45 protein-coding genes and 2 pseudogenes (1 of these 47 running past the window's edge) are annotated in these 46,155 nt (G+C 66.1%); 21 read left to right on the plus strand and 26 right to left on the minus strand.

The window, feature by feature from the left end; all coding sequences use genetic code 11:
• The 3 genes in view from CXQ91_RS13865 to CXQ91_RS13875 are tightly spaced (each overlapping or abutting the next) and all read left to right on the plus strand, a layout consistent with a single transcriptional unit that may run on beyond the window.
• Positions 1-1,323, plus strand: partial view of an MFS transporter gene (locus tag CXQ91_RS13865; RefSeq protein ID WP_104174489.1) — the 3' portion only. Its footprint begins 51 nt before the window's first position; only the last 1,323 of its 1,374 coding nucleotides appear in the window; its start codon lies off the left edge, out of view; it ends in the stop codon at positions 1,321-1,323.
• A complete protein-coding gene (locus tag CXQ91_RS13870) occupies positions 1,320-2,123 on the plus strand; it encodes a putative hydro-lyase (protein WP_104174490.1) in 804 nt (267 codons plus the stop codon). Before CXQ91_RS13865 ends, CXQ91_RS13870 begins: the two co-directional genes overlap by 4 nt.
• Entirely contained in the window at positions 2,120-2,383 is a 264-nt protein-coding gene (locus tag CXQ91_RS13875; RefSeq protein WP_104174491.1) for a hypothetical protein, read from the plus strand. The genes CXQ91_RS13870 and CXQ91_RS13875 overlap by 4 nt, the downstream gene beginning before the upstream one ends.
• A 74-nt stretch (positions 2,384-2,457) precedes the next feature.
• Here the strand turns inward: CXQ91_RS13875 and CXQ91_RS13880 are convergent, their stop codons facing one another.
• A complete protein-coding gene (locus tag CXQ91_RS13880; RefSeq protein WP_104174492.1) occupies positions 2,458-3,030 on the minus strand; it encodes an MOSC domain-containing protein in 573 nt (190 codons plus the stop codon).
• 103 nt (positions 3,031-3,133) lie between these two features.
• On the opposite strand from CXQ91_RS13880, the gene CXQ91_RS13885 reads away from it, so the two are divergent.
• Positions 3,134-3,511, plus strand: coding sequence for a nuclear transport factor 2 family protein (locus CXQ91_RS13885; protein ID WP_104174493.1), 378 nt, complete (start codon positions 3,134-3,136; stop codon positions 3,509-3,511).
• Positions 3,512-3,595: 84 nt separating this feature from the next.
• On the opposite strand, the pseudogene CXQ91_RS25750 reads toward CXQ91_RS13885, so the two are convergent.
• The 5 genes and pseudogenes from CXQ91_RS25750 to CXQ91_RS13910 form a co-directional block, all read right to left on the minus strand.
• Positions 3,596-4,933 (minus strand): annotated as a pseudogene (locus CXQ91_RS25750) (MFS transporter); the annotation flags it as partial.
• Positions 4,934-5,011: 78 nt separating this feature from the next.
• Positions 5,012-5,932 carry an amidohydrolase family protein gene (locus CXQ91_RS13895; RefSeq protein WP_104174494.1) on the minus strand — a complete coding sequence of 307 codons (921 nt, stop codon included), beginning with the start codon at positions 5,930-5,932 and terminating at the stop codon, positions 5,012-5,014.
• A gap of 26 nt (positions 5,933-5,958) precedes the next feature.
• Entirely contained in the window at positions 5,959-6,642 is a 684-nt protein-coding gene (gene ligK / locus CXQ91_RS13900; protein WP_104174495.1) for a 4-carboxy-4-hydroxy-2-oxoadipate aldolase/oxaloacetate decarboxylase, read from the minus strand.
• A gap of 20 nt (positions 6,643-6,662) precedes the next feature.
• Complete coding sequence (locus CXQ91_RS13905; protein WP_104174496.1) at positions 6,663-7,688, minus strand: amidohydrolase family protein; 1,026 nt, start codon at positions 7,686-7,688, stop codon at positions 6,663-6,665.
• Positions 7,685-8,890: a 4-oxalomesaconate tautomerase gene (locus CXQ91_RS13910; RefSeq protein ID WP_258073980.1), complete on the minus strand. Its 1,206-nt coding sequence runs from the start codon at positions 8,888-8,890 to the stop codon at positions 7,685-7,687. Before CXQ91_RS13910 ends, CXQ91_RS13905 begins: the two co-directional genes overlap by 4 nt.
• Positions 8,891-9,081: 191 nt before the next feature.
• On the opposite strand from CXQ91_RS13910, the gene CXQ91_RS13915 reads away from it, so the two are divergent.
• Complete coding sequence (locus CXQ91_RS13915) at positions 9,082-9,741, plus strand: GntR family transcriptional regulator (RefSeq protein ID WP_104174497.1); 660 nt, start codon at positions 9,082-9,084, stop codon at positions 9,739-9,741.
• A gap of 157 nt (positions 9,742-9,898) precedes the next feature.
• Here the strand turns inward: CXQ91_RS13915 and CXQ91_RS13920 are convergent, their stop codons facing one another.
• From CXQ91_RS13920 to CXQ91_RS13945, 6 genes are all read right to left on the minus strand, one after another.
• The gene (locus CXQ91_RS13920) at positions 9,899-11,275 is read right to left on the minus strand and encodes a DUF3100 domain-containing protein (RefSeq protein WP_104174498.1); all 1,377 of its coding nucleotides are present in this window, start codon (positions 11,273-11,275) and stop codon (positions 9,899-9,901) included.
• Entirely contained in the window at positions 11,272-12,495 is a 1,224-nt protein-coding gene (locus CXQ91_RS13925; RefSeq protein ID WP_104174499.1) for an amidohydrolase, read from the minus strand. Before CXQ91_RS13925 ends, CXQ91_RS13920 begins: the two co-directional genes overlap by 4 nt.
• A gap of 56 nt (positions 12,496-12,551) precedes the next feature.
• Positions 12,552-14,099, minus strand: a complete 1,548-nt coding sequence (locus tag CXQ91_RS13930) for an aldehyde dehydrogenase (protein WP_104174500.1) — start codon at positions 14,097-14,099, stop codon at positions 12,552-12,554.
• 10 nt (positions 14,100-14,109) lie between these two features.
• The gene (locus CXQ91_RS13935) at positions 14,110-15,162 is read right to left on the minus strand and encodes an NAD(P)-dependent oxidoreductase (protein ID WP_258073985.1); all 1,053 of its coding nucleotides are present in this window, start codon (positions 15,160-15,162) and stop codon (positions 14,110-14,112) included.
• Positions 15,132-16,025 (minus strand): MurR/RpiR family transcriptional regulator, encoded by an 894-nt coding sequence (locus CXQ91_RS13940; RefSeq protein WP_104174502.1) that lies wholly within the window; start codon positions 16,023-16,025, stop codon positions 15,132-15,134. The genes CXQ91_RS13935 and CXQ91_RS13940 overlap by 31 nt, the downstream gene beginning before the upstream one ends.
• A 188-nt stretch (positions 16,026-16,213) precedes the next feature.
• Complete coding sequence (locus tag CXQ91_RS13945; protein ID WP_104174503.1) at positions 16,214-18,088, minus strand: Na+/H+ antiporter; 1,875 nt, start codon at positions 18,086-18,088, stop codon at positions 16,214-16,216.
• A 179-nt stretch (positions 18,089-18,267) separates the two neighbouring features.
• Here CXQ91_RS13945 and CXQ91_RS13950 point away from each other — a divergent pair, with 179 nt between their 5' ends.
• Together CXQ91_RS13950 and CXQ91_RS13955 are read left to right on the plus strand one after the other, a co-directional pair.
• Complete coding sequence (locus CXQ91_RS13950) at positions 18,268-19,311, plus strand: hypothetical protein (RefSeq protein ID WP_104174504.1); 1,044 nt, start codon at positions 18,268-18,270, stop codon at positions 19,309-19,311.
• A 100-nt stretch (positions 19,312-19,411) separates the two neighbouring features.
• The gene (locus CXQ91_RS13955) at positions 19,412-19,660 is read left to right on the plus strand and encodes a TfoX/Sxy family protein (RefSeq protein WP_308471407.1); all 249 of its coding nucleotides are present in this window, start codon (positions 19,412-19,414) and stop codon (positions 19,658-19,660) included.
• Between the two features lie 166 nt (positions 19,661-19,826).
• Here CXQ91_RS13955 and CXQ91_RS13960 read toward each other — a convergent pair whose 3' ends face one another.
• Positions 19,827-20,309, minus strand: a complete 483-nt coding sequence (locus CXQ91_RS13960; RefSeq protein ID WP_104174505.1) for an NUDIX domain-containing protein — start codon at positions 20,307-20,309, stop codon at positions 19,827-19,829.
• Positions 20,310-20,375: 66 nt separating this feature from the next.
• On the opposite strand from CXQ91_RS13960, the gene CXQ91_RS13965 reads away from it, so the two are divergent.
• The gene (locus CXQ91_RS13965; protein WP_104174506.1) at positions 20,376-21,149 is read left to right on the plus strand and encodes an oxygenase MpaB family protein; all 774 of its coding nucleotides are present in this window, start codon (positions 20,376-20,378) and stop codon (positions 21,147-21,149) included.
• An 81-nt stretch (positions 21,150-21,230) separates the two neighbouring features.
• A pseudogene (locus CXQ91_RS13970) lies at positions 21,231-22,153 on the plus strand (DUF817 domain-containing protein).
• A gap of 9 nt (positions 22,154-22,162) precedes the next feature.
• Here CXQ91_RS13970 and CXQ91_RS13975 read toward each other — a convergent pair.
• The gene (locus CXQ91_RS13975; RefSeq protein WP_258073981.1) at positions 22,163-23,422 is read right to left on the minus strand and encodes a hypothetical protein; all 1,260 of its coding nucleotides are present in this window, start codon (positions 23,420-23,422) and stop codon (positions 22,163-22,165) included.
• Positions 23,423-23,948: 526 nt separating this feature from the next.
• On the opposite strand from CXQ91_RS13975, the gene CXQ91_RS13980 reads away from it, so the two are divergent.
• Positions 23,949-24,212, plus strand: coding sequence for a GlsB/YeaQ/YmgE family stress response membrane protein (locus tag CXQ91_RS13980; protein ID WP_104174507.1), 264 nt, complete (start codon positions 23,949-23,951; stop codon positions 24,210-24,212).
• A 102-nt stretch (positions 24,213-24,314) separates the two neighbouring features.
• Here CXQ91_RS13980 and CXQ91_RS13985 read toward each other — a convergent pair whose 3' ends face one another.
• Positions 24,315-25,556 (minus strand): NYN domain-containing protein, encoded by a 1,242-nt coding sequence (locus CXQ91_RS13985; RefSeq protein ID WP_104174508.1) that lies wholly within the window; start codon positions 25,554-25,556, stop codon positions 24,315-24,317.
• Between the two features lie 162 nt (positions 25,557-25,718).
• A complete protein-coding gene (locus CXQ91_RS13990) occupies positions 25,719-26,012 on the minus strand; it encodes a nitrilase-related carbon-nitrogen hydrolase (protein ID WP_258073982.1) in 294 nt (97 codons plus the stop codon).
• Positions 26,013-26,081: 69 nt separating this feature from the next.
• On the opposite strand from CXQ91_RS13990, the gene CXQ91_RS13995 reads away from it, so the two are divergent.
• Positions 26,082-26,411: a TetR family transcriptional regulator C-terminal domain-containing protein gene (locus CXQ91_RS13995; protein WP_258073987.1), complete on the plus strand. Its 330-nt coding sequence runs from the start codon at positions 26,082-26,084 to the stop codon at positions 26,409-26,411.
• A 13-nt stretch (positions 26,412-26,424) separates the two neighbouring features.
• On the opposite strand, the gene CXQ91_RS14000 is transcribed toward CXQ91_RS13995, so the two are convergent.
• On the minus strand, positions 26,425-27,132 hold the full coding sequence (locus CXQ91_RS14000; RefSeq protein ID WP_219816528.1) for an HAD family hydrolase: 708 nt from the start codon (positions 27,130-27,132) through the stop codon (positions 26,425-26,427).
• A 217-nt stretch (positions 27,133-27,349) separates the two neighbouring features.
• Here CXQ91_RS14000 and CXQ91_RS14005 point away from each other — a divergent pair, with 217 nt between their 5' ends.
• Positions 27,350-27,730, plus strand: coding sequence for a hypothetical protein (locus tag CXQ91_RS14005; RefSeq protein ID WP_104174510.1), 381 nt, complete (start codon positions 27,350-27,352; stop codon positions 27,728-27,730).
• 69 nt (positions 27,731-27,799) lie between these two features.
• Here the strand turns inward: CXQ91_RS14005 and CXQ91_RS14010 are convergent, their stop codons facing one another.
• Positions 27,800-28,393, minus strand: coding sequence for a GNAT family N-acetyltransferase (locus CXQ91_RS14010; RefSeq protein ID WP_104174511.1), 594 nt, complete (start codon positions 28,391-28,393; stop codon positions 27,800-27,802).
• Positions 28,380-30,566, minus strand: a complete 2,187-nt coding sequence (locus CXQ91_RS14015) for a penicillin acylase family protein (protein ID WP_258073983.1) — start codon at positions 30,564-30,566, stop codon at positions 28,380-28,382. Before CXQ91_RS14015 ends, CXQ91_RS14010 begins: the two co-directional genes overlap by 14 nt.
• A 158-nt stretch (positions 30,567-30,724) precedes the next feature.
• Here CXQ91_RS14015 and CXQ91_RS14020 point away from each other — a divergent pair, with 158 nt between their 5' ends.
• Positions 30,725-31,201, plus strand: coding sequence for an N-acetyltransferase (locus CXQ91_RS14020; protein WP_181038883.1), 477 nt, complete (start codon positions 30,725-30,727; stop codon positions 31,199-31,201).
• Between the two features lie 21 nt (positions 31,202-31,222).
• On the opposite strand, the gene CXQ91_RS14025 is transcribed toward CXQ91_RS14020, so the two are convergent.
• Positions 31,223-31,699, minus strand: a complete 477-nt coding sequence (locus CXQ91_RS14025; protein WP_104174513.1) for an NUDIX domain-containing protein — start codon at positions 31,697-31,699, stop codon at positions 31,223-31,225.
• Between the two features lie 107 nt (positions 31,700-31,806).
• On the opposite strand from CXQ91_RS14025, the gene CXQ91_RS14030 reads away from it, so the two are divergent.
• The 4 genes from CXQ91_RS14030 (at position 31,807) to CXQ91_RS14045 (ending at position 35,929) form a co-directional block, all read left to right on the plus strand.
• The gene (locus CXQ91_RS14030) at positions 31,807-32,580 is read left to right on the plus strand and encodes an oxygenase MpaB family protein (protein ID WP_104174514.1); all 774 of its coding nucleotides are present in this window, start codon (positions 31,807-31,809) and stop codon (positions 32,578-32,580) included.
• An 84-nt stretch (positions 32,581-32,664) separates the two neighbouring features.
• Positions 32,665-33,576, plus strand: coding sequence for a DUF817 domain-containing protein (locus tag CXQ91_RS14035; protein WP_104174515.1), 912 nt, complete (start codon positions 32,665-32,667; stop codon positions 33,574-33,576).
• A 44-nt stretch (positions 33,577-33,620) separates the two neighbouring features.
• Positions 33,621-35,144 (plus strand): aldehyde dehydrogenase family protein, encoded by a 1,524-nt coding sequence (locus tag CXQ91_RS14040; RefSeq protein WP_104174516.1) that lies wholly within the window; start codon positions 33,621-33,623, stop codon positions 35,142-35,144.
• 197 nt (positions 35,145-35,341) lie between these two features.
• A complete protein-coding gene (locus tag CXQ91_RS14045) occupies positions 35,342-35,929 on the plus strand; it encodes an adenylate kinase (protein ID WP_181038891.1) in 588 nt (195 codons plus the stop codon).
• Positions 35,930-36,030: 101 nt separating this feature from the next.
• On the opposite strand, the gene CXQ91_RS14050 is transcribed toward CXQ91_RS14045, so the two are convergent.
• Positions 36,031-36,720 carry an HAD hydrolase-like protein gene (locus tag CXQ91_RS14050; RefSeq protein ID WP_104174518.1) on the minus strand — a complete coding sequence of 230 codons (690 nt, stop codon included), beginning with the start codon at positions 36,718-36,720 and terminating at the stop codon, positions 36,031-36,033.
• Positions 36,721-36,821: 101 nt separating this feature from the next.
• Here CXQ91_RS14050 and CXQ91_RS14055 point away from each other — a divergent pair, with 101 nt between their 5' ends.
• Entirely contained in the window at positions 36,822-37,325 is a 504-nt protein-coding gene (locus CXQ91_RS14055) for an Lrp/AsnC family transcriptional regulator (RefSeq protein ID WP_258073984.1), read from the plus strand.
• Here CXQ91_RS14055 and CXQ91_RS14060 read toward each other — a convergent pair.
• Both CXQ91_RS14060 and CXQ91_RS14065 read right to left on the minus strand, forming a co-directional pair.
• Positions 37,322-38,731, minus strand: coding sequence for an aldehyde dehydrogenase family protein (locus tag CXQ91_RS14060; RefSeq protein WP_104174519.1), 1,410 nt, complete (start codon positions 38,729-38,731; stop codon positions 37,322-37,324). The genes CXQ91_RS14055 and CXQ91_RS14060 overlap by 4 nt on opposite strands.
• Positions 38,724-39,842, minus strand: coding sequence for a homoserine dehydrogenase (locus tag CXQ91_RS14065; protein ID WP_219816529.1), 1,119 nt, complete (start codon positions 39,840-39,842; stop codon positions 38,724-38,726). Before CXQ91_RS14065 ends, CXQ91_RS14060 begins: the two co-directional genes overlap by 8 nt.
• 299 nt (positions 39,843-40,141) lie before the next feature.
• On the opposite strand from CXQ91_RS14065, the gene CXQ91_RS14070 reads away from it, so the two are divergent.
• Both CXQ91_RS14070 and CXQ91_RS14075 read left to right on the plus strand, forming a co-directional pair.
• On the plus strand, positions 40,142-41,599 hold the full coding sequence (locus CXQ91_RS14070) for an amino acid permease (protein WP_104174520.1): 1,458 nt from the start codon (positions 40,142-40,144) through the stop codon (positions 41,597-41,599).
• Between the two features lie 139 nt (positions 41,600-41,738).
• A complete protein-coding gene (locus CXQ91_RS14075) occupies positions 41,739-42,551 on the plus strand; it encodes an IclR family transcriptional regulator C-terminal domain-containing protein (RefSeq protein ID WP_104174521.1) in 813 nt (270 codons plus the stop codon).
• Here CXQ91_RS14075 and CXQ91_RS14080 read toward each other — a convergent pair.
• From CXQ91_RS14080 to CXQ91_RS14090, 3 genes are read right to left on the minus strand one after another with little or no spacing between them, the layout of a single operon-like run.
• The gene (locus CXQ91_RS14080) at positions 42,544-43,305 is read right to left on the minus strand and encodes an IclR family transcriptional regulator (RefSeq protein WP_104174522.1); all 762 of its coding nucleotides are present in this window, start codon (positions 43,303-43,305) and stop codon (positions 42,544-42,546) included. The genes CXQ91_RS14075 and CXQ91_RS14080 overlap by 8 nt on opposite strands.
• Before the next feature lie 41 nt (positions 43,306-43,346).
• A complete protein-coding gene (locus CXQ91_RS14085) occupies positions 43,347-44,111 on the minus strand; it encodes a cyclase family protein (RefSeq protein ID WP_104174523.1) in 765 nt (254 codons plus the stop codon).
• Positions 44,108-44,542 (minus strand): hypothetical protein, encoded by a 435-nt coding sequence (locus CXQ91_RS14090; RefSeq protein WP_308471408.1) that lies wholly within the window; start codon positions 44,540-44,542, stop codon positions 44,108-44,110. Before CXQ91_RS14090 ends, CXQ91_RS14085 begins: the two co-directional genes overlap by 4 nt.
• A gap of 164 nt (positions 44,543-44,706) precedes the next feature.
• Between CXQ91_RS14090 and CXQ91_RS14095 the strand changes: the two genes are divergently transcribed.
• A complete protein-coding gene (locus tag CXQ91_RS14095) occupies positions 44,707-46,083 on the plus strand; it encodes an NtaA/DmoA family FMN-dependent monooxygenase (protein WP_104174525.1) in 1,377 nt (458 codons plus the stop codon).
• Positions 46,084-46,155 lie beyond the last annotated feature (72 nt).

Consider the following 46,155-nt stretch of genomic DNA (forward strand, 5'->3'; position numbering starts at 1 on the left):
CGCAAGGGCATGTACAAGGCATTCGCGGCCAGCCTGACCGGAACCGCGCTGGAGTTCTACGACTTCGCCGTCTACTCCGCCGCGGCTGCGATCGTTTTCCCGCTCATCTTCTTCCCGGCCTCGGACCCTGTCACGGGCACCCTGCTGGCCTTCTCCACCTACGCCGTGGGCTACATTTCCCGGCCCGTCGGCGGCATCATCTTCGGTCGGCTCGGGGACGAGATCGGCCGCAAGAAGATCCTGGTCATCACGCTCATGCTGATCGGCGTCGCCACGTTCCTGATCGGCCTGCTGCCCACGTACGACAACATCGGCGTCATCGCCCCCGCCATCCTCGTTTTCCTCCGCTTCGCCCAGGGTGTTGGCGTCGGCGGCGAATGGGGCGGCGCGGTCCTGCTCTCCAGCGAATTCGGCGACCCGCGACGCCGCGGCTTCTGGGCATCAGCCGCGCAGATCGGCCCGCCCGCCGGCAACCTGATGGCCAACGGTGCACTCGCCGTTCTCACCCTGACCCTGTCCGAAGAAGACTTCCTGAGCTTCGGCTGGCGCATCGCCTTCCTGATCTCCGCGCTGCTGGTGGCCTTCGGCCTCTGGATCCGGCTCAAGCTCGAAGACACCCCCATCTTCAAGGCCATGGAGGCCCGGGGCGACAAGCCCAAGGCCCCCATCCGCGAAGTGCTGGCCACCCAGCGCCGGCCCCTCATCGCCGCCATGCTCAGCCGCATTGGCCCGGACGTTCTCTACGCCATGTGCACAGTCTTTACGCTCACCTACGGCATCCAGGAGCTCGGCTTCGACCGCGGCCAGGTTCTCGTCGCCGTCCTGATCGGGTCAGCCCTCCAGCTCTTCACCATGCCGCTCGCCGGCGCCATCTCCGACCGCATCAACCGCCGCCTGGTCTACGCAATCGCCGCAGTTGGCGCCGCCGTCTGGGCCTACCTGTTCTTCATCATCCTCGAAGGACGGTCCCCGGTCATGCTGATCGTGGGCATCGTGCTTGGCCTGCTCTGCCACTCGTTTATGTACGGACCTCAGGCAGCGTTCGTCGTCGAGCAGTTCTCGCCGCGGCTCCGCTCCACCGGCAGCTCACTGGCCTACACCTTCGCCGGAATCATTGGCGGCGCCATCGCTCCGTTCATGTTCACCCTCCTGCTGAGCACCTATGACAGCTGGGTCCCGGTGGCCATCTACCTCAGCGTCGCCTGCCTCCTGACCCTCGTGGGCCTGGCCCTGGGCCGCGACTCCAACGTTGCCGAGGACGAGGAGTACCTGCAGTCTTCAACCGAGCCGGCCACCGAAGTTGTTGAGAGCGGGACCCGATGAGCCAGGCCAACGCACTCCTGGCTCCCTCCGATGCGCGCCTGAAGTTCCGCAACGGCCTGGTCACTCCCACCTCCGGATGGAGCGACGGCTACACCCAGGCGAACCTGATAGCGGTGACGGCCGACTACGCCGACGAATTCATCGAATTCTGCCGGCTCAATCCCAAGGCATGCCCCGTCATCGACATCATCCCGGCGGGAAAGTACGGGAGCGTCCTCGCCGCAGGGTCCGACATCCGCAGTGACATCCCCGCCTACCGCGTGTGGGTGGACGGCCAACTTGCCGACGAAGTCACGGACGTCTCATCGGTCTGGCGTGACGACATGGTGGGAGTCCTCATCGGCTGCAGCTTCACCTTCGAGGCCGCGCTTGCCAGTGCGGGCGTGCCGCTCCGGCATACCGAAACCGGCCGGAACGTCCCGATGTACCGCACGAACGTCGAGTGCACCCCTGCCGGGCGGATCCACGGCCCGATGGTGGTTTCCATGCGGCCGATGCCGCCCGAACTGGTCGAAACGGCCATCAGGGTGACATCGGAAGTACCGAAGGTCCACGGCAGCCCGGTCCACGTCGGATCGCCCGAGGACCTCGGCATCGCCGACATCAACCGCCCTGATTTCGGCGATGCGGTGGAGATCCTTCCGGGGGAAGTGCCGGTTTTCTGGGCCTGCGGGGTGACACCGCAGAGCGCAGTGATGGCATCCAGGCCATCCTTTGCCATCAGCCACGCCCCCGGCTACATGTTCATCACTGATGTTCCCGAAAGCACGTACCGGGAACCGGCAGGAGCGTCATCGTGAAGAAGAGACTTCCCGTTGCCGAGAAACGGGCACGCAGGATGATCAACCTCTCGGCGCCGCGGCGGGAGGCCACCGGCACCCACTGCGAACTGACCGGGGTCTGGCAGAGCTCTGCGGGAACGAGCATCTCGCTGTACGAGGGCCAGCTCTTCCCGAGCGATGCCGGCCGGCCATGCATCTGGACGTACGCAGGCCAACCGGCAGGCAAGGCCGGTTCCGGAGACGCCCGGTGGGCAACTCCGGAGCGTCACAGGCTGTAAGGGCAACAAACGGCGAGCGGACGACGGCGGGACTTCCCGCCGTCGCCCGCTTCCGTTAATGCGCTTGGGAACTGTCAGGGCAGCCGCGACGGGCGCAGCAGGCTGGGTGTGCCCGCACTTTCGGGGTCGAGGGGCACCGGGCTGATCAGCACGGCGGGCCCGCGGTGCAGGATGCCGTCCGAGAGCGGCTGGCAGCGCATACCGCCGCGCCCGCGCATCGCTTTGTGGGCCCCCGGGGCGAGCATCTGGTCCATCCAGGCGCAGGGGTGGGCAGGCCTGCCGGCCCGGAGCCGCACGAGGTTCCCGCGCGATTCCAGTGCGAACTCCTCACCAAGCAGCGGGGCGAGGTGGGCGCCCCGGAGGACGACGTTGCGCCGCGTCAGCAGCGGGTCAAACGGCGCGGTCCCGAGCTCTGCGGCCATGGCTTCGAGGGCCTCCACCGCAATCAGCGTGACGGCTGCATCCATGTGCGCGGCCTTGCCGAAGAACCGGTCGCCCACAATGCCCTTGTCGGCCACCAATTCGACGTGGTCGGTGTCTGTCCTGGGGACGTCGGCCGCGCCCTCGCGGGCGCGGCCAAAGTAAGCGTGCGCCGGAGACACGAGCAGATGAAGGACCTCAACGTCGTACCGGTAGCTTGCCGTCATGCCTTAAAACTATCCTTCTTGGCTGGGGCGGCCCACCGTTCACCTGCTGGCACGCACTGGCAGGGCCTCCCACGATGCGATCCGGGCCAATAGCGTCGATGGCATGAATGCAGACGAACAGAACCGGGCGGAAATCCTTGAGAACTACCGAGCCCACTTGAGCGCCATGGTGGGCGGCAACACGGAGATCCTGGCCGAGCTGCTGACCGAGGACTTCTCGCTGACGCACATGACGGGCTATTTCCAGCCCAAGCAGGAATGGCTGGCCCAGATGCGGGGCGGGCAGTTCGTCTACCACGACGTCCAGGAGCGGACCGTGTCACTCGACGTCAACGGCGGCACTGCCAGGCTGGTGGGCAGGTTCATGACTGATGCCACCGTCTATGGCTCACGGGCCACGTGGCCTTTGCAGCTCACCATGGACTACGTCCTAACGGACGGCCGGTGGCTCGCCTCGCGCTCGATAGCGACCACCTGGTAGCACCGGGTGGCCCCGGAACAGCAAGCGGACGATGGCGGGAACTTCCCGCCATCGTCCGCTTGCTTCTGAACTTCGCCTGTTGAATTAGGCCTGATTCGTTGGCGCTGAAGGCGTCAGATCCTGCGACTTCGCGGGAGGAGCGAGCCGTGCCGGCCGTGTCTTGGGGCCGAAAAGCGCGAGGACGACGGCGCCGAAAAGCCAGGTGCCGGCGATGAAGAAGAACACGCTCTGGTATCCGCTGCCGGTGTACAGGCCCGCAATGATCAACGGCCCGGCGGCGTTGGAGAGCCGGCCCAGCCCATAAGAGATGCCCGTGCCCAGGGATCGTCCGGCGGTGTCGAACACTTCAGGGGAGTAGGCGTAGGCGAGGGCTGTGTAGCCTCGCTCGAAGAGGTTCACGAGGAACCCGAAGACGACGATCAAGATGGGGTTGAACGTGAGCCCGTAGAAAAGCCCGCAGATAGCGATGGTGGTGCCGAAAACGACCAGGCACCACTTGCGTTCGAATCGGTCTGTCACCAGGGAGGCCAGGTAGGATCCCAACGGTGCTCCCACGGTGGTGAGCGCCACAAAGAAGATCGAATCTTTCACGCTGAAGCCTTCTTGTGCCAGCAGCGTCGGTGCCCAGCTGGAGTACCCAAAGAAGCCGATGGTCTGGGTGACCCACAGGACCGTGAGGAGTAGCGTGGGTCCGAGGTATTTCTTCTGGAGCAGAAGCCTGAACGGGGTCTTGGTCTTGACCGTCTGTACGGCGGCGATCGGTGCTGCGGGCAGCGGCAGCGGTCCCTTCTCCGCAGCGACCCGTGCCTCGATCTCGGTAAGGGCGGCGTCGGCTTTGTCGTACTGGCCCTTGCTCTCGTACCAGCGGGGGATTCTTTCAGGTGCCTGCTGAAGAGGATGAAGAGAATGCCGAGCGCTCCCCACAGGTAAACGAGCCGCCACGACCAGTCGCTGAGTGGGACCACCACACTGGCGATGAGGTTGGTGGCAGGGGTTCCGCAGATGCCGATGACGATGGCGTACGCCTGGTACTTGCCGCGGACGGCGGCCGGAAAGACCTCGTTGACGTAAATGACCGCCACGACGGTCATAGCCGCGAGTCCGGCCGAGGTCAGGACGCGGAAGGCGCCGAGGGAAACGATGTCCCAGGAGAACACGGCGGCGAACGAAAAGACCGAGTACCACACGGTGGTGATGGTCAGTGCATTCTTGCGTCCCCACCGGTCTGCCAGCCAGCTGGCGATCAGTGAGCCGAAGAACATGCCGACGAACGACAGGGATGTGACGTACGCGATCTGGTTGATCGTCACGCCCCACAGCGTCACGAGCTTGGGGACGGTGGTGGCGAAGCTGTTGATGTCCGCGAATTCGAAGAAATAGGCGAATGAGACAGCGACCAGGGTGATCTTGTGGAACTTGGATATGGGAAGCCGGTCGAGCCGGTTTGCCGCATTGGAGTGCATCATTGGAGTCCTCTGGGGAAAGATGGGGTGGATGGGGCTAGGCGTCTTCGCCTGGCCAGTAGAGCCGCATCGGGTTGGCGACGAGGAGCTTGTGCTGCTGTTGGGTGGTGACGGCCACCTGCGGTATGTAGTCGACAAGGAGCCCGTCATCGGGCATGTGGTCCGTGAGATTGGGGTGCGGCCAGTCGGTGCCCCAGAGCACCCTGTCCGGGAACTCCTCGATGACGCGGCGTCCGAAGGGCACTGCGTCGGTGTAGGCCTTTTGCTCGCCGTCGAGCGCGGAGGGACCGGTGATGCTGAGTCGCTCCGGGCAGCTGACCTTGACCCACACGTCGTTGTTTCCGACGAACCGCAGGAAGCGGCTGAAGTCCGGGCCGGCGGCGGGTTTGCTGACGTCCGGCCGTCCCATATGGTCAATCACCAGGGGCGTGGGAAGGGAACCGAAGAACCCTTCAAGGTCCTCCAGGTCGTCGCCTTCGAAATAGATGACGACGTGCCAGCCCAGGGGAGCGATCCTCTTCGCAATGGCAGCCAGGTCGTCCTGCGGGGCGGCACTGACCAGGCGCTTGAGGAAGTTGAACCGCACTCCCCGCACACCGGCCGCATCCAGCCGGCGAAGCTCGGCGTCTGTCACGTCGGGACGGACCGTGGCGACGCCTCGGGCACGGCCGCCGGAAGCCTGGACCGCGTCGACCATCGCGCTGTTGTCGGCGCCGTGGCATGTCGCCTGCACAATGACGTTGCGGCTGACCCCAAGGTGGTCCCGGAGCGCGAAGAGCTCTTCCTTGCCTGCGTCCCCGGGGGTGTACCTGCGTTCCGGGGCGAAGGGGAACTCGGCGCCGGGGCCAAAGACGTGGCAGTGTGCGTCCACTGTCCCGGCCGGCAGGGCGAAGCGGGGTGTGGAGGGACTGCGGTACCAGTCCAACCAGCCCGGTGATTTAGTAAACAGGGCGCTCATGGGATCTCCTTTGACCAGACTATTCATCAGTCGACGTACCGCAAGCCTGCGGCCTCGAGCGGCTGCCGCATGGAGTAGACGTCGAGGCCGAGCTCGCCGGCGGCGAACCGCTGACGCTTGCCTTCCTCGTTGGCTTCGCGCTGCCGGGCAGCCTCCGCCACGTCCCCGGCGCGGCTGGCGGGAACCACAACGACGCCGTCGATATCAGCTATCACGACGTCGCCGGGGTTGACCAGGGCGTTGGCGCAGACCACCGGGACGTTGACCGAGCCAAGCGTCGCCTTGATGGTGCCCTTGGAGTTGATGGCCCTGCTGAAGACGGGAAAGTCCATCTCCTGCAAGGCGTCAACATCGCGGCAGCCGCCGTCGATGACCAGTCCCACTCCGCCCTGGGCGCGGACGGACGTTGCGAGCAGGTCGCCGAAGAACCCGTCCTCGCACTCCGTGGTGCAGGCAGCGACGAGGACGTCGCCGGGCTGCACCTGTTCGGCCGCCACGTGCAGCATCCAGTTGTCGCCGGGCTGAAGCAGCACGGTGACTGCGGTGCCGCAGAGTTTGGCGGTGGGGTAGGCCGGGCGGATATAGGGCCGCATGAGGCCAAGGCGGCCCATGGCCTCATGGATGGTGCTGACGGCGAATGTGGACAACGCTTCGACGTCCGCGCGGGCGGCACGGCTGATGGTGCGGTGTACGACTCCGAGTTCATGCATGGATCTGTGCTCCTAGTGGGTTAGCGGCCCTGCTGCTTGAGCAGGGCATTGAGCCGGGGGTAGACGGAGCGCGCGTTGTGCTCCTGGACGGCGGCCAGGTCAGCCTCAGAGAGCCCGGACTGCTCGATGTAGCGGACGGTGTCGTCGAAGTGGTGGCCGCTGCAGGGGTCAATGTCGCGGACGGCGCCGATCATCTCGGAGGCGAAGAGGATGTTGCGGGTTGGAACGACGTCCAGCAGCAGGTCAATGCCGGGCTGGTGGTAGACGCAGGTGTCGAAGAAGACATTCCGCATCACGTGCTCTTCCAGCGGGGGCTTCTTCAGTGCCATGGCCAGGCCCCGGAAACGTCCCCAGTGGTACGGCACGGCGCCTCCCCCGTGGGGAATGACCAGCTTGAGCGTCGGGAAGTCGGCGAACAGGTCACCTTGGACCAGCTGCATGAAGGCGGTGGTGTCGGCGTTCAGGTAGTGCGCGCCGGTGGTGTGGAAGGCCGGGTTGATGCTGGTGCTGACGTGGACCATGGCCGGAATGTCGTATTCGACCATCTTCTCGTAGATGGGGTACCAGGACCGGTCGGTGAGCGGCGGGGCCGTCCAGTGGCCGCCGGACGGGTCGGGGTTCAGGTTCAGCGCCACGGCCCCGTATTCCTCCACGCACCGTGTGAGTTCGGGGATGCAGGTGGCCGGATCGACGCCGGGGGACTGGGGGAGCATTGCGGCCGGTACAAAGCGCTCGGGGTAGAGCTCGCTGACCCGGAAGCAGAGTTCGTTGCAGATAGCAGCCCACTCCGCGGAAGCCTCGAAGCCACCGACGTGGTGCGCCATGAAAGAGGCACGCGGGGAAAAGATCGTCAGGTCGATGCCGCGTTCGTCCATGAGGCGCAGCTGGTTACCCTCGATGCTTTCCCGCAGCTGGGTGTCGGTAATGCGAAGGTCCGCGGCGGCGGGGGCCGCGGCCGGTTTTTCGAGGCCGGCGATCTGTTGGTTCCGCCATCCCTCCAGTTCTGCGGGGGCCGTGGTGAAGTGGCCATGGCAGTCGATGATCATTGTTGCTTCTCCTCAGGTGAATCCGCGGCTGCTAATGCACTCGAGTGCAAAGTGCGGCGGGGGACAAAGACGTCGCCGGCCATGATGAGACGGGCAGTGCGCAGCAGGGCGGACTTGATGACGCGCTGGGCGTTGCCGGGGTCAAGGCCCAGCTCGACGCTGAATTCCCCGGCCGGATGCTCGACGGACACCCGGATTTCGGTTCCGGGGTCAACCTTCGCGATGTCGTGGGCGACAGATCCCTCCAGCACGCACGCAGTTGCCGCCGTGACCGCAGCCAGGACGCCGATGGACTCGTGGCAGGTGTGCGGAATAAAGCTGCGGGTGGTGATCGCACCCCCTTGGGCCGGCGGCGAAACGAGCGTCATTTTGGGATAGTTCCTGCCGGTCACATCCCCAAGGCCCATCAGTTCGCCGCAGGCCAGGCGCAGGACCTCCAGCCGGGACTTGAGCTCGTGGTCCTCGTTCAGTGCTTCCGTCGACTCGTATCCGGTACGGCCGAGGGCGGTGGCGGCGACGATGACCAGCGGCTGGCCGTTGTCGATGCACGTCACGTCGACACGTCCTACGCCGGCGATATCGACTTGGTCACGGACGTTGCCCGTGGGCAGGAGCGAAGAGCAGACGGATCCTGCGGTGTCGAGGAAGTTGATGGAGATGGGCGCCGCGGATCCGGGTACCCCGTCAATGCGGGCGTCCCCGGAGTACTCCACGTACCGGCCGGACCCGCCGTCGGGTGTGGGGACAGTGATCTCGGCAACCAGGCCCGTGTTGAGTGTGCGGACCCGGGCTGCTGTGCTGTCGCCCTGGTGGATGATCAGGCCTGATTCCAGCGCAAAGGGCACCACCGCCGCGAGCATGTTCCCGCAGTTGGCAGTCAGGTCAACGACGTCGCTGTCCGGCTGCAGCTGGGCAAACCGGAATTCAAGGTCGGCGTCGTCGCCGGCGCTCAGGCCGACGATGCCGACCTTGCTGGTCAGGGGATGAGCGCCTCCCAGACCGTCGATCTGACGGGGGTCCGGGGATCCCATCACTGCCAGCAGTATGGCGTCCCGGGAAGCCTGATCCGCCGGAAGGTCTTCGGCCCGGAAGAACGGTCCTCGCGACGTACCTCCACGCATGAACCAGCACGGAATAGCGGTCTGGCTGCCTTGGACATGCGGGCGGGCCTTTTCCGTTCCCTGGATGGTCGCTTGAACCACGGTGTTCGCTCCCTCGATAGTGATGCAATACACACCACGATAACCGTTGACGAAATTGTTAGCAATATCGTCAGCAAACTTTTTGAGGAACGTAGGTTGGCACCGCCCGGCCGGGCTCCGGGGACGCTCTGACAAAATTGTTTACAATACAAAGGGAAAGTTTCAGCGAAATTGGTTCCGGAGGGGGCAGCATGACAACCGTTGACGAGGGTGTTGGGGGCGCCCTTTCGGCCCAGGAGCTCGTTGATCTCTTGCGCAACGCGATTATCCGGGGCGAACTCGTGCCGAAGCAGCGGCTCGTGGAAGCCGACCTGGCGGACGAGTACGGGGCCAGCCGGGGCAACGTCCGCGTCGCCTTGTCCGAGCTGAGCGTCGAGGGCCTTGTCGAACGTGTCCAGAACCGCGGAGCGCGGGTGAGGGCCGTCTCCGTCGAGGAGGCGCTGGAGATCACTGAGGTGCGCGCCGCACTTGAAGCGCTGTGCGCCCGGAAGGCAGCAGAGAGAATATCCGACGCTGAATCAGAAGAACTCCGGGGGCTCGCCAAGGAGATGGAGGAAGCCGTCGAACGCGGCGACAGGGAGTCGTACTCGGCGTGCAATCAACGTCTCCACGCCAAGATCATCGCGGTGAGCGCGCAGAAAACTGCCGCGGCGACCATTCAGCGGCTGCGCGGGCAGGCCGTGCGCTTTCAGTTCCAGCTGGCGCGCCAGCCCGGACGCCCCCATGTTTCACTTCCGCAGCATCTGGCCATTATCGACGCGGTGTGCCGGCACGACCCGAACGGGGCCGCCGAGGCAATGCGGCTGCACCTGGAAAGCGTCGCGGACGCCATCCGCGCCACCAATAGCTGACCCCGCCGCTGTCCAGGATCCGTCCGCCAAGGGAGTCGGTGCGGCCGGTCGGGGCTCGGTCATGCTTCCTAGCGACGGGAGGCAACAAACGGACGACGACGGCGGGAGGTCCCGCCGTCGTCGTCCGTTTGCGTTTGCCGCAGTGCAGCGGCGGAGGTTAGTGCCAGAGCCCCAGCGCGAACTCCGCGATCACGGTGGAGAGCAGGAACGACGCGGTGATGGCGAGCAGCCCGACGGGAATGATCTTCCAGCCGATGTTTTTCAGCAGCGGGATGTCCTTGCCGAGCGACAGGCCGGCCAGGGTCAGCATGACAGTGGCGATGGACAGGAAGTCAACGGTTTTCACCATCGCGTTGAGCGGCTCGGCACCGAAGAACCACGGGCTGGAGATGAACGCCCCGATCGTGGTGATGAACACGATCGCGGAGATCTTCCGGGTGATCCTGGCCAGGAGGAGGCTGAAGAGCACCAGGGCCAGCAGGATGGCGTAGCCGCCGACGATGGACCAGCTGAATCCCTTGGCCGCGATCGAGGCCGTGGCCACGCCGAGGACGGTCAGGACCGAAAGGGAGAGCCAGAGCGGCAGCGTGATGGCTGCCGATGACGCGGCGACCTGTTCCCGGAATTTGCGGTTGGCGTCAGCCTGGGCTTCTTCCCGGTCGATGTCTGCCTGCGTCCTTTCGGCGGGGGCGCCGGACGTGACGGCAGCGGTTTCGCGGGCCGTCTGCTTGCGGGTCAGGAATCGGTAGAAACGGTCGGCGAGCGGCAGGGCCACGTAGATTCCGACGTATACGCCCAGGACCGTGGTGATCAGGTTGGAGATGGCGGCCATGGCGAGGATGGCCTCCTGGTCGCCGGGGTAGGCGCCGATGATGCTGGCTGCGGAGGCGGCCATCATCGAGCCGGAACCCACGCCCGCACCCATTGCCAGGGCCAGGGGGTCGAAGATCCTCCAGTTGGCCACGAGCGAGGTCAGCAGGGTGATGAACACGGCGCCGAAGAGGGTGCCGAAGACATACATGGCAAGGACGCCGCGGTACTGGTCGGAGTCGGGACCGTACTTTTCGGAGACCATGGCGAAGGAGGGCTCGCGGTCCAGGGAGAAGGTGGCACCGACAGTTGCCTTGCCCATGCGCAGCAGGACGGCCAGCGGGAGTGCCAGTACAACGGTTCCGAGCAGATGGCCGATCTCCTGCAGCAGCAGCGCCGGTCCGGCCTTGATGAGGCTGGGGAGGCTGGGGCCGATGTTGAAGGCAAGCCGGGCCACCAGCAGGAACACGGCCACGCCCACCAGGGCGGCCGCCACCCGCTGGAGGTCCAGGCCGAGGGGCTTGAACTTCTGGACCGAGGTCAGGAGGCCGAGGATGAGGCCCCAGACCATGGGGAAGACGATGATCGAGCCGATGCCCAGATCGATCTTCAGCTGGCCGATGAGCTGGACGGTGACGGCGATGGCGAGGGCCAGCGCCGCAACGGGAAGCGTCAGCTTGGTTCCGGCCCTGGTGACCGGAGCGGTTGTGGTGCTGGTACTCATGGTGTGACTTCCTGTGGGTTGGGGCGGCTGAACGCGGCACCGGTGAACCGCTCGCGTTCTGTGGGGGTGGTGGCGGCGGCAGCTACGGTCCAGGCCAGGGCGAGGGCGGCCTCGAACATGACCGCGTATGCCTCCGGGGTGTCTGCCAGGGCGGCGAAGGCGTGGGAGTGGATCGGCACGTCCGCGCCCGGGATGCTCAGCCACGGGTGCAGGCTGGGGATGACCTGGGAGATGTTTCCCATGTCCGTGGAGCCGCCGCTGAGTCCGGCCGAAGGTGAGGTGTCCTTGCCGAAGGAGTCCATCGCACTGGTCCAGTGGGCCGCGAGAGCATCGTCCTGGACCAGGGGTTCGTACAGCGGTTCCGTGGCTTCAATGGTCAGTTGCGTCCCGGTGGCCAGGGCGGCGCCCTCGAAGCAGCGCCGCACCCGTTCCAGCAGCGCTTCGTACTCCGGCAGGGTGAAGGCGCGGCATTCGAAGTTCACCACGGCCCGCTCGGGAATGATGTTGGTGACGTGCCCGGCCTCGGCGACGTACAGGGCAATCCTGTGGTCGCCGGGGATCTGCTGCCTGAGCAGGCCCACGGCAACCTGGCTCAGCACCGCGGCGTCGGCGGCGTTCACGGCCTGGTGCGGAGCGGCCGCTGCGTGCGCTGCCTTGCCGGTGAATGTTGCCTGGTACCGCCCCACGGCCTGGGCGCTGGTCCCGGCCGGGTTGTAGGTCAGGCCGTCCTGGACCGGGTGAACCATGAGTACCAGGCCCACGCCGTCGAAACCGCCGCGTTCGAGCATAAGGACTTTGCCGCCGCCGTGCTCTTCGGCCGGGGTGCCGATGGCTTTGAGGGTGATGCCCAGTTCATCGGCCAGCGGGGCCAGCGCCAGTGCTGCGGCAACTGAGGCTCCGGCGATCAGGTTGTGCCCGCACGCGTGGCCGATCTGGGGGAGCGCGTCATACTCCACGCACAGGGCGACGACGAGGTCGCCGCTGCCGGCGGTCGCCGTGAAGGCGGTGGGCAGGCCGCAGCTGCCGCGTTCAACCCTGAAGCCGCCCTCTTCGAGCAGCGCGGCGGCCGCCTCGGCGGAACGGGTTTCCTCGAAGGAAATTTCGGGGTTGGCGTGCATGCTCCTGGCCATGACATGGACGCTCGGTTTCCACCGGTCCACTCCCTCGCTGAGCTCAGCCCTCAGGGAATCGGCGGGTCTGGATGTGTCTGTAAGTTCCACGGGTCTCTGCCTTGCTGGTAGGAAAGGGCTGGTAGGAAAGGGCTGGTAGGAAAGGGCTAGTAGGAAAGGGAAGGGAAGGGGGAGCCCGCCGCGCGGGTGGGCACCCAGATCGCCTTGGTCTGCGTGTACTCGTCCAGCACGCCGGGACCGGAGGACCGCCCGTGGCCCGAGTCGCCGAAGCCGCCGAACGGGACGGCCACGTGGATGGTCTTGTATGAGTTGATCCAGAACGTGCCGGCCCTGACCGAACGCGCCACGTGGTGGGCCCGGGAAACGTCCGAGGTCCACACGGCCCCCGCCAGGCCGAAACTGGTGCTGTTGGCCCGGGCGATTGCTTCCGCCTCGGTGTCGAAGGCATCCGCGCCGACCACCGGGCCGAAAACCTCGGTGGTCTCCAAACGGTTCTGCGGCGTCACGCCGTCCAGCAGGGTTGGCATCACCCAGTGGCCGCCGGCCAAGGCCGAATCAGCGAGGTGCGACGGAAGCGCGGATCCGGTGATCCGGCGCCCGCCGTCCTGCACGCCGGCGTCGATGAGGGAGTTGACGGTGGCGAACTGCTGGGCGGTGATGATGGGGCCCACCTCGGTGTCGGCGCTCAGCGGATCCCCGACGCGGAGGCGGCCGGCCCGGTCCGCGACCAGCTCCACGAACCTGTCGTGCACACGCCGTTCCACGAGGAGCCGGGACCCTGCCACGCAGGACTGCCCCGCCCCGGAGAAGATGGCCGAAATGGCGCCGTCTGCCGCCCGCTCGAGGTCGGCGTCGGCGAACACGATGTTGGCGGACTTGCCGCCGAGTTCCAGCAGGGCCGGAATGCCCGCCTGGGCAGCGGCCACCGCGACGCGGCGCCCGGTGGGCACGGAGCCGATGAAGCTGACTTTGCCCACGCGGCGGTCCGATGTGAGGGCTGCGCCGACCGTCTGGCCAAGCCCCGGAGCGACGTTGAAGACACCGTCCGGCAGCCCGGCTTTGTGGGCCAGCTGTGCCACCCGGATGGTGGAGGCCGGTGTGAACTCGCTGGGCTTGATGATCACGGCGTTGCCGGCGGCCAGGGGTGCGGCGGAGTTCCAGCCGGCGGTGAACATCGGCGCGTTCCAGGGCGTGATGGCCACGACGACGCCCCACGGCACCCGCTCGGTATAGGTGTGCCAGGATCCGGGCACGGGGATGGTCTGCCCGGTGAGCTTGTCCGCCCAGCCGGAGTAGTAACCGAACATTTCGGCCACCTTGGCCGCTTCCACCCGGGCATCGCGGATGGGTTTTCCGGTGGTGGCCGATTCCAGGATGGCCAGCTCTTCGGTGTGGGCCTCCAGCGTGCGGCTGACATTCCGGAGGATGGCCGCGCGCTCAAATCCGTTGAGTTCGCCCCAGGCCGCGGCGCCGCGGACGGCGCTTTCCAGGATGTCCCGCGCCCCATCGGCGCCCGGATCGGCGTAGGTGGCGAAGGGTGCGCCGGTGGCGGCCGCGGTCAGCGTGATGCTTTCCCCGCTGCCCGGCACCACCTTGCCGTCGATGAAGGCGCCGAGGCCGCCGGGGAAAGCCGCGTCGAGGACGGCGCGGGCGGTGTCCGTTGAGGATGAACTGGGTGCTGTTGTGATGGTCACGCGGGGGTCCTTAAGCGCGGGGTGCGGTGGCTGCGGCCACGGGAATGGCGGGAGTGCCGGCGCGGGTGATGGCGGGGGCAACCATGCGGGCTATTTCGGTGAAGTCGGCGGCGGGGCCGAGGGCGGCCAGGGCTTCCTGCCACTGGCCGACGACGGCGGCGAGCAGGGCGGGGTTCTCGCCCTTTTGCCGGGCAACGTCCACCGCCAGGGCGGCGTCGCGGGCCATAAGGCCCAGGGCGAAGCCGGAATCGTGGGTGCCGGAGAGCACCCAGTTGGGGTACATGTTGGCGGAGACTTTGCTGCCGCCGGAGGCTGCGCTGATGCTGGCCGCGGCGGTGCCCGGATCGATGCCGTAGGCCTTCGCGACGGCGAGGGCTTCGCCCACGGCCACGAGGTTGGCGGCGGCCAGGACGTTGTTCAGCAGCTTGACGACGTTGCCGCTGCCCGGGCCGCCGATGTGGCTGTATTTTCCGCCGGTCAGTGCGTTCAGCACGGGCTCGGCCGCGGCGAGGGCTGCTTCGCTGGCTCCGACGAAGGCGCTGAGGGAACCGGTGGCGGCGCCGTCCCGGCCACCGGAAACAGGCGCATCCACAAACGCGGCGCCGTTCGCTTCGGCCAGGGATGCCATTGCCGCGCTGGTGGCCGGTTCGGAGGTGGTGGTGTCAACGATGGCGACGGTTCCGGGGGCGCTGAACAGGCCGGACACGGTGGCTTCGACAACCGCTGCCGACGGCAGGGAAAGCACCACGTAGGGCGTTCCGGCCAGCGCGTTGGCCTCCTTCACCGTGGCAATGCCGCGTGCCTCGGCGGCTGCCCTGGCGGCTTCGGAGGGGTCGAAGCCAGTGACCTGCCAGCCGGTCCGGTGCAGGGTGTCTGCCATGGCTCCACCCATCGCGCCGAGGCCGATGACGGCTATGCGGCGGTCGATGCTGGTGTTCATTGGATGCTCCTTGGGGTGTTGCTGAAGTTCGGAAGAGGTGTGGGACGGATGGACGGGCCGGTGATGGAGGCGCTCCCGGTCCTGGAATGCGCTTAGTCCAAGAAGATGTCCAGGTCTTTCCAGAGCTGCTGGGTCCGGCGGATGGTTTCGCGGCTGCGTTCGGGGTGGGCAGCCTCCATTCCGGTCAGCAGGCCATAGACCGCCGAGTTGGCTGCCGTGACGGACTGGAAGAAGGAGATGCCTTCGGAGGCGACCACCAGCAGGTGGTCTGCGATCGTGGCCAGGCGGCCGCGTCGCATGTCGCTGATGGCCACGACCTTCACGCCGGCCTGATGCGCCGCCTCCGCTGCGGCGATGATCTCGCGCATGGAGCGCCACATGTTGATCACCACCAGGACATCGCCGGGGCCGAGCCTGTTGACGCTGGAGGCGAGGTGGACCCCGCCGCGGGGCTCCAGGGTGATGGGGTAGCCCATGATGGTTCCCAGATGTGCCATGACGCTGGCCGGGCCAGCGAAGGAACCCATGCCCACCACGGTGATCGACCGTGCCTCGGCCAGCGTCGCGATGGCTGACTGGGCCTCGTCGGCGGTGTTCGCGTCGAGGGTGAGGCGGAGATTTTCGATGTCGTGGTTCAGCGCATCGTGGAGCGGGCTGCGGTGTGCGCCGTGTTCCACCAGGGTGTCCTCGGTGGAGATCATCACCAGGTAGCGGGCGCGCAGTTCGCGCTGGAGGTCCGGCCAGCCGCGGTAGCCCAGGTGCTGTGCGGCCCGGACCACGGTGGAGTTGTTTACATCGGCACGCTGCGCGATCTCCGCGATGTCCGCGTAGGAGGACAGCTGCGGATTGCGCACGATGACCTCCACTACCCGGCCCTGGGCTTTGGTCAGGAGGACGTCCGGCAGGGCGTCGCCGAGCCAGGCGGATGCCGGATCGGAGGCGCCGTTGCTGCTGGCGGAATGACCGGGCGATGCCGAACTGGACACGGCGGGAACTCTTCTCTGTAATCTGGATCACTCTGCAATGGCGTTTGCATCAAATGTACTATGCAATTTGGATTGCAGTAAGAGTTTTGTGTTTCCGGGCTGTTAAACCTGGCTGGCCAACGCGGACCCCCAGCCCTTAGGCATCCCCAAAGCCGCCGCGGCCCGGCCGGCGCCGCGCGCGTCCCTGGTCACCCCAGCAGGTCGTCCTCGTAGCACCAGCGCCAGTTTTCGCCGGGTTCGATGCTCCGCATCACCGGATGGCCTGTCGACCCGAAGTGCCGGGAGGCATGGTTTCCCGGGGAGGAATCACAGCAGCCCACGTTTCCGCAGTCCAGGCACATCCTGAGGTGTACCGTCGTCGTGCCTTCCAGTGCGCAGCCCGCGCAGTAGGGGTCCGGCGGGACCTGCGGGTCCGCCGCGGACTCCAGGTGGCCGCATACGCCGCCCGGCCTCGCGATGCCCTCTCCGCCGCCCCCGCCGGAGGCGTCCAGCTCATCCAGCGAGGCGTCGAGCATCGATTCCTCGACGTCCAGCCGGTCCAGGACTTCACTGAGGACCTCGTGGGCGTACTGGCCGCCGCTCCGCAGTTCCAGTACCTTGGCCCGCTCGGCTTCCAGCATGGCGAGCCGCAGCTGGGCGTAGCGCTGGCTGGGAGTCGCCGCTTCCGACGTCGGGCGGCCCAGCCGTTCCCACGCCGCCAGCCCGCGCTCCTGGGTGCGCCGCTTCAGCATGGCCACGACCTCCGGCGGATCGTTGTCGGTGCGCATTTCCTGCAGCCGCTCCACGCCGGCGGCGGTGGCCAGCTGCATCAGCGAGGCCTGGTTCAACGCGTCCTCGCGCGGGTCCGGGCCCCTGACCCGCAGGAGCCGGACCAGCGGCGGAAGGGTAAACCCCTGCAGCGTGAGCGTCCCGGCGACCACCACCATGGCAGCCAGGATCAGCACGGATCGGTGCTCGAGGTCAGCGGGCAGCACCAGTACCGCAGCCAGGGTCACCACGCCGCGCATGCCCGCCCAGGACACAATTGCGGCGAACTGCCACGGCGGCGCCGGGTCGTTGCGCCGCACGGACGGGATCAGCCGGGGCAGGTACGTCGCGGGAAAGACCCAGACCGGCCGGAGCAGCAGCACTGCCAGCAGGATGACCGCACAGCCCGCCCAGATGCGGGCCGCGCCGAGGGAGTCATCCTGGACACCGTCGATGATGGTCCGGACCTGCAGTCCGATCAGCAGGAAAACGGAATTCTCCAACAGGAACTGCACTGTGTTCCAGTTGCTGCGCTGGCTCAGCCGTGCGGCGCCGTTAGGCATGGACGGCGCCTTGGTTCCCATCACCAGACCGGTAACAACGACGGCGAGGACACCGGAGGCGTGGATCGCTTCGGCCGGCAGGTAGGCGACGAACGGCGCCATCAGCGACGTCGACGTGTTGATGGCGACGTTCCGGATCCGTTTGCGGAGCTGGGTCAGCACGTAGGCCGCGGCCAGGCCGACCACCAGGCCGCCGCCGGCCGCGAGAAGGAATCCGCCGGCGATTCCGGCGGCGGACACGGACCCCGCGATGGCGGCGATCGCAGCGCGGAGGCAGACCAGGGCGGTGGCATCGTTGACCAGTGACTCGCCCTCGAGGATGGTGACAATCCGGCGCGGCATCCCCACCTTCCGCGCGATGGCGGTCGCGGCCACCGCATCCGGCGGCGCCACCACGGCGCCGAGGGCGATGGCGGCGGCCAGCGGGATCTCCGGAAAAAGCCACCAGACCACGTAGCCCACGGTGATGGTGCCGAAAATGACGTAGCCAACCGAGAGGAGCCCGATGGCGCGGCGGTTGGAGCCGAAGTCGAACAGCGAGGTCCGCAGCGCCGCGGCATAGAGCAGCGGCGGCAGCAGGCCCACGAGGACCAGTTCCGGGTTGAGGTCGATAGGCGGAACGAACGGGAGGAAAGAACCGGCGACGCCGGCCAGCACCAGCAGCAGCGGCACCGAAACGTTGAGTTTCCTGCCCAGTGCACTGCCGGCGCAGACCACCGCCACGAGAACAAGCAGTCCCAGGGCGATCTCCATTGGGCCATTCTCTCAGGCGATAAAAGGGCAAGACGGTGTGGCGACACTTTCCGTTCACGGAACCGAAACCGTGCGGTTCTCGCACGTTATTCCGCAGCGGGCACTCTTTTCACGCACCCCTCGTCCAGCGCCTGGTCGCTTGAGCCGAAACCCGTTGAGTCGCACCAAGGAGAACTTCCGTGCTCGTGAAAACCACCGTCACCGCCGTCGTGGCGCTCATGTCCCTGACCGGGTTTGCAGGCCCGTCCGCTGCCGCCAGCGCCAGCGACGACCCCGCCAGCCAGCAGGCATTCAGCTTTGGCGTCATCGGCGACATCCCCTACGGCGATGCCGAAATCGCCAAATTCCCCGCCCGCATCCAGGACATCAACGCCGACAGCAGCCTGGGCTTCGTCGCCCACGTGGGTGACATCAAGAACGGGTCGTCCGTTTGTTCGGACGAGTACTTCGAACATATCCGCGCCGAGTTCGACTCCTTCGAGCATCCGCTGGTCTACACGCCCGGTGACAACGAGTGGGTGGACTGCCACCGCGGAAACAACGGCGCCTACAACCCGCTGGAACGGCTGGACAAGATTCGGGAGGTCTTCTTCGACGCTCCGGGCAAGACCCTCGGGGAGACGATGCCCCTGAAGAGCCAGGAAGCCCTCGGGCTGCCGGAGAACGTCCGTTTCACAAAGAACCGCGTGGCATTCTCCGTGGTGAACGTCCAGGGCAGCAACAACTCGCTCCTGCCGTGGACCGGCATCGGTGAAACGGCAGTCACCCCCGATCAGCAGGCCGAGGTGGACCACCGGACGAAGGCCGTCCTGGAACAGGTGCGGGACACGTTCAGCGACGCGACCCGGCGAAACGACAGGGCTGTGGTCCTCATGACCCAGGCGGATATGTTCGATCCTTCACTGCTCGACGCGGCCACCGCCAACCCGGACTCGGTCTCGGGCTTCCGCGAGATCGTGGCGACGATTATCGAGGAAACGAACCGCTTCGACGGCCCGGTCTACCTCATCAACGGCGACAGTCACGTCTTTGCCGAAAACAAGCCCCTTGCCGAAGGCTCGCCCTGGCTGAAGATCTACGGCCAGGAAGCCGGTGATGACCTGCAGCGCATCACCGTGGACGGCTCAGCCAACGCCACGAATTACGTCAGGTTCACAGTGGCGGCAAACGGCGCGTCCGGCCCCGGCGTCCTGTCTTGGGAAAAGGTCCCCTTCCGGCCGTAGCCCGGCAAGAACAAAACAGCGGACGACGACGGCGGGACGGCCCGCCGTCGTCGTCCGTTGCTGGGGTGATAATGAAGGCCCCGGACCGGAAGGCGTCTTCATGGAAATGGCAAAGCCCACTGAGGCTGAAAAAGAGCAGTTCAGATTACTGGTGACAGGGCTGCCGGGCATCGAGGTCAAGCCGATGTTCGGGAATCTGGGCGCCTTCGTCAACGGGAACATGTTTGCGGGGCTTTTCGGCCCGACCCTGGGCCTGAAGCTCGCGGATGCTGACCGCGACGAGCTGACGACGAGCCGCGAAACCCTTCCCTTCGGACCAGCGCTGAACGGCCCATGGGCGGCTATGTAGGGCTCCCGGTCCAGGGCCCGGCCGAAGTGATTGAGCCGGGGCTGGCCCGGGCACTCGCATATGTCGCCGGGCTGCCGCCCAAAGCGCCGAAGAGTCCCAAGCCGAAAAAGTAACGAACGACGACGGCGGGACGTCCCGCCGTCGTACGCTGGCCCGTGAGTCCGCGTCACCTCAGGAAGCCGCTGTCCCGGAGACTCTGAACGAGCGCGTCAAGGATGGGAAGCTGGCCTTTCACGAGCTTGGTGCGCGCCTCCGTTTCGTTAAACCAGCGGGCGTCGTCGATCTCGGGATAATGCTTGATGATGCCGGACCCCCTGGGCCATTCCAGCGGGAATGTGTTGCTGACGATCTGTTCGGGCCGGAAATCCCACTCGGCTGCGAACACGGTGATGACCTTGCCTGACGGCTGCCGGAAGGAGCCCAGTTCGATGTAGTCGGCCGGCGGTGCAGGAGTGCCCATTTCCTCTGCGAACTCGCGCCGGGCCGCCGTCAGGGCGTCCTCATCCTCCGGGTATTCGCCCTTCGGGACGGACCACGCATGTTCGTCCTTGCGGGCCCAGAAAGGTCCGCCCATGTGGGCTATCCAGACTTCCACCCGGGCCGCGGGGGTCCACCGGTACAGCAATAAGCCTGCGCTTCGAACCGTCATGGTGCCTCCTGTTCCAAGGCTATACGCGGGCGGCGCCGAGGGTCGGCTCTCGGGTAGTGTGTGGGCATGGTGCGTGGACTTGCCGACTTGGGAGCAGAAGGCGTTCTGGTGGCCGGGGCAGGGCGGGCTATTCTGCTGCAGATCGCGAACCCGGCGGTGGGTCACGGCGTGGCCGAGCACAGCAATTTCGCAGATCGTCCGCTCGAACGGCTTCGCGCCACCCTGACCTACGTGTATGCCGTGGTGTACGGGACTGAGGACCAGGTGGCAGCAGTGCGCCGCAGCGTGAACCGCGCCCACGGCCCCGTCTGCCGCAAGCCCGACGCCGGCTCCGCAGGCTACAGCGCCTTCGATGCTCACGCCCAGCTCTGGGTAGTGGCAACCCTGTACGACACCGCCGTCACCGTCTACGAGAGAATCTACGGGGCGCAGGACGACGAAGTCGCGGACTTCATATACCGGGACTACGCGCGGCTCGGCACGGCACTGCAGCTTCCCGCCGAGCTGGGGCCCGCGGACCGTGAGGCCTTCGGCAGCTACTGGGCGAACTGCCCGCAGGGTCTGGAGGCCGACGACGTCATGTCACGCGTGGTGCGCAGCCTGCTCTATCCGCGTGATCCCCGGCTTTGGCAGCGCGTCGTCATGCCGTTTGCGCGCTTCATCACCGCAGGCCTCCTGCCGGACCGGCTCCGGCAGGGCTTCGGGCTACCGTGGACTGAACGTCACGGCCGCTGGTTCGACCGCACGATGCGGTGGTCCGCCGTGGTCTATCCGCGGCTGCCGCGGCGGGTCCGCCACTGGCCCAAGAACTACTGCCTGGGCCGGCTCGGCGCAGCCTAGATTCTGCAAAGGCCCGTCGCCGGGCCCACGTCCGGCGGGGAAAACCAATGTTGCCACTCGTGGCGGGGGAACGAGGTATCAGTGCGGAGTTTCACATCCGTAGAGCTCTTGATCGATGAGCGCGCTCACCAATTCCTGGACAAGGGGGCCCTGCCGGTGGCGCCCGCTCCAGGCTCACCGAGTTTGTGGTTTTCGGCCTCAGGCAGGGCTGGGCCTGCATCTTTGGGGCCGCGCTCCTCGCCGTGCTTCTGGCGGCACGCCTTTGGTACCCGGACGACGCCGGTTTGGCCAGGAACGACTTCCTGGCCCTCGCCGCCGTCGTCATCCAGATCCTGATGGTGGCCACTCGCCTGGAAACGGTCCGCGAGCTGAGGGTTATTGTTCTGTTCCACATTGTGGGGACGGTGATGGAGCTGTTCAAGACCGACGTCGGCTCGTGGTCCTATGAGGCCGAAGGGTTCCTGCGCATCGGGGCGGTCCCGCTCTTCAGCGGCTTCATGTACGCGGCCGTCGGTTCCTACATGGTGCGGGTCTACCGGCTCTTCGACCTGCGCTTCGCCGGGTACCCGCGGCGGTGGATCACGGCGATCGTTGCCGCCGCAATCTAGGTGAACTTCTTCACCCACCACTACATCTGGGACGCGCGCTGGGTGCTGCTGGCCGCCGTCGTGATCGTCTTCGGACGGTGCGTCATGCACTTCCGCGTGTTCCGCCGGACCTTCCGGATGCCGCTGGTCCTGGCGTTCCTGCTGGTGGCGCTGTTCATCTGGATTGCCGAGAACATCGCCACCTGGTCGGGAGCCTGGCTCTACCCCAGCCAGGTGGACGGGTGGCACATGGTGTCGCTCGACAAGCTGGTTTCGTGGTTCCTGCTGATGATCATCTCGGTGGTACTGGTGGCCTGGGTGTACAAGCCGAAGCTGCCGGAGACGACGGAGGACGCCACCGGTGAAACCAATCTGCATCTGGTTCCGGGTGGAGGGGGCACACGGCCTCCATTTTGAGCGCTGGCTCTACAGCCCGGCATGGGAGAACACGCTGCCGAAGAATGCCGCCAGCCGGTCGGCGGTGGCCTGGGCTTCGTCCTGTGAGGACGTCCTGGTATTGGCCTCCACCGACAACGTCCCCTTGCGTGCGCCGGCACGGACGTGCCATTCGCCCGTCCCGTCCGACAACTGATAGGCGACGGCGTAGCTTGAGTCGGCGGCAAGGGTTGTGTTCAGCTGCGAGAAGGCCGACCACTCGCGCGAGCTGCCGCCAAGAATGTCCTCCTGGATCGTCGTGCAGTCACGGAGTGCGCCGGCCCGGGTGTCGAACGGATAAGGCGGCGCCGCCGTCGTCGGCATGCTGATCACGCTGAACTCCGTGTAGTCCATTTTGCTGGCACCTTGGGTCTGCCCCTGGCCGAGGACCGCGCCCAGGAGGGAGCCGTAATATGCTTCGTCGTTGTAGGTGCATGGCGGCACCGGCCCCTGCGACGAAGGGCCCGCGGAGGTGCCGGGCACCGGGCCGATGACCGAAGCGCCGGGCAGTGCCACGGGACTGCCGTCCGGTCCGGTGACGCCCTTGAATAGTGCCACCAGATCGTCAGCCGTGCGGGAGTTGGGCGGCGGCGGGGCAACCGTCGGCGGCTTTGTCACCGCCTGGTCGATGAGTTCCTTGGCCAGGCCAGCCATGGAGTCGAGGGCCGGTTTCGCGTCGGCCTCGGAGTTGACCTCGGCAACAGCGAGACTCAGGGTGATGGACATGGTTCCTGCAAGCACCCTCAGTCCGACTGAGCCGTAATCCCCTGGCCCCTTCGGCTTCGTGGTCTGCATCAAGCCGTGCTGTTTCTCGGCGACCGGGGGAGCCGCCAGTAACCGGACAGCGTACGTTGAGATCCGGCCGGACTCCGTTGACGCCAGGTCAAACTGGCTGCAGCGGGCCGCCAGATCGTCCGTGTAGCCGAAATCTGCTTTGGCGATGGCATCCTTTTCCGCGCTTCGCAGTGTGATCATGATGGTGGTGGCCGGTCCCGACTGCGCGCCCATCGGCATGGCGCCCTCTGCGAAGTTCACGCTCTTGTCGGCCCACCTGACGAACGGGTTTTGGGGGACGAATGCGATGCACTCGCTGGGTGTTGTCTCGGTGCTGACCTGGGGGAAGGAGCCGCTGGAGGCTCCGCTTCGCTGGCGGGCGGAGTCCTGCGCCGTGGGAAACTGCAGCTTCCGGTTCTGCGCTACGCCGTTGATGATCGCCACGAGTTCCTGGTCCGTAAAGACCGCCTCCGGCACCCCGGTTGTTCCAGGCCCGCTTGATGAGGACGCGGGCGGCGTCGTAGCTGTCGCGGTAGGCGACCCGTCCGACGGACTTGCGCCCGGCGTCCCGCCCCCGGATGAACATCCCGCCAGAGCCAGCAGGGCGGCCGCGGCGCACGCGATCCACCGTCCACCTTTCGTGCCCGCCCTGAGCGCACCGCCGGTTTCGATTCCACGAACGGGCATCATCGGCCTCCCTTGCCAGAAGCCAAGGCTATGATTCGGCAGGCATACCGGCTAGGGTATTTTGGCCTCAGGCACGGTAAGCTGCCCCGTTAGTTCCCCGAGGTGCGTAGTCCGTGACGGCGATGCACGTAGGTGGCTGCAAATTCGGGTGGCAGCCACTCGAGACGGGCCCGGGGAGAGTCCCTAGAATCCACTCACCGGCAGGTGCCGGCAACCTGGACCGCGGAGGGCAGCAGGCAACGGGCATGACCCGCCCAGCAGGACTTCCTGCTCCTGCCGCAGCTAAGCGGTTCTCTCATTCGGAAGGAAGCTCGTCATGGGAATACTCGGTTTTCTCCTGCTCGGCTTGATCGCGGGAGCTATCGCAAAGGCCATACTTCCCGGCAGACAGGGCGGCGGCTGGGTAGTCACGATGGTTCTGGGTGTGGTCGGCGCCATCCTTGGCGGATGGATCGGCTCGCTGGTCTTCGGCGGCGGCCTCGCTGAGTTCTTCGATCTCAGGACCTGGCTGCTGGCTATTCTGGGCGCCGTGATTGTGCTGGGCATCTTCGGCGCCGTGACGCGTCGAAGCAGGGCCTGACCGCGCGGTCCGTGAGGCCCCACACCGAAGCAGGCCGAGACAGGCGACGGCGGTTCCTCCCCGCCGTCGTCCCCTCACTGACGTCTGCTCCAGGGAAACTAGCTAGGCCTCCAGATAGCCGCCGCTGGCCCAGCGCCGCAGGGCCGCCTTCTCGGCGTCGTCGAACTCCATCAGCGCCACGCGGCAGAGTTCCTCCACGTCCTCGGTCCAGGCCGCCGCCAGCCCTTCCGCCGTCGCATTCTCATTGAGCTGATAATTGACGTAGCCCAGGCCTTGAATGACGAAGTTCACGGCACCGCGGGACACGGGCTGGCCGGCTGTGACACAGTCGTCCCGGACGAGCCTTGCCAACTCGTTGCGGTTGGCCGGCGGCTCACGAAGCCTCGCCGCCATGGCCAGGAACATCTGCCGGAACTGGGCTGCGGAGAGTGCGGGCACATCGGTGACCCTGGCAACCCGTTCTTCAATGCCGGATTCGACGTCTGCTTCGGTGGGCAGATCGTCGCTGGAGAACCTCTGCGCGTCCCAGACCCAGCCGCCGCGCGTAGCCGTGTATTCAACACCCTGGCCGATCTGGGCCACCCAGGTTCCGAACTTCCCGTAGCCGCCCCAGTCAGTTTTCAGGGAGGGATCGGCTGTGAGTGCCCGGTGGGCCACCATTGCCCCGACGACCGGGCCCGGCGCAGTCCGGACGAAGTCGCAAACCTCCTTGACCGCGGCGGAAGCAGTCTTTGCCCTGGGCTTCGCCTTCGGCGCCCCCTCCGCCCGCTGCGGCTGGACGGATGCCACCGCGTGGATCGGCTCCACCGTGGTGCCGTTCAGGATGGCCACAAAGTCGTGGGACTCCACCACGTTGTCCGCCATCTCGCGGTATGCGAAGGCTACGGCGCCGGCGGCGATCACCGTGGTCATCTTGTCGGCGGCCCGGAATCGCTGGATCAATGATGTGAAGTCGGCGTCGGCCGACGCGATGAAGAACTCGTCGATGCCGCCGCTCCCGGAGAGTGTGTCCATCGCGTCCAGCACAAGGTTGATATCGGTGCTGCTCTTTCCGCGTTGCGTCAGCGACGGGCAGTCGATCACGCGAAAACCCGCACGCGTCCAGTACGTCCGGTACTTCGAGTACACCACCGGATTCAGGTAGCAGTTCCGGATCAGGAAGCGCCGGGCGCTCTCGCCCGAGCCCGCGGCGGACAACGCGTCCGCCCAGTGCTTGGGGTCTTCCGCGAACCGCTTCGCCGCCGCCGGATCGAGGGCCTGCAGGCCCGTGAAAACGTTGTCGAAGTCAACAAACATGGCGGCCCGGATGCCGGGGCGTCGGGAGGGGGAGCGCGCGTCTTTCATTGGCTTAGTGTGCCAGCAACCCGGGGCACGTGGGAGCTTTTCTGCAACGCGCCCGACGCCAGATCCGGCTACGCCGGGCACTCTGTGGGGAACGCGCCCAAAGCAAGCGGACGACGGCGGGGGAGGTCCCGCCGTCGTCCGCCCGCCGTTGCCGGCGGTGCTTTAGCTCCATTCAGGCGGCTGGAAGCTCGCTCCACCGAACATGGGGTAGGCGAGGATGCCGCGCTGGTCCTTGAGCTGGGACCCGGGTTTGTTGATTCCGAACGTCCCGTAGCGCCGGGCCTGCGTCACCCGGTCCAGGTCCAGGACGCCGTAGAGGATCTCCTCCCCGCCCCGGGCCTGCTGCATGATGGTGCCCTCCGGATCCACGATGACGCTTTCGCCGACCCCTGAAGGGTCCGCGCCGTTGACGTTCACCACGAAGACCTGGTTGACGAAGGCATTCGCCCGGGACATGACCACTTCCATTTCCCGGTCCCGACTGCCAGGCTCGCGGCCGCGCTGCAGGCCGGCATCTCGGGCGGCCTGGAGGACGACGCCTCACGGATTCTCTACGAGTACTGGTCCCACTCCCTCCGGAACGCGGAACTGCGGCGCATCCAGGAGGAGTTCACCAGGGCGCAGCAGTCAAGCTACGAGGGCATCATTGCCGAAGGAATTGCCGCCGGTGAATTTCATCCCGTCCTGGAGCCGGCGGACATTGCCCGCATCATCGTCGCCCAGGAGGACGGGCTGGTCATGGACGTGCTGTCCGGGGTGGCGAGCAGCCGCGATGTTTTCGAGCTCAACGCGCGGCTCGCGGCGGTTCTCCTCGCCGTGGACCCGGCAAGGCTGCTCGAGCCCGCCCGAACGTAAGTGACCAATATCTTTAGTCACGCTCGTTCAACGCCGGGGCGCCGAGAAGAAGGGGAGACAATTCCGCGAGGTTTTGGATTGTCCCCGGACGCCTGGTGCCCTCCCGGTCGAGATGGATGGCTTGTAGTCCCGCGTTCCGGGCTCCTTCGATATCAACCCGGTAGTTGTCCCCGACATACAGGGTCTGGGCCGGGGATATTTGCATGCTTCTGCAGGGCTGCGTGAAAGCCTCTGGCGCCGGTTTGGCGTGGCTTGTTAGTTCCGAGCTGAAGATCCGGTCCAGCAGCGGTTTGAGGCCTATCCTGCTGATTTTAGAGGCTTGCTGGTCGTGGTTCCCGTTGGTGACGACGCCCACCGGCATACCGCCGGCCCGTAGGCTCTGCAGTGCGGGTGCCGCGTCCGGAAACGCTGTCCACGCTTCCTCGTATTTCTGGAGGTAGACGGCGAATAGTTCGTCGAGTTGGGTGTCTGCTTGGGGAACGGTAAGCCCGGCTAGAGGGAGGTACTGACGGAGGCGTTCACGGCGCTGCTCGTGGAATGAAAGTTCCTTGGCGAGGAACCGGTCAAAGTTGATTTGCTCGATCTCAAACCACGAACGTGTCAGTTCGTCGGAATGCTCCGTCCCGAGATGTCGAAGGAATGCGTCCACTCCGGCGCCGGCAGATGTCGGATGATCGAACAGGGTGTTGTCCAGATCGAACAGGACAGCTCGAATTTCCACCCACTAAGCGTAGCGGCCTGTCGTGCTTCATCGCTCAGGCTGCATTACGGAGAGCCTGCAGACGACTTGAGATAGCCGTCGTCAGCTTCACGCCAGTCCTCGATATGGGACTGTGCCCATTTGACTTGCATCACCTTGGTGGGGTTCGTAGCCTAGACCCCGCTTCCGCGCCCAGTAATGGTCGCGCGGTAATGCACCCGCTCAACCGAGGATGCTGATGAACACGAAAGTCACCACCACCACTGTACGAAACTATTGGTTGGCATTGGCCGCTATGTACGGGCTGACCCTCAGCGCTGTAGCAATGGCCGAATGGCCGTGGCCGTTGATTATGGGGGCCGCCTTCATCCTCTTCGGCGTCCTGCACGGCCTTCGATACCGTCAGGTAGGCCGAAACGTCCAGGGCAAGCTCGCCACTGCCAGCCCCGGAGTAGGCGTCGCGGGAGGCATGTTCGGAGCCGCCGCGATACTCATCCACGGCACTCCGGTTGCCATCTGGGCAGGGCCACTCTTGGGCGTAGTCACCGTCCTCGGCATGTACCTGTACCTTCACCGTTTCGGACGGTTTTACGGGGATCCCTCAGAAACAGCCACCTGAATGGAACGCAGTTAGCCCTGCACGGATGACACCTTTCCTCTGGGATGATTGCGGCTTTCCGGAAGCCCGCTAGGACTCCTGTGATTCGAACTTTGCCCTGGTCAGGAACACCAGCCGAGCTTCCTTTTTCGCGAGCTGCACCTTGGGTCCCGGCTCGAAGCCGCAGCCCTCGAACCGCCGGATGGCCTTGTCGTTCCGGGCATCCGGTTCCGCCACGACCCGGTCCTTGGCGGGATCCGTCAGCAGGAAACGGACCAGTCCGGCGACGAGGACGGGCGTGAAGTTCCGTACCGGGAGGGTGGCAGGGGCCAGCAGGAGGTGCATGCCGGTGTCCTCAGGGCGGGCCTCGTAGGCTTCGGCCACGGGATCCTCGAGCGGCTCATAGCTCTGGAAGATTCCCACCGGACTGTCCGCCACGGACATCAGGTACGCGTGGTGCGTGTCCAGCCCATCCAGGAACCCGTAGATGTCCCGGACTTCGTCACGGCTCAGGTCACGCATGCCCCAGAACCGGGCCCGTTCCTCCCGCACCCAGCTGTGGATCAGGTCAGCGTCAGCCTCCGGGATGACCCGGATAAGCCGGAGCCGGCCCAGCGCGGGCAGGTCCTCCTCGTAGACGGACTCCCTGGCAGGGAGCGGCAAGTCTGTGTCAGCACGGGTCATGGTTCTCCTTGGTGAGCTGCTCCCAGTCAGTGATGACGGGAATGAGGTCGCCGGCCGCCCACAGGGGCAGCTGGCTGGCGAAATGCGGGTTTTCGGGGAGGCCCGAGGCGCCAAACGGCACCACCCAGCGGCTGTTGGCGCGGTTTTCCAGGTCCCAGACGTAGCGGGCCACAGGCCCCCGGAAAGACCTGTCGGTGAGTCCGGGAAGGCTTTCGGTGGAAAGCACGCACGCGGTGTCGCCGGACAGCCGGGTGAGCGGGACGGTGGGCACTGACGCGGCCCCGGCCGTGCCGTGGTCGGCCAGGGCGTGCAGCGGCAGCACGGTATGGCTGCCGCCCCAGGTTCCTGACGGAGCTGCGGCGGCTGTTTCTTCCAGCGCGCGGCTGGCTGCCCCGGTGACGTCGATGCCGTACGCCGGGCCCTTCGCGAGGAGTGTCTCCAAAGCGAATCCCACGCGCGCCACCGGATTCAGCCAGGGAGCGAACAGGGGAGCGAAGTTGTTGGCGGCAGTCAGCCGGTGCAACGCCGGCGCGGCCGCCAACGCGGTGACCAAGGCCGAGCGCCAGGCCGCAAAGACAGCGGCATCGCCGCTGTCCGCCCCCATCTGGCCGTCCCATTCCAGCAGCCGTGCGCGGAGCGCCCGCGCGGTTGCGGACAGCGGGACGGTTGCGGACGCCGGGTCGGCTGCGGTTGCGGACGCCGGGTCGGTTGCGGGCCGGGATGTGAGCCCCTGCAGCAGTGCACGGAAGATGGGCCACGAACCGAGCAACCTGTCCATGTGGACGCGCTCCATGTAGGCGGCGTCCAGCCCCGTGCCGCCCTCCTCCAGCAACTGCCGGATCCGCCGGGCACGGTGCGCCGGTGCAAACTCCAGTCCGAGCCGGTCCCCGCCTCCGGAATCGCGGTCGTTGGCATTGACGGCCAGCCCGGGCACCGGAGACCGGGGCAGATCCTCCCAGCGGCTGGTCCATTGATGTTCGGTGGACCATGCCGGGACCGGACGGACCCGGTTCTCCCGGCTCCGGGCCGGGACCTTCCCGGCGACCAGCTGGCGCACGCCGCCCTGGGAGTCAGCCACGAGCACGCAGTTGACGGGTTCCACCCAGGTTTCCAGCGCTGTTTCCACATCGTCCGCGGAACGGCTCCGCAGGAGCGGCAGCAGCGCCTCAAAGCCCAGCGATCCCGCAACGCGGGCCGGCGTGCGGAGGCTGAGCGCGCCGCCGTCGACCCCTCCGGAGATCACCGGGCCGCGTTCCGTTTCGATGACTTCAACCGTCTCCGCGGCGGAACCGCGGACCAGGATCGTTTCCTCGTGCTGCACCAGGACCGGGCGCGCGCCGTCGGGTCCGAGGGCCAGCACCATGTCTCCCTCGCGCCGCAACTGCTCGCTGTAGAGGTCCTGGTAGTCCGCCATGGCGTTGGTGACGGCCCAGGCCGCCGTCCCGCTGTGGCCGAAGTGGGGGATCCCGGGAACGCCGGGAAAGGCCAGGCCGACGACGTCGAACTCCGGGCATGCCAGCCGCACCTGCTGGTACACGCCCGGGAGTTCCATCAGCCGGTGCGGGTCCCCGGCAATGAGCGGGGAACCGGACTGCGTCAGGCTGCCCGCCGCCGCCCAGGCGTTGCTGCCGGCCCACACCGGAGCTTCAATGCTGAACAGCTCCACCGCCCCGGCGCCGAGGGTCTGGGCCACGTGCGCACGCCAGAGCTTGTTGGGAAAGGTGCCGAAGAGAATGTGGTGGACCAGGAAAACACCCAGCGGCGTCCACGGTTCCCAGGGAGCAGGCTCGGTGTCCGTGTCCCGGAACTCGGGGCCGTCCCGGAGTCCGGCGGCGAGGGCGTGGTTTATGCCGTCGACATAGGCCGAGCACCAGCCCCGGGTGGCAGCATCCAGGTTTGCGAAACAGCGGCGCGCGGTGTCGTCGAGCCGCGACCGCCGCGCAAAGCGGTCCCATTCGAGCCCGTCGGTTCCCAGCATCTCGGCTGTCCGGCCTTCCGAGCGCCACCGTTCCATTTCGATCTGCCAGGAACGGTCCGTGGCCGCGTTGAAGCCCTGCAGGAACGCCAGTTCATCCGCGCTGTCGGCCCGCAGGTGCGGAATTCCCCACTCGTCGCGGAACGTCTCAGCGGGCATCGGCGGAGACCCCTTGCAGGTGGCGTCGCGGTGCATCATGCACGTGAGTCTCCCGGATTCATCTAGTTAGGTAAGGCTTAGCTAACAAGAAGAATAAGGTGGCGAATCCGCGTTGACAAAATGCGGCGGTAACAATGGGACAAGCACGACGGCGGGACGTACCGCCGTCGTCCGCTGCGGCGTGCGAGACTTTCCCGATGAACCCATCCGAGCCAGGGAAGAGGCCGGTCCGGACCATCCGGCCCGCCGAGCCCACCGACCTTCCCATGCTGTACAGGTCCGAGCTGCAGTACATGCGGGACAGCGAGGGCGGACAGCTCGACGGCTGGATGCAGGCGATTGACCGGAACCTGGAGCTCTGGACCGCCAACCTCCCGCGCGCCCGGGTGGCGGACGTGGACGGCGTCCCGGCGGGCATCATGCTGTGGATGCCGCTCCCGGAGGAGGCTGCGGTTCTGGTCACCCTTCACGTCCTGCCCGATCTTCGCCGGCAGGGGATCGGGCGGCTGCTGCTGGACACGTTCATCACTGACGCCAGGACGGGCGGCAGCACCTCGCTCACCCTCGGGGTCCACCGCGGCAATCCAGCACGTGCTTTGTACGAACGCGCCGGTTTCGTGCGCACCGGCGAAGAGGACGCCTACCTGTACTACGCGCTTCCGGCGGCGCCATAGCTCCTGTCACCGGCTGTGCGTTCAGGAAAGGTTGTCCCTGAGGTGCTGGCTGAGGGCGTCAAGGATGGTTAGCTGGCCTTTCACCAGCTTGGTCCGCGCTTCGGGTTCTTCGAACCAGCGGGCGTCGTCCATTTCGGGGAAGTGCTGGATGACGCCGGATCCCTTGGGCCATTCCAGCGGGAATGTATTGCTCACAACCTGTCCGGGCCGGAAGTCCCACTCCGCGGCGAAGGCCGTGATGATCTTGCCTGACGGCTGCCTGAACTCGCCAAGCCGGATGTAGTCGGCGGGCGGCGCCGGCGTGCCCATTTCCTCGGTGAACTCCCGCCGGGCGGCGGTTAGCGGATCCTCGTCCTCAGGGTATACGCCCTTGGGGATGGACCATGCGTGGGCGTCCTTGCGGGCCCAGAACGGTCCGCCCATATGGGCTATCCAGACCTCCAGCTGAGCTGCCGGGTTCCACCGGTACAACAGTATTCCTGCGCTTCGAACGGTCATCGTCCCTCCTCTCCCAAGGCTATACGGGCCGGCTAGCACCAAGTCGTCCGGCCGTTGGCGGGACCTCTGCGGGGGCGCCGTCCCGGCCACTCGGGTAGGGTGTGGGCATGGTGCGTGGACTTGCCGACATGGGAGCAGAAGGCGTTCTGCTCGCGGGGGCAGGACGCGCAATTTTGCTGCAGATCGCGGACCCGGCGGTGGGCCACGGCGTGGCAGAGCACAGCAATTTCACAGATCGTCCGCTGGAGCGGCTTCGCGGCACCCTGACCTACGTGTATGCCGTCGTGTACGGCACCGAGGGGCAGGTGGCAGCGGTGCGCCGTAGCGTGAACCGCGCCCATGGTCCCGTCCGCCGCAAACCCGATGCGGGCTCCGCAGGCTACAGCGCCTTCGATGCCCAGTCCCAGCTGTGGGTGGTGGCAACCCTCTATGACACCGCCGTCATGGTCTACGAGAGAATCTACGGGGCATTGGACGACGAAGCAGCGGACCTCATGTACCGGGACTACGCGCGAATCGGTACGGCCCTGCAGCTTCCGGCAGAGTTGTGGCCCGCCGACCGCGCGGCCTTCGCCACCTACTGGAACGGCTGCCTGCAAAGGCTGCAGGCAGACGAGGTCAGCGTCCGCGTGGCCCGCGACCTGCTGTATCCGCCCGACCCGCAGCTTTGGCAGCGCCTGGTCATGCCGCTGGCCCGCTTCATCACCGTGGGACTCCTGCCGGACCAGCTCCGGCAGGGATTCGGGCTGCCGTGGAGTGAACGCCATTGCCGCTGGTTCGACCGCACCATGCGGTTGTCCGCCGTGGTGTATCCGCGGCTGCCGCAACGGGCCCGGCACTGGCCCAAGAATTACTGCCTCGCCCGGCTCGGCACGGCCTAAGGCCAAGCACGCAGGCAGGAAACGGACCGGATGTCCGGGCAGGAAAATCAACATTGCCACTCGTGGCGGGGGAACAGGGTACCAATGCGCAGCTTCACGTCCGTAGAACTTTTGATCGATGAGCGCGCACACCGGTTTCTGGACAAGGCTCCTGCCGGCGGCGCCCGTTCCAGGCTCACCGAGTTTGTTGTCTTTGGCCTCAAACAGGGCTGGGCATGCATCTTTGGTGCCGCGCTCCTGGCCGTGCTCCTTGCGGCGCGCCTCTGGTATCCCGGCGATGCCGGACTGGCCAGGAACGACTTCCTGACGCTCGCCGCCGTCGTGATCCAAATCCTGATGGTAGCCACACGGCTCGAAACCCTCCGTGAGCTGAGGGTGATTGTCCTCTTCCATCTGGTGGGAACGGTCATGGAGCTGTTCAAGACCGACGTGGGGTCCTGGGCCTATGAAGCCGAGGGTGTCCTGCGCATCGGGGCCGTACCGCTCTTCAGCGGCTTTATGTACGCGGCCGTCGGTTCCTACATGGTTCGCGTCTACCGCCTCTTTGACCTGCGCTTTGCCCGCTATCCGAGGCGGTGGGTGACGGCGGTCGTGGCCGTGGCCGTCTACGTGAACTTCTTCACCCACCATTACATCGTGGACGCCCGCTGGGTCCTGCTGGCCGCCGTCGTGATCATCTACGGGCAGTGCGTGATGCACTTCCGCGTGTTCCGCAGGAAGTTCCGGATGCCGCTGGTCCTGGCCTTCCTGCTCGTGGCGCTGTTCATCTGGATCGCGGAGAATATCGCCACCTGGTCCGGGGCCTGGCTCTACCCCAATCAGGTGGACGGATGGCACCTGGTCTCGCCCGACAAGCTGATCTCCTGGTTCCTGCTGATGATCATCTCCGTGGTGCTCGTGGCCTGGGTCTACAAGCCCCGGCCGCCCGAGGAGCCCGCGGTAGGAAGCGGGCCTCAAGCGGCCGATGCAGCCTGGTCGCAACCTTTGAACACCTAGCATGGGGGCCAGGACGAAGACGTCTGTTTTCCAGAGGAGTGACCATGACTGTTTATGTACAGCCCGGCCAAGAAGGATCCAAGGTCCAGTTCAAGGACCGCTATGAGAACTGGATCGGCGGAGAATGGGTGGCTCCAACGACCGGCCAATACATCGAGAACGTCTCCCCGGTGAACGGAAAGCAATTCACCGAGGTGGCCCGCGGCGCCGCTGCGGACGTTGAGCTCGCACTCGATGCCGCACACAAGGCCGCACCGGCTTGGGGCAAGGCATCGGCCACGGAGCGCGCCGCCGTGCTGAACAGGATCGCGGACCGGATCGACGCGAACCTGGAGATGCTGGCGGTCGCCGAATCGTGGGACAACGGCAAGCCCATCCGCGAAACCTTGAATGCGGACATTCCGCTCGCGGCGGACCACTTCCGCTACTTCGCAAGCGCCATCCGCGCCCAGGAAGGCCGGCTCTCCCAGCTCGACGACGACACCACGGCCTACCACTTCCACGAACCCCTTGGCGTGGTGGGCCAGATCATCCCGTGGAACTTCCCCATCCTGATGGCTGTCTGGAAGATGGCTCCTGCCCTGGCCGCCGGCAACGCGGTGGTGCTCAAACCTGCCTCCAACACGCCGGCCTCCATCCTGGTCCTGGCCGAACTCATCGCTGACCTGCTGCCGCCGGGCCTGCTGAATATCGTGAACGGCTTTGGTGCCGAAGTGGGAAAGCCGCTGGCCTCCAGCCCGCGGATCCGCAAGATCGCCTTCACCGGCGAGACGTCCACCGGGCGCCTGATCAGCCAGTACGCCAGCCAGAATCTGATCCCGGTCACGCTGGAACTGGGCGGCAAGAGCCCGAACATCTTCTTCAACGACGTTGCCGCGTCCAACGACGCGTTCTACGACAAGGCGCTGGAGGGCTTCACCCTTTATGCCTTCAACCAGGGCGAGGTCTGCAGCAGCCCGTCCCGCGCCCTCGTCCAGGACGGTATCTACGATTCCTTCATGGCTGACGCCGTGGCCCGGACGCAGAAGATCATCCAGGGCAACCCGCTGGACACCAACACCCAGATCGGCGCCCAGGCATCCGTGGGCCAGATGGAGAAGATCCTCTCCTACATCGACATCGGGCTCGAAGAGGGCGCCAAAATCCTGGCCGGCGGTGCACCGACGGAGCTCGACGGGGACCTGGCCGGCGGCTACTACGTCCAGCCCACCATCTTCGAAGGCCAGAACAAGATGCGGATCTTCCAGGAGGAGATCTTCGGCCCCGTGGTCTCCGTTGCACGCTTCACGGACTACAACGATGCCGTCAGCATCGCCAACGACACCCTCTACGGCCTCGGTGCCGGCGTCTGGTCGCGCAACGGCAACGTCGCCTACCGTGCCGGCCGCGAAATCCAGGCCGGCCGCGTCTGGGTCAACAACTACCACGCCTACCCGGCCGGCGCCGCGTTCGGCGGGTACAAGTCCTCCGGCATCGGCCGCGAGAACCACGCCATGATGCTGGACCACTACCAGCAGACCAAAAACCTCCTGGTCAGCCACTCCGAGAACAAGCTCGGCTTCTTCTAGGCCCGGGCACCAGCCCTGGCTCACCGGACTGCCACCGCGTGACCGCCTACTGCACCATAACTACCGTTTGCTGCATAAAAAGCCAGTGGACGGCGGCGGGACCTCCCGCCGTCGTACTCTGCTGTCACGCACCGATGCATCCTGGTCGCAACTGACATGAAGCAACGGCACTACGAAGGGTTATTTGAATGACGAGAATGTTGATTATTGGCCCGCCCGGTTCCGGCAAGGGCACGCAGGCGGAGCGCATCTCGGAGCGCCTCGGCGTTGTTGCGATCTCCACCGGCGATATCTTCCGCGCCAATGTGAAAGGCGGGACGCCGCTTGGCATCGAGGCCATGAAGTACATGGACGCCGGTGACTTCGTTCCGGACAGCGTCACGAACGAGATGGTGCGCAGCCGTCTCTGCCAGGACGACGTCGAGAACGGTTTCCTGCTGGACGGATACCCCCGCACCACGGCGCAGGTTGATTATCTGGACGGGGTCCTGGCCAGGGGCGGGCAGGAACTGGACGTCGTCCTGCAGCTGACGGCCGATGACGACGAACTGGTCCACCGTCTCCTGGGCCGCGCCAAGGAGACGGGCCGCAGCGACGACAACGAAGCCGTCATCCGCCACCGGCTGGACCTGTACCACGGGCAGACCGAGGCCGTTGTGGCCAAGTATGCCGAGCGGGGCATCCTGACCCAGGTCGACGGCATCGGCGGCATCGATGAAGTGACCGACAGGGTAATGGGCGCCATCGAAAACCCAAGCACGGTCTCCATCGTCAGCGGACGGTGATCCGGATCCACGTGAACACCGTGGTGACTAAGAGCTAAAGCCGGAGGACGACGGCGGGACTTCCCGCCGTCGTCCTCCGCTTCAGTTACCGGGCGGCTGCTTTACCGGCCTGCACGGAGCAGCAGCGCAAGGACCTCGGGCGTCCCGGCAACAGCCGCGGCCCCGCGCGCTTCCGACGGGTCTCCGTATCCCCAGGCGACAAAGATCGCAGGGACCCCATGCGCGGCCGCCCCGGCAACGTCGTAGCTCCGGTCGCCCACCATGACCGGGCTGGAAATGTCCACGCCCTGCGCCTTCAGCCGCCCGAGCGATTCGGCAATAACGTCCTCCTTGGAGGCCCTGCCGGCTGCGTCGGACGCACCGCAGATATCGGCGAAGTGACGGTCGATACCAAAAGCGCCCGCCAGCCGGACCGCCTGGTCCTCCACTTTGGACGTCGCCACGGCCATCGGACACTGCAGCGAAGCCAACTGGTCCAGGAGGCCGCCAACACCGTCGAAAAGGCTGGATTGTTCCGCCCCCGTTTCGGCGTAGGCCGCGCGGTAGTGCCGGAGCGCTTCCCGGGCCTTTGCTGCATCCAGGCCCGCGCTGTGCCGAAACGACTCGTACATCGGCGGTCCGACATACTTGAGCAGGTCCCGGTGCGGAGGGACAGGCGCATTTACGGCTTTGAGCGCCCGGGCAGCGCTGTCCATCACCCCCGGTGCGGAGTCCAGGAGCGTCCCGTCCATGTCGAACAGAATGCAGCTGACAGCAGCGGGTGCCTGATTGTCCAGGTGTAGACGTATCATTTCTGCGGAGCCTTTCTGGCTACGGTTTCGGAGCGCACACAGTCCCAGGGGCAGTGGCGCACCGATGATTGCGGCGGAGGGTAGGGATGGACGGAGCGGGTTTGGATCACATCGACCAGAAGATCCTTGCGGAACTCACAAAGAACGCCCGGGTGTCCCATGCCGAGCTGGCCAGCAGGGTGCTCCTGTCCCGGAACGCCGTCCGGCAGCGTGTGGACCGCCTGGAGCGGCAGGGCTACATCCAGGGCTACACGATTGTGGCGGGCAGCGTGGGCCAGAGCATGGTTTCCGCTTTCCTCATGATTTACCGCAAGGACCGCATGCGCGGCGCAGACGTCCTGGCCGCATTGCGGACCATTCCCGAAGTGGTCCTCTGTGATGTCCTGAGCGGCGACTTTGACCTGCTGGTGAGGCTGGAGGCGCGCTCGCTGGACAGGGTCCAGGAGATCTGGGAGCAGATCGCGGCCCTCCCCGGCGTGGGCGACACCGTGACCGCGCTGACCCTGTCCAACGTCATCCGACGGCGGGGAGCCGACGGGAACGGCGCCGACGGGCTCGACGACGGGCACGCCGCTGACGGGCTCCAGGGCCTGCCGCCCCGCTAGTTCCTGATGCAGACCACCTTGGCCTGGGTCATCTCCTCATAGGCGAACCGGACGCCTTCCCGGCCCATGCTGCCGTACTTGGACCCGCCGAACGGCATGCCGTCGAACCGGTAGTCCGAGGAGTCGTTGATCATCACGCCGCCTGCGTCCAGATCCCGGGCCGCACGCATGGCCGCCGCAAGGGAGCCGGTAAAGATGCCCGCATGGAGGCTGAAATCGATGGAGTTCGCCAGCCCGATCGCTTCGTCGTAGGTGCTGAACATCTTGAGCATGACCACCGGTCCGAACACTTCCTCCTGCCAGAGGCGGCAGTCCTCCGGAACGGACTCCAGGACGGTCGGCAGCAAGACATTTCCCTCAGCCCGGTTGCCGGCCAGGACCGTTGCGCCCGCGTCGATGGCGCCGCCGACCTTCAGCTGGACCTCCCTGACCGCTCCGGGGCTAATCATGGGGCCAACGTCAGTCCGTTCCTCGGCGGGGTCACCGGTGACCAGTGCTCTCGTGGCTGCCACGAACTTCCGGCGGAATTCGCCGTAGACGGAGCGGTGGACCAGAATCCGCTGTACCCCCACACAGTTCTGGCCCGCGGCCCAGAACGCGCCGGATACACATGAGTCCACGGCCTTGTCCACGTCCGCATCGTCCAGGACGATCACCGGCGCGTTGCCGCCGAGGTCCATGGCGAGCTTTTTCAGCCCTGCCGTGCGGGCGATTGCCTCACCGGTCGCGAACCCGCCGGTGAAGGAAACCATCCGGACGTCCCGGGTCCCGATGATGGCCGCCGCAACATCCCTCCCGCCGTGGACCACCGTGAGCACCTCCGGCGGCAGGCCGGCGTCATAGAGTGCGTCAGCCAGCAGCTGGGCGGACAGCGGCGTGAGGGCCGATGGCTTGAGTACGACGGCGTTGCCGCCGGCGATCGCCGGGCCCACCTTGTGGGCCACCAGGTTAAGAGGATCGTTGAAGGGCGTGATGGCCGCAATGACCCCGAGCGGCTCCCGCGTGAACCAGCCGGTCCGGTCCTCTGATCCGGCATAGGAGTCGAACGGGATGACTTCGCCGGCGCCGCGGGTGGCTTCCTCCGCGGACAGCCGGAGCGTGTTGATGGCCCGGTGCACTTCCTTGCGCGCCTGGCGGATGGTCTTCCCCGCCTCCGCCACGATGGTCCGGGCGAAGTCCTCGGTTCTGCGTTCAATGTCCGCCGCGGCCGTGGACAGGATGGCGGCGCGTGCATGGCGGGGCAGGGACTTTGCGGTTACGGCGCCGGAGCGTGCCGTTGCCATCAGCGCTACAACGGCGTTGACGTCGGCGGTGGAGACCGCTCCGACAATCCTGCCATCGTAGGGACTGGTCACCTCGTGGAGCGGGGGAACCTGGACGTCCTGCAGAACGGTGGCCTCAGACACGCGCCAGCCCTCCGTCTTCCGTGGCAGCCTCAAGGGAACCGGCCGCGGCAGGGGAGCCGGCGGCGCCGCTGATTTCCGATGCCTGGTGGATGGCAATGATGTCGGAGAGCAGCGCGTAGGCCGTCTCGATCCGTCCGGCGCCGGGGCCGGAAACCGTCACGGGGCCCAACAGGTCAGTTTCGAACGAAACAGCGTTCGTGGCACCCGAGATGCCGGCAAGGCTGTGCTCCAAGTCGACGGCGCGCGGTGCAACGCCCGCCGCGATGCCGCCGTCGGGAGTCCGCCTGGCGGATCCGATCAGCTTCCAGCGCCGGCCGGCTGAAGCGGCCGCCCGGATATCCTCCGGCGTTACTGCGGAGATGCCCTCGCGCCGGATGTCCTTCAGCTGCAGGTTCCCGCCGAGGAGCTCATTGGCGAGGATCAGCACCTTCAGTTGCACGTCAAAGCCCTCGAGGTCCGCGGCAGGATTCGCCTCGGCATAGCCCAGCTCCTGGGCCTCCCGGACCGCCTCGCCAAGGTCCAGGCCGGCTTCCATGCGCCCCAGGACGTAGTTGCTGGTGCCGTTCATGATCCCTTCGAAGCCGTTGAGCTTCAGCCCGTTGAACATCTGCCTGGCAAGCCGGATCACCGGCGTGCCGCTCATGACGGCACCCTCAAACTCGAAGCGGACTCCCTGCTGTTCCGCCAGGGCCGCCAGTTCCCGGCCCCGCAGGGCCACCGGCCCCTTGTTCGTGGTGCAAACGCTTTTGCCCGATTCCAGGGCCCAGCGGACGTGCGAAACCGCGGGCTCGCCGTCGTCGGGATTGGTGAAAGTGGCCTCACAGATGATGTCCGCTGTGCAGTTGCGGATCACCGCCTCGTTATCCGGTGCCGCGGAACCGCCGTGCCGGGCAAAGGTCTCGCCGCCGCCGTCTCCGCCCAGCCCCAGAGCCATGGACAGATCAATACCGTCGGCGTCCATCAGGGAACCGAGGCGCAGGTCGGTGATGGCAACTACACGCAGGCCGAAGCCCAGCTCGGTGCGGAGGGCTTCGCCGCGGGCGGCGATCAGTTCAGCCAGGCTGCGGTTCACTCCGCCGAAGCCAATAAGTGCAAGGTCGTAGGTGGTCATGCCGTGTCCTTCTCTCGGAATTGCTTGGTGGTTCCATGCTCAGGCCGGTCCGTGTCCGTCCCGCCATGTGATTCCGCCCAAAGGACTGCGCAAAGTGACCAAGGATGACGCCGTGTGTACTGCGACTCCTTAATATTCGTGCAATATATGCATCTAGGGATGTTTTTAAAGATCAAAACCGCGTTTTGGTGTTACTTTCATCACAGCGGTTGGGTGTACCGGACTGGTCCCCAACCCCTCCGAGGCTTTCCGGTGCATCAATCCCGTTCGCACCCCGACTACTTTCCCGGGAGCAATTCATGGAACTCTCTTCCACAACCCGCTTGGATCCGCAGGCTTCTTCATCACTTGAATCGGGACCCGCTGAATCGGGGCGCGGACCGGCGCCGGGGCTCCGCCGGTCCATGGGGCCGCGGCATCTGGTGATGATCGCCATGGGCGGCGTCATCGGGTCCGGCCTCTTCCTCAGTTCGGGCTACACGATTTCCCAGGCCGGCCCGCTTGGCGCGGTCCTCGCCTATCTCGTGGGCGCCTTCGTCGTCTACCTGGTCATGGCCTGCCTCGGCGAGCTGGCCATCGCTTATCCGGTCTCGGGCGCGTTCCACATCTACGCAGCCAGGTCCATCGGTCCCGCCACCGGCTTCACCACGGCCTGGCTGTACTGGCTCTGCTGGGCCGTGGCCCTGGGGTCGGAGTTCACCGCGGCCGGACTGCTCATGCAGCGCTGGTTCCCGGGCATTGAGGTGTGGGTGTGGTGCATCGTCTTCGCGTCCATCCTGTTTGCCCTGAACGCCGTCTCATCGCGCTTCTTCGGCGAATCCGAGTTCTGGTTTTCCATCATCAAGGTGGGCGCCATCGTTGTCCTGATTGCCTTTGGCGGGGCCGCGCTGGTGGGGTTCCACCCGCTGGCCGGAGGTTCCCACCCGTTCCTGCTCGAAAACTTCAACACGTCAGGCGGACTGTTCCCGAACGGCTTCTCCGGCGTCCTGGTGACAGCCCTTGCGGTGTTCTACGCGTTCTCCGGTTCGGAACTCATCGGCGTCGCAGCCGGCGAAACCGCCAACCCCGAGACCAGCATTCCCAAGGCCATGCGGACCACCGTGTTCCGCCTGCTGATCTTCTTCGTGGGCGCCATCGGTGTCATCGCTGCCACCATCCCCTTTGACCAGGTGGGCCTGGACGAGAGCCCCTTCGTGACGGTCTTTTCCTCCATCGGCATCCCCTATGCGGCGGACATCATGAACTTCGTCATTATCACCGCGCTGCTCTCCGCCGGAAACAGCGGCCTGTTCTCCTGCGCCCGGATGCTCTTTTCCCTGTCCGAGGAAGGGCACGCACCGAAGGCTTTCCGGAAGCTGACCAAAAACGGGATTCCCCTCATCGCGCTCTGCGTCAGCATGGTCGGCGGGCTGGCCTCCCTGATCAGCAGCGTGGTGGCTCCGGAATCGGTGTACCTCGCGCTGGTGTCTGTTGCCGGGTTCGCCGTTGTGGGGGTCTGGATGTCCATCACGGCGTCGCACTTCTTCCACCGACGGGCCTTCGTGCGGAACGGCGGAAACATCCACGATCTCGCCTACAGGGCCCCGCTGTTCCCCGTGGTTCCGATCCTTGCCTTCACGCTGTGCCTTATCTCGCTGATCGGCATCGCCTTCGACCCGAACCAGGTCGCTGCCCTTTACTTCGGCGTTCCTTTCGTGGGCGCCTGCTACGCCTTCTTCTACGTCAAGTACGGACGACGGCGGCAGCTCGCTACGTAGCCTGCTGCGGCAGTTCTGCGGCTACCCCGCCGGCCCGGCGGCCGAACTACTGTTCGGCCGTCGGGCCTCCGGCATGTTCGTCGAAAGGCCCGCCGGCACGACGAAAACCGCCGGTCACCGCCGCCTGCGCTGTGTGAGAATGGGCGTTGAAGTCCACCAGAGGGAGCGGTTCAGCTTGGAATTGTCGGAAGCGTCATCGCTGGGCCAGGGCCTTCGCATTCTCCGGCTCGTCGTCGACCGCGAGAAGCGGGGCAGGGGACTGCTGGGCGTTTCGCAGCTCGCCGCAGAGCTGGCGATGGACCAGGGCCGCGTGTCCCGGCTTACCCAGGAGCTCTGCGAACTGGCCATTCTGGAACGGGTGGAACGCGGGCCGTTCCGTGCCGGGCCGGCCTTCTTCCGGCTTGGAGCCAGCCTCAATGTTGGCTGGATCGGCCAGGCCAAGAGTGAACTGGAGCTTTTCGTGGCTGAGTTCGGCCTCCGGGCCCGGCTGTCCGTCCGTGACGGCGTGCGGGTGATCCTGCTCAGGACGTCCAGCAATGACGGCGCGCTGGGAAGCTTTGTGAAACCCGGCATGGTCACCCCCGTCTGGTGCACAGGTTCAGGCCGGGCCCTCCTCTGGGACCACAAGGCCACCGAGGTTGAGGAGCTTCTTCAGGGTGTGGACTTTATCGGCGTGGGCGGCCCACGGGCAGCTCACTCCGTGCCGGAAGTGTGCGAATTGATGGAACAGGACCGCCCGCGGGGTTTCATCAGGGCGGCCGAGGAGTTTGAGCACGGCGTCGATGAGCTGGCCGTTCCCGTCCGGGATCCGGCTGGGCGTGTGACCGCTGCCCTTGCCGTCCTGGGCAGCAGTGCCGCTCTTGACGCCCGGGCCGAGGAAATTGCCGGGGCGCTGCACTCGGCAGCACAGCGCCTCTCAGTGGTGGGCTCAGACGGCGGGGGCGTCAGCTAGGCCGGCCCAGGGCCGCTTCAAGCCACCCGCCCCACTTCAGGGCCGCGGCGGCAATCTCTTTGCGCTTCGGTTCCAGCCGCGCCTTTGATCCGACCACCTGCAAAGCAGCGATGGCCTCGCCGCGGAAGTCGCGGACGGGAACGGCCACCGAGTACAGATTGGGCTCCGCCTCTTCATCCACAACGGAATAGCCGCGCTCCCGCGCCCCGGCCAGGCGGCCCAGGAAGTCTTCAATATCGGCGGGAGTGTTGGGGCCATGGCGGACAAAGTCGGTCTGGCTGAACACGGCCCGGACCTCGGCGTCGCTGGCGTCCCACAGCAGCGCCTGGCCGGCGTCGCTGCAGTAAGCGGGGTAGGGCCGGCCGATCCACGAGCCCACCATCCTGCTGTTCGGCGGGACGTGCTCACCGATCGTTACGGTGCTGTCCCCGTTGAGGACACCGAGGAAGCAGCCTTCCCCGGTGTCCTCGACGAGCCCCTCCAATGCCGTCATGCCTTCGGTCCGGAGCCGTTGCTCAGTGAGTAGCTGGGCATCCGTGTAGAGGCTCCAGTCCAGCGAATACTCCCGGTGCCCGCCACGGAGCAGGAAGTTCTCCTGCTGGGCGGCCTTGAGCCCGCGGGAAACCTGGCTGCGGTCCTTGCCGAGATCTGCGGCGATGTCCCCGACGGTCGCGCCCCGCGCTCCTCCGCCGTGACGGGAGCCGACGGCGAAGACAACTTGCATTCCGCGGCCCATGCTGGAGATTTTCGACATGGCTCCGATCTTAGTTGCTGGCAACCCGCGGTTTGGTGTCCCTAGTGGATCGCAAAGACCCGGGCGGGGAATCCGCTGCCGCCTTGAGGCTTCGGCCAGGTGGCCACGAGCACCGCCCCCGATTCCGGCAGGCCGTCCAGATTGGCGAGCAGCTCTATCTGCCAGCAGTCCTGGGCAAGGATGTAGGTTTCCAGGCTGAAGTCCTGGTGCGACGTCGCCCTGCCCGGGTCCGTATCCGTCTGCTCGTGGCCGATCGCCGTGATGTTCCGCTCGGTGACCAGGAAGGACAGCACTTCCCGGGACCAGCCCGGGGTGTGGCTGACGCCGTCGGCATCCCGGTTCGCCATCGCCCCGGGGTCCGGCCAGCGGTTGCTCCAGCCGGTCCGGAGCGCCACGAACGCGCCCGCCGGCATCCGGCCGTTCCGCTCCTCCCATTCGCTGACGTCATCGAGGGTGGGCGTCGCGTCGGCGTCGCCCGCGGCCCGCGTGCTGATGTCCAGCACCACCAGGGGCAGCACCATCTCTTCCACCGGGATGCTGTCCAGGCTTCGCCCGCCCCGGATAAAGTGCGACGGCGGGTCCACGTGGGTGCCCCACTGGCCGACGATGGAGTAGACGTGCGCCGTGAAGCCGTCGCCCTTTTCGAGGTCGAACAGGGCCGTCCTGCCTTCGTCCGGAAAAGCGGGGAAGTGTGGCTGGCCGGGGTGGAACGCGTGTGTCAGGTCCGTGAACGACCGGCCGGCCAGCAGTGACTGAAAGCCCCTCCAGAGGCCGGCGGCCTGGGTGCCGGCGGTGTGGACTGTCATGACGCCCGGCCCAGTGCCGGGCGAATCGCCGCTGCGGTGGAGACCCGGACCGGATCGGAGAGCTCGATGACCGGCACCTCCCATGGGTGCACTTCGATCATGCGTTCCAGGAGCCGGCCGACTGCCTCCTCGGACAGGTCAGCGTCCAGGTAAGTGGTCAGGACAAAAGTGGGCGACAGGGTCCTCTCGCCCGCGCGTCCGAACGTGGGGTTGGCTGCCGCCGATGCTGTGAACCCCTCGAAGCCGAGACTCGATTCGAACACATGCCGGTAGTTTCCAAAGTCCCCCAGTTCGGGGCATGACTCCAGTGTGTCAAAAAGTGACGCAAGGCCCGGGTCCGCTTGCAGGACCTCCAGATCGCCCTCCACCAGCTGCCTCAACGAGACTGCGGCAATGGGCCAGTGGACGCGGAGTTTGCGCACACTTCTCATTCCAATATTCATGTCTGGATGCCTCTTCCATGGATCGTCCGGAGCCAGCTCGCGTGGTGTTTGCATCATCCTGACAGAAGGCGACGGGCAACACAAGCATATTTATTTGTCTATACTGCACATAGCTTGAAATTGTTCCGTCCACGAAAGCGAAGTGATCCGTCTTGAGCACCCCCACCTCCCCGCTGCTTTTTGCCCTCTACGAACAGGCCAGCGTCGGTTGCGGCGGCGCCCCGAGCCTCTGGACGCACCCGCTTGATAACCGTCTGGAGCTCAACTCACTGGACCGCTGGCGGGATGTGGCCATCACAGCCGAACAGGCCAACCTCGATGCACTGTTCTTTGCCGATGTCCTGGGCCTCTATGACGTGTACGGCGGATCGGCCGACGCCGCCCTGGGCTGGGCCGTGGAAGCACCTGCGAACGACCCCTTTATGTATGTGCCTGCCCTTGCTGCCCTTACGGAGAGGCTGTCGTTCGTGATTACGGCATCGACGACGTACGAGCACCCGTTCTCCCTGGCGCGCCGCTTCGGCACCCTGGACCACCTCAGCAACGGCCGGATCGGCTGGAATATCGTTACGTCGTACCTCTCCAGCGCCGCCCGGAACTTCGGCATGGACGAGATGCTCAAGCACGCGGACCGATACGGCCGCGCGGATGAATTCATGGATGTGTTCTACAAGCTGCTGGAAGGCAGCTGGGCGGGCGACGCCGTCGTCGGAAGCAAGGGTGAAAGGGTCTACGCCCGTCCCGGTTCCGTTCAGTCGATCAACCACGACGGCGAGCATTTCCGCGTGGACGGACCGTCGCTGACGTCGCCGTCGCCGCAGCGGACCCCCGCCCTGTTCCAGGCGGGGTGGTCGCCGCGGGGCCGCGAGTTCGCGGCCAAGCACGCCGAAGTGATTCTGCTGCCCAAGAAGGACCCGCAGGAGATCGCCGCAGGCCTTGCGGACATCAACCGCCGGGCGCTGGAGCGCGGCCGTCCCGCCGGCGAGGTGCGGTCCATGGCGCTGGCCCGGATCATCACTGCGCCCACCGCGATCGAAGCGCAGGAGAAGTATGACGGGCTTCAGCGCAACTACCACTTGGAGGCGCAGCTGGTCAGCTATGCCGGCGATACGGGGATCGACCTCAGCAAATACGCCGACGACGAGCCGCTGGCCACGGCGTCCAACGGTCTCACGTCCTATGTGGTTAAGGGGGCGCCGCAGGACAAGCCGCTCACTGCCGGGGATGTGCGGCGCAAATTCTCCGAGGTCACACGCGGAACCGACCTGCTGTTCATCGGCACGCCGGAAGACGTTGCATCGCAGATCCAGGACCACGCGGCAACGTCGGGGCTGGACGGCTACATGATCAACCCGCTGGTGAGCCCCGGCTCCCTGAATGACTTCGCCGAACTGGTGGTGCCGGAACTCGCCAAGCGCGGGCTTTACGACACGGAACCGAAGAGCGGCACCATGCGCTCCAGGCTGCGGGCTGACGGCTCGGACCTGATGGCCGGCACGTCTTACGGGGCGGGCTTCCGCCAGCGCTGATATGTAGGTCCGGTTGTCAAGGGGGCAGAGGTGAGCGGCTCCAGGCTTTTGGTTCCTGGGGCCGCTCACCGT

Origin of the sequence: Arthrobacter sp. Y81, assembly GCF_002929335.1 — a bacterium.
GTDB lineage: Bacteria > Actinomycetota > Actinomycetes > Actinomycetales > Micrococcaceae > Arthrobacter.

Excerpts from the sequence above, each read along its gene's own strand:
- CXQ91_RS13915 (WP_104174497.1), top strand. The coding sequence starts at position 9,082 with ATGACAACCGTTGACGAGGGTGTTGGGGGCGCCCTTTCGGCCCAGGAG.
- CXQ91_RS13920 (WP_104174498.1), bottom strand. The coding sequence starts at position 11,275 with ATGAGTACCAGCACCACAACCGCTCCGGTCACCAGGGCCGGAACCAAG.
- CXQ91_RS13965 (WP_104174506.1), top strand. The coding sequence starts at position 20,376 with ATGGTGCGTGGACTTGCCGACTTGGGAGCAGAAGGCGTTCTGGTGGCC.
- CXQ91_RS14005 (WP_104174510.1), top strand. The coding sequence starts at position 27,350 with ATGAACACGAAAGTCACCACCACCACTGTACGAAACTATTGGTTGGCA.
- CXQ91_RS13880 (WP_104174492.1), bottom strand. The coding sequence starts at position 3,030 with ATGACGGCAAGCTACCGGTACGACGTTGAGGTCCTTCATCTGCTCGTG.
- CXQ91_RS14065 (WP_219816529.1), bottom strand. The coding sequence starts at position 39,842 with ATGACCACCTACGACCTTGCACTTATTGGCTTCGGCGGAGTGAACCGC.
- CXQ91_RS14015 (WP_258073983.1), bottom strand. The coding sequence starts at position 30,566 with ATGATGCACCGCGACGCCACCTGCAAGGGGTCTCCGCCGATGCCCGCT.
- CXQ91_RS13990 (WP_258073982.1), bottom strand. The coding sequence starts at position 26,012 with ATGTCCCGGGCGAATGCCTTCGTCAACCAGGTCTTCGTGGTGAACGTC.
- CXQ91_RS13870 (WP_104174490.1), top strand. The coding sequence starts at position 1,320 with ATGAGCCAGGCCAACGCACTCCTGGCTCCCTCCGATGCGCGCCTGAAG.
- CXQ91_RS14045 (WP_181038891.1), top strand. The coding sequence starts at position 35,342 with ATGTTGATTATTGGCCCGCCCGGTTCCGGCAAGGGCACGCAGGCGGAG.
- CXQ91_RS14090 (WP_308471408.1), bottom strand. The coding sequence starts at position 44,542 with ATGAGAAGTGTGCGCAAACTCCGCGTCCACTGGCCCATTGCCGCAGTC.
- CXQ91_RS13895 (WP_104174494.1), bottom strand. The coding sequence starts at position 5,932 with ATGAGCGCCCTGTTTACTAAATCACCGGGCTGGTTGGACTGGTACCGC.
- CXQ91_RS13955 (WP_308471407.1), top strand. The coding sequence starts at position 19,412 with ATGGAAATGGCAAAGCCCACTGAGGCTGAAAAAGAGCAGTTCAGATTA.
- CXQ91_RS14085 (WP_104174523.1), bottom strand. The coding sequence starts at position 44,111 with ATGACAGTCCACACCGCCGGCACCCAGGCCGCCGGCCTCTGGAGGGGC.
- CXQ91_RS14050 (WP_104174518.1), bottom strand. The coding sequence starts at position 36,720 with ATGATACGTCTACACCTGGACAATCAGGCACCCGCTGCTGTCAGCTGC.
- CXQ91_RS14070 (WP_104174520.1), top strand. The coding sequence starts at position 40,142 with ATGGAACTCTCTTCCACAACCCGCTTGGATCCGCAGGCTTCTTCATCA.
- CXQ91_RS14030 (WP_104174514.1), top strand. The coding sequence starts at position 31,807 with ATGGTGCGTGGACTTGCCGACATGGGAGCAGAAGGCGTTCTGCTCGCG.
- CXQ91_RS13905 (WP_104174496.1), bottom strand. The coding sequence starts at position 7,688 with ATGATCATCGACTGCCATGGCCACTTCACCACGGCCCCCGCAGAACTG.
- CXQ91_RS14080 (WP_104174522.1), bottom strand. The coding sequence starts at position 43,305 with ATGTCGAAAATCTCCAGCATGGGCCGCGGAATGCAAGTTGTCTTCGCC.
- CXQ91_RS13885 (WP_104174493.1), top strand. The coding sequence starts at position 3,134 with ATGAATGCAGACGAACAGAACCGGGCGGAAATCCTTGAGAACTACCGA.
- CXQ91_RS13980 (WP_104174507.1), top strand. The coding sequence starts at position 23,949 with ATGGGAATACTCGGTTTTCTCCTGCTCGGCTTGATCGCGGGAGCTATC.
- CXQ91_RS14040 (WP_104174516.1), top strand. The coding sequence starts at position 33,621 with ATGACTGTTTATGTACAGCCCGGCCAAGAAGGATCCAAGGTCCAGTTC.
- CXQ91_RS14020 (WP_181038883.1), top strand. The coding sequence starts at position 30,725 with ATGAACCCATCCGAGCCAGGGAAGAGGCCGGTCCGGACCATCCGGCCC.
- CXQ91_RS14035 (WP_104174515.1), top strand. The coding sequence starts at position 32,665 with ATGCGCAGCTTCACGTCCGTAGAACTTTTGATCGATGAGCGCGCACAC.
- CXQ91_RS14025 (WP_104174513.1), bottom strand. The coding sequence starts at position 31,699 with ATGACCGTTCGAAGCGCAGGAATACTGTTGTACCGGTGGAACCCGGCA.
- CXQ91_RS14075 (WP_104174521.1), top strand. The coding sequence starts at position 41,739 with ATGGGCGTTGAAGTCCACCAGAGGGAGCGGTTCAGCTTGGAATTGTCG.
- CXQ91_RS13985 (WP_104174508.1), bottom strand. The coding sequence starts at position 25,556 with ATGAAAGACGCGCGCTCCCCCTCCCGACGCCCCGGCATCCGGGCCGCC.
- CXQ91_RS14010 (WP_104174511.1), bottom strand. The coding sequence starts at position 28,393 with ATGACCCGTGCTGACACAGACTTGCCGCTCCCTGCCAGGGAGTCCGTC.
- ligK (WP_104174495.1), bottom strand. The coding sequence starts at position 6,642 with ATGCATGAACTCGGAGTCGTACACCGCACCATCAGCCGTGCCGCCCGC.
- CXQ91_RS13960 (WP_104174505.1), bottom strand. The coding sequence starts at position 20,309 with ATGACGGTTCGAAGCGCAGGCTTATTGCTGTACCGGTGGACCCCCGCG.
- CXQ91_RS13945 (WP_104174503.1), bottom strand. The coding sequence starts at position 18,088 with ATGGAGATCGCCCTGGGACTGCTTGTTCTCGTGGCGGTGGTCTGCGCC.